This is a genomic window from Chryseobacterium sp. WLY505, assembly GCF_030846215.1.
In the GTDB taxonomy this organism is placed as follows: Bacteria; Bacteroidota; Bacteroidia; order Flavobacteriales; family Weeksellaceae; genus Chryseobacterium.
This window is the reverse complement of record NZ_JAVCWI010000004.1, coordinates 1-57,671: the sequence shown is the minus strand read 5'-3', so window position 1 is coordinate 57,671 and position 57,671 is coordinate 1. Positions and strand designations below refer to the sequence as shown.

Here is a 57,671-nt window from a genome sequence, read left to right as displayed (position 1 = left end):
AGGATGGGAATCATTACGTCTTCAGTTGTTATACAGGTTGTAATACGGGTTTTCAGAAGTTTTCTGAAAAAATAACAGCTACTCTCCTGCCGGTTCGAACAATTCAATTTTGTTTCCTTCGGGATCCAGGATGTGTACAAACTTTCCATACTCATACGCTGCAATTTCATCCAGCACTGTTACGCCTTCTTTCTTTAACTCCTCCACCAATGCTTCGATATTTTCTACATGATAATTGATCATAAATTCTTTGGCAGAAGGCTCAAAATACTGGGTAGATTCTTTAAAAGGACTCCACAGTGTATATCCTTTCTTATCAGATTCTTCATCTTTCCAGTCGAATTTGGCGCCGTATGGGCTCGTTGGTAATCCAAGATGGGTTTTATACCATTCATTGACTTGTTCCGGGTCTTTACACTTGAAGAAAATTCCTCCAATCGCGGTTACTCTTTTCATTTTTTATTTGTTTTTATTCAGTTGATAGTTTCTTACACGCAAATACAATACGCTTTGCAATTTCACAAATATATCAATGTTTTAGCGAGTTGTTGACTGATTTTTTTTAATTTTTTTAAAGGTTTTTGAAAAAACGCGAAACCTCTAAGAATACTAAAAAACACACTGTTTTAGGGACAAGGAGTTTATCTCCGATAAAATTTATAACTGCACATTTTAAGTCTCTCGCTGATTTTGCAGATAAAGCAGATCAATTATTATGAAATAAATCTGCGCAATCTGCATGATCTGCGAGAACATTGTATACATATTAAACCACTAAGATGAATTAAATAATTAAGAATATTAAGTTGAAGCGCAACACTTTCTAAAACATCTTGGATGTTTCCTTAACTTTCCTTCAAAGCTTCAAGTTCCTTAATGGTTTAGAATAATTTGACGATATCTTCTCCTTTGTGTTTTCCAATAAAAAAAGCGCACCCACCGGGCACGCTTTGTATTGTATATGCGCTGAATACTATCCGTGTAATTCAGCTAAATATTTTTCTGCATCCATTGCCGCCATACATCCGCTTCCTGCAGCTGTAATAGCCTGTCTGTAGATATGATCCTGAACGTCTCCGGCAGCAAATACCCCTGGAAGATTCGTTCTTGAAGAACCTTTTTCAGTCAAAATATATCCGTTCTCATCAAGATCTACCTGACCTACGAAGATATCTGTATTCGGTTTGTGACCAATCGCGATAAAGATTCCTTCAACATCCACTGTAGATTTCTCCTGAGTCTGGTTATTGATGATTACAGCTCTTTCTACAAGGCTGTTTTCTCCTTCAATCCCGATTAATTCATGGTGAAATTTCACTTCGATATTCGGCGTATTTTCTACTCTGTGAACCATTGCTTTTGATGCTCTGAATACATCTTTTCTTACCAACAGCGTTACTTTTTTACAAAGCTTTGCTAGGTAAGTAGCTTCTTCAGCTGCTGTATCTCCCGCTCCTACTACTACAACGTCTTTTCCTCTATAGAAGAATCCGTCACACGTAGCACAAGCAGAAACTCCACCTCCGGCATATTTTTTCTCATCATCAAGACCTAAATATTTTGCTGTAGCTCCTGTAGAGATGATTACTGTTTTGGCAAGGATCTCTTTGTTTCCTGCATATAATTTATGAACACCGCCTGCTTCCTTAGAGAATTCAGCTTTAGTGATCATTTCGTAATGAACTTTGGTATCAAATCTTTCTGCCTGTTTTTGCAGATCCATCATCATTTCAGGACCTGTAATCCCGGCTGGATACCCTGGGAAGTTGTCAACTTCTGTAGTGGTTGTTAATTGTCCGCCCGGCTCCAAACCTGTATACAATTCAGGTTTTAAGTCTGCTCTTGCTGCGTAGATAGCAGCTGTGAAACCAGAAGGCCCAGATCCAACGATCACACAATCTAAAATGTTTTGCTCCATAATTTGCTTTGTTCGAAAAGATTTAATTTGAATTAAGACTGCTAATTTCGGAAATTTTAATTTCTCTTTAAAGTTATTTTAATGATACTTGTCAATATCTGATATGTTGAATTTCGATGGTAGCTGTTGTGGGTGAGTTCCGGGCTTCGGGATTCGGGGTTCGGGTTATTGTGTTACGGAATTTAGATTGGCAGGAAATTTAAAACTTTTTTAATGTCCTTTATCCATCATATCCCGAATCTCACTATCTCGCGACACGCATCACGCAACACGTATCCCGCAACTCGTTACCTCGCATCTCGCAACTCGCCTCACACCTTCATCTTAATCTTATCTACATTAATGATCTTATACACCAGTTCTCTGATCAGCTCCGCTTCCCCCATATTTACTGCTCCGAGCCCTTTACCTTTCATATCGAATTCACGGAGAATGGAAATCACTCTTGTGGCATGTTTCAAAGGATAAAGTCTTGCACTTTCTGCATAGTCTTTGATAAAATAAGGATTTACTCCCATTTGTGAAGCAATGGTCTGTGGAGACTGTCCTACCATGGTTTGGTAAATAATAACGTTTGAAAAATAATTGTAAAGGCTTGCCAGCATCATGACAAAAGGATTATTCTTCGGGTTTTTACCCATAAAATGAGCAATCTTAAAAGCTGCATTGGCATTTTTAGTTCCCAAAGCCTTCTGAAGCTCAAAAATATTATATTCTTTACTGATTCCGATGTGGTTTTCAACGATGGTTCCGTCAAGGATTTCTCCTTCTTTAAGGATCATCTTCAGTTTGTTCAGCTCGTTGGAAATTCTTGAAAGGTCATTTCCAAGATATTCTGCCAGAAGATGAGAAATATTAGGAGCTGTATTGATTTTCAGCTTTGCGCATTCATCCGAAATCCATTTCGGTAAGTTGCTTTCCTTTACAGATTCACTCAGGAAAAGGGCTTTGGCTTTATCTAAGGCTTTGGCGGCTTTTTTTCTGCTATCCAGCTTTTTGTGCTTGTGAGCAAAAACCAAAACTGTAGAAGGAACAGGATTGTCTACATAAGATTCCAGAATTCTGTTTTCTTCTTCATTGAATCGTAAATCCTGAGCTTCTTTCACAATAATTACCTGCTTATCTCCCATCATCGGAAACTGTCTTGCCAGGGAAAGAACTTCCTGATAAGAAGTATCTTTTCCGTAGGTAACCGTTTGGTTGAAAGCTTTTTCATCTTCTTCCAAAAAGTTATGTTCAAGAGCCTTTACAGCAACATCAATGAAGTAAGCTTCTTCTCCGTGGAAAAAATAAATAGGTAAAACTTCTTTATTTTTAATATTTTTGAGGATTAAATCTAATTCTTTCATCTTATTAATGGAACTTCCAAAACTGAATTTTCAGGAAACTTTTGATTTTAAATTCAAGAAAGACAAAGATAAGTTTTTTATTTATGATTTGGTTCGCAAAACTTATCTTCTGCTCACTCCTGAGGAATGGGTCAGGCAACACTGGGTACATTATTATCTTACTGTAAAATCCTACTCCACATCGGCTCTCATTACCGAAAAAAAGATTATTCTGAATGGTCTTACCAAAAGAATTGACCTTCTGGTTACTGAAAAAACCGAACCCGTAATTCTGATTGAATGTAAAGCTCCTCAGATCAAATTAACGGAAAAAACATTTGAGCAGACTGCCCGATACAATTCCATTATCGGAGCTAGGGAAATTATTCTGACCAATGGGCTTCAGCATATCAATGCTTATTATGAAGACGGACAGTATCAGTTTTACAGACCTGAGTAAAGTTCAAAATACCCAATGATTTCTGAAAAAGATTAAATAATATTCTATTAATATTCTTTCTGACTTATTTTTATTAATTTCGATAAGATTTCTTCTCAACACTAATATCACAAATTTTTACACGAATTACACAATTGTTATTGGTTGTATTTGTGAAAAGGATTAGTGTAGTTTATATTAAAATAAATTACAAAATATGATACGTTCCATCTTATTAACTGCAATGATTATGGCTTCAGGAACCCTTTTCAGTCAGAAACTTAAACCTGTTTCCTACCAGGACGGTTCACAGAAACTTAATGGTCTCATCACTTCCAATGCAGGGAAAAAACTTCCCGGAGTATTGATTCTTCCAGCCTGGAAAGGGATTGACGAAGAGGCAAAAACAGCGGCTGTTGAGCTTGAAAAGCAAGGCTATATCGCTTTTATTGCTGACATTTATGGTGAAGGAAAAATTCCGACCGATAATGAATCTGCAGCAAAGACCTCAGGATATTATAAACAGAATTATCAGGAATACCAGAAAAGAATCTCACTGGCTTTGGAACAACTGAAGAAAAACGGAGCGATTTCTGATAAAGTAGCAGTGATCGGGTACTGTTTCGGAGGTACAGGAGCATTGGAATCTGCAAGAGGACATCTTCCTGTAGCAGGTGTGGTTTCCATCCATGGAAGTCTGGGCAGAGATCAGAGCAGAAAAAATGAAACTTTGACGGCTAAAATTCTTGTTGAAAATCCGGCAGATGATAAAAGTGTAACTCCTGAGGATTACAGTAACCTCATCAAAGAAATGAATGAAGGAAATGCCGACTGGCAGATCATCACCTATGCTCATTCTAAACATACATTCACAGATCCGAAATCTCCGGATTACAATCCAACAATGGCCAAAAGAGCATGGAATCATACGCTGCTGTTCCTGAAAGAAATTTTGAAATAAACAATAAAAAAGGCAAATTCGTAAATCATTGAATTTGCCTTTTTACTTTTATAGTGTTGCTTAATTACGGTTTAGCCTGAAGCTCAACATCATATTTCTTTGGAGAATATTTGGTAAGAGAACCTGTTGCTGCATCAATTCCTACTCCTATTGCTCCTCCCAGAATAATATTCAGTAGAGTAACGGCATTAAAAGTTTTTGTCAGCTTTATTTCCTGCTTCTCAAATCCTTCTTTTTCAAATGTAACCATCTGCTTCCCTAGAGCTCTTGGGATTTTAGTGGTACAAGGGGTTGTACACTTTTCTATTCCTTTGTGAAACACTTTTGCTCCTTCAGGGCTTGAAGAAAAAGCAATTGAATCCTGAGTTCCTGTAAAAATGGTTGCACATGAAGTGGTAGAAAGCGCGATTGCCAGCATGAATACAATCGATAATTTGTTTTTCATAGATTTTAGTTCATTTTTTTAAGTCCGCGAACTTACAAAATAAATTAAAACTATCAATCATGAAAAAGAAAAAACTATAGCAAAACCTAGTATTGACGGGCATTATTAATAAAAACACATTGAAAATCAATTTCAAAGAAATCAGCAATCCATGTTTATTTTTTCATGATGAAGTAATTACATAAAAAAAGCAAATCCACTATTTTCAGATTTGCTTTTTCATCTATTTTTTAATTACTTCTTAGTCTACTCCTTCCTCTTCCCTATGTACCAGTTCCATAGAAAATGCAGGAAGACAGATGGCAAGATATTCACAAGGTTCTGAAAACGGATTGCTGTAACGGATTCTCGCTCCTTTTTCAATAAGGATACTTTGTCCTTTTTCCAATGTAACAATTTCACCGTCTATTTCAAATTGCTTTTTCCCTGAAATGATATAAGTAAATTCATCAAATTCAGGAGTCTGGTGGGGCTCACTCCAATCCGGAGGGGCTACCATGTGAGCAATGGAAACATTAGAATTCCCTGTAGAATTTCCCCAGTGTTCTTCAATCAGTTTTCCGTCTGTAGTAGGAACGATAAATGGTGACTGCTGGATTTTGTATTTTTTCATACCCAATCTTCTTTTTTAATTTCATACACGAAATTGGTTCTTGTAGGTTCTGCAAAATAAGCCACTTCTTCTTCAGCAATCTTTTGTCCTCCCAATCTTTCCAAAGCTGTCTGCGAACGGAAATTCTCTTTTCCAATGTGGAAATGAACTTTGTCTACAAACTGGAAGATATAATCCAGCATCAGCTTTTTTACCTTAGGATTAATGCCTTTTCCCCATGATTTTGTTCCATAGAAAGTATACCCGATGAAAATATGATTATCCTCTTCATCAAAATCATAATAACGGCTGCTTCCCAATACATCTCCGGTTGCTTTCTCCATAATTTTGAAAGCACCTTTACTCTCCATAGCTCCTGTGAAAAAATTTTCAAAAACTTCTCTCTTGTAACGATCTTTGTTGGGGTGTTGTTCCCAGACTTTAGGATCGGAAGCTACTTCATATAAAGATTCAAAATCCCCTTGCTCTAAGGGGATCAATTGAAATTCTTCATTCTCTAAAACAGGCTGAACAGAAAAATTCATTAATTAGCTCTTTTTAGTAGAATCTGATTCTATTTTCTTGATTTCTTTCAGCTTATCAGAAATCTTGATGACAGTGTCTAGTTTTGATGGCTTCAACGGAACTTCTGCCTGAGCCATATCCCATTTGATCACCAGGTTCCCTGTATTTTCATCAGTAGGATTTAAAGTGATTTCAAACCATTCCTGTTTGTCTGTCAGTTTATTAACCGGTACCGTAACATCTACTACATCCTGTTTTGGATCGTAAGTATACGCTCCCCACTGTTGGAAATCTTTATTCAGGATAACTTTCCATTCTTTTTCTGTAGGAACGATGAATAGTCCGTATGTTCCTGCAGGTACTGTTTTCCCGCCGAAGTTAACGGCCTGTCCGAAAGTAATTTTCGTAGAAGAGTTCGCTCCCGCTCTCCAAACCTGGCCATAAGGAACCAATTCTCCAAAAATCTTGCGTCCTTTTACTCCCGGTCTTCCATAGTCGATAGAGATCTTAGACATAGAAAACTGCTGCTCAACCTTCTGACGCGGACTTGCTGCCGGTACAGAATAATCCTGAGCAAAACTGAATGCTGAAACTGAAATGCAAACTGCTATTATTAACTTTTTCACGTGTAAATTTTTGCTTAAAATTACAAAAATCAAAACGAAATAGCTTTCCCAAACTTCGTTAAATTTTGTTTTACCGATATTTTTCTATGAAGGTATTTTTTTACCAAATCCCTTTTAAAAGTAAATGATTAACTATTAAAAACTTTATTTTTCTTAATAGTTTTCCCTTTTCTAAGCTGTATTGAAAAACAGGATAAGTATAAATTATTTTCTAAAATAATATAGCCTTTTCCAATTCCAGCAATTTTTGCTTTCTCCAGACTCCTCCTCCATAGCCTGTTAATTGTCCGTTGCTGCCAATTACGCGATGACAAGGGATTATAATGGATATCTTATTCAGACCATTGGCATTGGCTACTGCTCTTACAGATTTAGGATTTCCCAGAATATCAGCCTGCTCCTGATAGCTTCTTGTTGCACCATAAGGAATTTCCTGAAGAATAGTCCATACTTCTTTTTGGAAAACTGTTCCTACAGGGGAAAGAGGAACTGTAAATACGGTCCTTTTTCCTTCAAAATACTCTTTCAATTCTTTTTCCAGCGTAACAAAATGAGGATTTTCTCCTTGTATAATATTGGCTTTAAAATATTCCGCAACACTTTTTAATTCTGTCGGAAGCGCTTTCCTGTCAGAAAATTCAAGAAGGCAGATTCCATGTTCATCAGCACAGGCTATCATCGTTCCCAGCATGGTTTCTATTCTCTTCAGATCAATGATCTTTTCCATGGAATTATTCTTAGGTGATACACCAAAAATATTTTTAAAACTCTCATTAAAACCGCTCAGACTTTCATATCCTGTATCAAATGCTACCTCTGTAACGGATTCTCCCTGTTGAAGTTTTTTAAATGCTGTATTGAGCTTTGACATTCTCTGGAAAGCATGAAACGTAATCCCATGATGTTTCAGAAACCATCTGCGTACGGTAGCGGGTTCCAGACCTCTTTTTACAAGATCATAATCTTTAAGCTTTAATGTGGGATCGTCGGCAATTTCTTTCAATAAATCTTTGATATACGTAGGTGTAGCATTGAGATTTTCCAAAGGTCTACAGACTTTACAAGGACGATACCCTTTGAGCATCGCATCTTTGGTAGTAGAAAAAAATTCTACATTTTCAAATTTCGGTTTCCTGGCCGTACAGGTCGGTCTGCAAAATATTCCTGTGGTTTTTACGCCCATCCAGAATATCCCTTCAAATGAAACATCTTTGATATAAGATGCCTCATACATGATTTTTTCGGTAAGTTCCATCATGAGATAAAAAGAGGTGAAAAACTTCTTACGTTTGTAATTTTCTGACTTGCTTTCTCAAGCTCTCTGTAAATATGTCTGTACATAAAAGCACCTGAGATAACTCTTTTTACACCTAATGCTTTAAGCGTATCAAAATCGGGTAAATCAGGAAGAGCCATAACATTCAGGGGAAGAAAAGTAGCTTCTGTGATCATTCTGATGTCGTTTTCAGAAGCCATGCCCGGAATGAAAACGCCATCGGCTTTAAGTTCTTCAAACAGTTTAATTCTTTCTAAAGTTTCTTCCAGCGCATTTTCAATATTCAATAAAAAAGGATCTGTGCGTACATTGATAAATACCTTATCTCTGTTTTCTCCTAATTTGATGAAAATATCTTTTAATTTTTCATAGAAAACATCTCTGTTTACCAGTTTTCGTGTTCCGTCAATAACGTTGGTATCTTCAATATTAATTCCTGATACTCCAATTTCTATAAGTTTCATAATATTGGAAACTACCGTATCATTTTCAAGACCATATCCGGATTCCAGATCTACCGACAGAGGAATTGAAACGGAAGCTCTGATCCTCTTGATGATATAAAAATATTCTTCAAAGGTCATCTGTTCTCCATCTTCATATCCCAAACTCAGTGCGACTGCCGAACTTGAGGTCGCTAATGCTTTATAACCCAGCTTTTCGTATGCCTTTGCGCTTTCTACATTCCATACATTACCCAAAAGTAACGGTTCTTCACCATGATGTAACTGTTTAAAACTGATCATAATTTTTTTATTCAAAAGTAGAAAGATTACCACATGTTCCGCAACCGAAAAATGAACACCTATTTTTTATTTTCCGAATGTAAATTTTGGTTTTAAAATAGAATCGCTTTTTCAAGCTCCAGCAGCTTTTGTTTTCTCCAGATCCCTCCAGCGTAACCTACCAATTCACCATTAGAACCTATTACACGATGGCAGGGAATTAAAATAGCAATTTTATTGATGCCGTTGGCCGTTCCCACTGCACGTATCGCCTTGGGGTTTCCGAGTATTTCTGACTGTTGTTTGTAGGTTCTGATTTCTCCCATCGGAATGTCACGGAGAAGCTTCCATACTTTTTCCTGAAACTCAGTTCCTGTAGTCAACAACGGAACTTCAAAACGGTTTCTTTTTCCTTTAAAATATTCTTTCAGTTCTTCTTCCAGCTGTTTGAAATGAGAATGTTCTTTTTCTACAATTTCTGCTTTCAAAATCTTTGACAACGCCTTCAGCTGCTTTTCAATGTTTTTCCGGTCTGTAAATTCCAGCAGACAGATTCCCTGATCTACGGCGCAGGCAATCATTTCTCCCAGCGGGGTTGATATGTTTTTTTGGTGTATCATTTCCATTAGCTTAAAATTAAGCTTTTTGGAAATCATAACTTGTTTTTAATCCGTTAAAATTCTTTTTATCTGCTCAACATGTCTTGCATTATGATAAATAACAAAACGAAAGGTGTCTCCCAACTTCAATTTGATCAACTTTGAAATACTAATACCTGTTTTTGTTTTTTCCAGATCAATATATTGTGCTTTTTCCAGTAACTCAAGCATTTTCTCCTGCTGTTTTATGAATGTATCCACTACTCTTTTATCCAGATTGCTGTGGATAGGATTCATGGCTTTAAGCGTTTTCATTGTATTCAGTTTCTCTTTGGGAAGCATACTTTTAGCAAAATAATTCCCGAGAATTCCAGGCTTAAAATAGAGTTGAGAAGGTTTTCCGGCAAAAGAAATAGTACGGCTTATTTCGGGAATATAAAAATCTCCATAGCGGTTGAGATGCTCCAGACATTCCAAGGTACTCCAGCTGTCTGCGGAAGTTCTGAAATTCAGATCATGTTCCGTCTTTAAAGACAACATTTCAGCAAACTGTAAATGCTGCTTTGTCCTGTTTTTTAACTCATCCAGCAATTCTGAGGTTGAAATTTTCATTACGTTTTTTATGCAAATATGCTGATCTGGTTGTTCTTAAATCTTGACTGAACTCAAGATTTTTTAAGTCTGGATAAAGTTTCCGGTGACATTCTCAGATAATTGGCAATGTATTTATTGGGAACTTCCTGAAATAGTTTCGGACTTCGTTTTAAAACCCTTTCAAAACGTTCTCCGGGAGCATTGATGAGCAGATCTTTTTCTCTTTCAAGCTGCTGCAATACGAGATCTTCAAGGACATTCATCCAGAATTTCATATGTTCTTCATCCGATTGTACGAAAGCATAGAAATCCTTTTTTGAAGCTACTTTTACCGTTGTTTTCTTAATCGCCTGAATATAAAGATCCGAAGGTTTTCCCGATAAAAAAGAATCCAGGCTGACAATAATATTTCCTGTGTATCCGAAACGAATCATCCTTTCTTCATTTTCATCCATCATAAAAATCCGGACACTTCCGTTTTCAATACAATAAATCGAGGTATCTGTACTGCCTGAAATCTTCAGGAACTCATTCCGTCTGAATGCTTTCTTTTCCCAATGGATTCCGCTTTGAAGCAATTTTTCAACCATTTCATTTTATTATTTGCTTTTCCAAAGATAATAGGTAATTTTAAAGTTTTAAAACACTAATCACTGATAATGCTCAAAAAAACAGTACTTTTTATACTGCTTTCGGCCGGATTTTATGGGATGAAAGCACAGCAGACCATCCCCTTCCGGATCACCAGGCACAATAATATCATTGTCAAAACCCTTGTCAACAAAAAAGATTCACTGGATCTGATGTTCCAGATCGCGATGAAAGATTATGCTATTTCCCCTGATGGCAAGCAGAAAGCAAATCATATTATTTTCAACAAAGAAGAACTCAGCGACCGCAATACCGTACAAATCGGGAAAATTACTCAGAAAAATGTTCGTTTTTTTGACAAGCAGTTAGCAGGTCATGAAGCAGACGGAAAAATCGGAACCGGAATTTTTGAAGGGAAAGCCTTTAAAATTGATTACGACAACAACCAGTTTGTGATGTATGACAAAATGCCGGATCTGAAAGATTATCAACCCATTAACATTATTCAGGATCATGAAGGGTTTTATCTTGCTGCAGACAATATTCTTGAAGGTGATCAGCAGCAGGAAGCCTATTTTGTTTTACAATCGGGGTTTTCCGGAGCCATTCTTTATAGCAATGAATTTGCTGAAGAAAAACATCTGGAGAAAAAACTGAAGGTAACAGGAGAAAAAACACTAAAGAATTCTGAAGGTAAAACTTTAACGACCAAACAAGCTGTTCTCCCCTATTTCAAGTTGGGTAACAGCGTATTTAAAGATGTTTCCGTAGGATATTTCTCTGGTGAACTGAAAACACAAAATGTAAGTTATATCGGTGCTGATATGCTCCGCAGGTTTATCTGGATCTTTGATGCGGAAAGGAAAATGGCTTATATCAAACCCAGCAAATATTTTTCAGAACCTTATTACAAAATGAATTAGCATACTATAAATACATTTTAATCTCAAGAAAGATGATGAAGATCAAAACTGCTGCAGTCCTTTTCTGTTTTCAACTGTTTGTTGTGAGCTGTCAGAAAGAAGAAAAGAAAACTGTTGCCACGGAAACAAAAATCACGAATGATACTCTAAAAACAGTAAAAACTGAAGAGAAAATAGATTATACCAACTTTAATATATTCAGTCTGTCTGTTATTTCATCCGCGGAAAAAGATTCTGATATGGATATTTTCATTTCTGTCTCAGATATTTATAAGGGGGAGCAACCGATTCCTGCAGCTATTATGAAAAATCAGAAGCAGATGACTTATGAGGAACGTCAGCATTTTGAACTGGATGCGCCCAGCAGAAAAAAATTGCTGGATGGGATTCACCTTACTGAAAATGATTCTCTCTACATCTATGAGTATGGCTCGAACCAACTTCAAAGAATGCCTGTCAGCCAATTAAAAGCTGTGGCCTACTTAAGTCCTTATTCCGATGATCAGGATTTAGATCCGGATTCTTATATGATGGGATTCCAGGTGGCTACTCATCAAAAAACAACAGAATACGACCGTTATACTAATGCTATCGCTTATTTTGGAAATAAAAATCCGTTTGTAGACCATAAAATGAAAGCAGTGAAATGGCAAAAAGCTGATGCGGCCAGTTCAGGAAAATATTTTAGTCAGTCCAAACTTACCAAGGGAAAAACCTATCAGTCACAATATGAAAATCTGACCTATTATCTTCAGGATTATCTTGAAGAAGGAAATATCACAGAACGTAAACTTGCAGTCATCAATGATCGTAAGGAAAAAATTGCGGAAAAGACCTTCAGTCTTGCAGGAAGTGATGGTGGAGAATTTCTTCCTCTGTATGGTATAGATGCCGATGAAGCCAATGTTTTCCAATATACAGGTCACCTTTTCAAAGGAAAGCCTCCTGTTATTTTTGGATTCATGGCGCAGTCTTTTGGTTGTCCTTCCATTAGTTTTTTAGATCAAAAGGAGAAGGATTTCCCGATTAATTGTGATAACAGGCATTAATAGGGCGAAAATGCGAAATGGTAAAAACAGCTTCTAAAAGAATCGGTTTAGACTTCTATAGGAATGTCAAATTCTTTGGATAAATAAAACGTGTCGTTTGTCCATTCCGTAGGAATCTATACTCTTACCATCTAAATACTAGATCTAGATTCTTACAAAATGACAAACCGTGCGGATAGTCTCTTAGAATAAATCTGCTCAATCAGCAAAATCTGCGAGAGAAATATTCAATAGGAACGGGCTTTAGCCCGTTTTATATTACATCAGCAATTCCATTGGCTTTAGCCAAAACCTAATTTTAAAATTAGTATATATAAAAAAGAAACTGTCTCAAAAGCCAAATTGTTTGACTTTTGAGACAGTTTCTTTTTCAGCGTATTATTTCTTAGGATAATACTTGTCTTTCAGATTCATAAAATAGGTTTCAGATTCTTTGAAACTATTGCTTTTCATGAATTTGATTACCACATTCAGATAGGCCTCTGAAGGAATAAAATCTGCTCCCATTTTTTCGGAAAACTTTTTATACTCTTCTTCAAGCAGTTTGGGATTTTTGGCCAACTGTTTTATATCGGTTCTGAAACCTTTAAATATAAATTTCAAGGCTTCATAATTTCCAGGATAAGAAACGGTTCCGTGGGTTTCGCCTTCAAAAAAGCGATGTTTATAGTTCAAAGAACCGTTCTTTTCTATAATTCCTTTAAACTCTTCAATAGCCTGCGTCATCTCAGAATTCCAGTTTTTCTGCTGTTCTTCATTATCTGCCTGGGAAACATACAAAGATTTTTTTGCAGGAAAGTTCTTATTTTTTTCCAGATAGTCTTTTGTTCTGGAAATAGTTACTTTTTGATCCCACCATAAACTTGGATCATTCGCAACATAAGCATTAAAATAATCCGGATGTAAAAGGAAGGTATTAATAGCAAATAATCCTCCGAAAGAGTGGCCTACCAACACAGAATAATCCTGAGTTCTGTAATTTTTGCTGATGAAAGGTTTCAATTCTTCCTGCATGAATTTCAGAAAGTTTTCACCACCGCCACTATCTGCAAAAAGTGTAAGAGAAGGATTTACGGGACTTTTCTTTTCAGACTTTGTAGGAGTAAGATCTCTTGTTCTTTCTGTATTTTTAATTCCTACCACAATACATTCCGGAATATCGGCATAGGGTGTTCTGGCAATGAAATCCGTTAATCCTGTGTAATATTCAAAATTGATTTCTCCGTCTAAAAGATAGATGACCGGATACTTTGCAGGATTGATGGTATTGTCGTTATACGTTTTAGGTAGATGAACCCAGATTTCTCTGTTTTCGTTCAAAACTTTTGAAAATACGTTTTGCTTCTCTCCTATCGTCAGTTTTTCCTGTGATTTCCCCAATGTAAACAGTAATAATAGGGGAAGGTATATAATTTTAAACCAATTGTTCATGATGTGAGTCTTTTCTGTGTTGATGAATATTTTTAATTTCTTTATTCTTTTTGGGTGATTTGTTTCTTCGGCCCCACCAGATCAGGAATCCTGTAATCGGGAGACTTGTACAGATAATTCCGATAATGAAGGTGAATATTTTACCGAACATTCCGCCCCAGTAGCCTACATGAAGATCAAAATTCATGTGTTCTATTACTTCATGCATCTGAACTTCTTTAGGATAATCAATCTCTTTTCCGGTGTATTTGTTGGTTTCCATACTTTTCCCGTTGATAAGGCTTTTCAACCCGATAAACTGAGCGACTCCAACATGGTACACCGTTGCAGAATCATTTCTCGGAATACTCATTCTGAACTGTTTTGCATCAGGAAACTCTTTAAACTTTCTGTCTACAAAATCAGTATAAGTCAAAGCTTTCTTTTCCGGATCAAACTTAGGTTCATATTTTTCCGCAATAGTATGGGCATCTACAGCTCCTCCGAAAGCCTGCTGGGTAAGATTGGCTAAAACTTCATAGGCCATAATCAATCCTGTAATGGTAATAAACACAGCCGGAAGCAATGAATAAAACCCAAAAACATTATGAAAATCGTAGTTTTTCCTGCGCCATTTTGTTCCGGATTTAATTTTAAAAGCGGTTGTTCTTGTAGTTTTGTTCCATTTTTTAGGCCACCAAAGAATCAGTCCGCCGATAAGCTGAACAAAAAAGATGATCGAGGCAATTCCGACCACCGTTTTCCCAAACTTTCCTGCCAATAGCTGCGCATGAATATGGGCTACAACATAGAAAAACTCATAGCTTTTTGTAGAGCCTATTACTTTTCCGGTGTAAGGGTTGAGATAATGATAAGCAAATACACCTCGCGGACCACGGCCTTTTTTCTTCGGTTTTTCTGCTTTGTCCGCATTTTTATCTTTAGGCGGTTTGGTGGCTGAAGCTACTCTGAAGCTTCTGTCTGATTCTTTGTACGTATCAAAATAGAACGCTTTTCTGTCCGGAACCTGCTGGTGAAACTGTACAAGCAATTCTTCAGGGGTCATTTTTTTTGCATGAGCCTGAGCCTGGACGTATTTCGCGCTTCCACCACACCAATCAATGATTTCGTCACAAAAGACAAATATAGTTCCAGAAAGAGTAACCGTAAGCACAATGATTCCGGACACCAGCCCTAACCAAAGGTGCAGCCAGCCGGTGATCCTTTTGGTAAGGGATTTCCCCTGCTTTTTTTTAGGATTAGTTTTTTTATTCTCCATATCTTTTTTATCTGCTCAAAAATGGAAGGGTAGAAAATGCAAAGGCGCAATCGTATTTATAATGGCGTGTTTGTAAAGTGAAAAGAGTTATTTCTGCTGCCGTTTACTTTAGCATATTTGAAGGCTTCAGAAATAAAAAGAGATTATAAATCAAATCGTTGCACCTTTGCGGTTTTCATCCTTATAGTTTCGTTAAGATTATTTTTGTTTTTTAGATTTAAAATTTGAATGCAAAATTGGCAAGGATTTCTCTCGGCTTCTGTGGCTGTCCGTAGAAATTCCAATAGTTTTCATTCAGCGCATTATTCATTTTCAGACCGATTCTGTATTTTTTCTTGTCATAGAAAATGGTAGCACCCACAGTAGTGTAAGAAGGAGCTAGAAAATGATTCACAATGTTGATGTAGGTTTGATCTACAAAATTAAATCCGGTTCCGAAACCAAGACCTTCATAAGCTCCATCCATAATTTTATAACTTGTCCATAGATTGGCTACATGTTTTGGAGTCCAGGCGATTCTTTTTCCGCTGTCTTTGCTTCGGTCATCATATTTGTTGTCGTTATAACCATATCCGGCAACGATATTCCAACCTTTGAAAGGGTTCGCAATGATCCCTATTTCCAGTCCCTGACTTTTGATATTACCATCCTGAATACTTCCTATTCCTCCCGGATCTGCAACCAGTCTGTTTTTAACATTAATATTATAATAACTCACGGTCGTCAGTAGTTTTTTATGGAACAAATCCACTTTGAAACCTGTTTCAATCTGATTTCCCTGTTCCGGATCCCATTTTGTCAGAACACCGACTTCATTCAGTGATGGAGCATAGTTTTTAAATCCATTCACATAATTGGCAAAGAATGAAATCTCATCCTTTACAATTTCATACACCAATCCGAACTTTGGTGAAAATTGGGTCTGGCTGTAACCGGAAACCTTATTTTCAGCATATCCGTTTTTGGTAGAGATCTCTACACCATTTACCACCATATCATCATTTTTATAGCTATCTACTCTCAAACTGGCCATTACCAGCAAATTATCTGTGATATTTAAAACATTGGAGATATAACCACTGATCGTTCTGAAAGTTGTAATATCAGATTCTGTGGATTTTCTTTCTCTGTTCATGAATTTGTTTCTTGAGATCGGATCCCAAGCTGAAGAGCTATCAAGATTCACTTTGTCATAAGGCATGAAAACATTGCTGTATCCGTTGGCTTCATAATAAGGGAACTGATATTTTGTTCTTTGCTGGAAGTAATCTATTCCTACTACCAGACGGTTTCTTAAGCCTCCTATTTTAAAATCTCCTGTGAAATTCTGCTGGATATTGTCTGTGGTTACTTTAAAGCTGTCGAAAGGGCGGATCATTCTTTCTACCTGATTATTATTCAGATATCTCAGCACTAAAAAGATCGACTCATTTTCATTGGCTTCCCCTCTTTGATAAGAGGTTCTGGAAGTCCATTGATCGTTGAATTTATGGGTAACCTCAGCCATTGTTACAAAATTGGTTCTTTTGGAACCGATGTCATTACTGGTAAATGCTCTTTTGTAAGCGACTTCCAGATCTTTCATCGAATGTAAAGTCAGCTTTTCTGAGTTTCTTACATAAGCATTCAATGTTTTGTCCGGAGCATGGAACTCGGTGTCTAACGTTACTGTGGTTTTATCACTTACTTTGTACAAAACACTTCCGGAGAAAAATAATCCTTTGTTGTAGCCCGCATCCTGAAAAGAATCCTGAGAATAGGCTGCGACATTGAATCTTGCCAATGCAGTTTTTTCTTTATTTAAAGGAGTATTCACATCTGCTGTGATCCTGTTCATTCCCCAGCTTCCGGTAGTATAATTGATAATTCCTCCGAAGTTTTCCTGTGGTTTTTTGGTTACAATATTCACCACACCACCATAGTTGGCTAATGTTCCTCCGAATAAAGTTCCCGATGGACCTTTTATTACTTCTACTCTTTCGATATTAGCGATCTCAGATTGTACTCTTGGATTTTGAATCAGTCCGTTTCTGAAACTGGCATTGGAACTGAAACCTCTCATAAAAATATCGTTTCCACTGTCATTGACACTGTTGCTTACAACAACTCCCGGAGCAGAAGCCATGGCTGTATTGAAGTCCATTGCTCCCATTTCACTGATGATTTCTTTGGGAACGAGGTTGTAAACGGTTGGATTTTCAAGGTTTTCAAGAGGAAGTCTTGCGATAGATTCAGATTTTTTGGTTCTGTAGTTGTGAGTTCCCTGGAGTGATACGGATTGGATTTCAGCCACTTTAATAGTATCCGTTTCCTGGGCACTCAGCATCGTTACGGCTAATAGAGCTGCAGAAATAATAGTTTTTTTCATGTTTATAATTAAGTTAGTTCTGCAAAATTATCTTATTTTTATTAATTCTAAATAAAAACATGATACAAATCATAAAACTTTTGCAATGAAATAACCCATTAATAAAGGATTCTATGAAAATAAACAGCAATTGGAGTTTAATTTTTTCTTATCTTCATGACTCCATATCAAGCTAATTATTGATTATAATTTTCAAGAAATGAAGAGCAATAACCAAGAAACTATTCAGCAATTTCTACAGTTTATGTCGGAAAGAAATCTGACAGAATTAACCAACCTTTTTTCTGATACTGTAGACTGGTATATACCTGGAGATGAACAAAAAGCGCCCTGGCTGGGAGTAAGAAACAATAAACAGGAAGTCGCCGAATTTTTTGAACTGCTATGGAAATATACGGAGCCTGTTTCTGCAAAAATTGATCATATTTTTACCGATGATGAAAATGCCGTGATTACAGGAGAATTTGTAACGAAAATGCTTGAAACTGGGAATATTGTAGAGTCCTTATTCTGTATTCAGATGCGTATTCAAAATCATAAAATTACACGCTACAGACTACTGGAAGATAGTTTAGCAGTTTCAAAGGCTTTGGATAAGTAGTTAAAGGCTATTTATCTTATTGATAACAACATACATTGGATATTTCTTAAACCATTAAGAAGGATTTAAGCAGTAAAGCATAATTAAGTTAAGATAAATCATTCTGATTTTTAAGCATAAAGCGAAGCTCATCTTAATAGTCTAAATACCTTAATGCGATCTTAATGTTTCAAAAAAGTTTAAACAAGTTTATTATTAATGAGATTCTTTGAACAATGCGCACAGAACTTTTTTCTGTGTCAGAATTACATTGCTATTAATGTCTACAATTATCTTTTATATAACGGCAGCGGCCATCATCGACATATAATAATTGGCGCAATGCAGTGCGTTAATTAAAACGATTTCTTTTTCCGGAAAGGTTTCATAGGCATCAGAGGTGTTTATCTGATATTCGTAATTCATGGAAGTCCATTTCAGGTGGGGTTTTATAATTATCAGCTCTACGCCGTCCTGATCTGTAAGGACAAATGATTCTTTAAAAATACCTCTGTGTTTAAAAAGATAGCCATTTTTAATCCCATCAAAATAGGTCTGCACCACAATTTCCCCGTTCCAGTTCATTCTGAATTTCAGAAGTACCCTTTCATGGTCTTTAAGCTCAATCGTAGTTCCCCAAAAACCTTTTGGCTCTACCTGATAGGTTTTACCATCTGCAATTTCAATGACAGCATTAAATTTAAACCAGCTTGTATAAGTAAGTTTTCCAATTAATCTTTCTTCTCTTGTGACCTCGAAAGATAAAGAATTGCTTGATTTTGCGTAATATTCTGCCATGGTTATATTTTGATTTGGTGGAATTTTTATTAGTTTTTAAATAATAATAACAGCCTGAATTTTAACGCTCTAATTTATAAATAATTCGGTAAACATCATGTATTTTTAAGCTAATCCGATAAAAACACTTCCGAATTCATTTTAACCCTGTTTTTTGTATTGAAAATTTGTTTTTAAATGTATGAGAGCATGATAAAAAAATCACTTAATTGCTTTCAAACCAGTACTTCCATTTTTCATCATCAATTCCAAATTTCCCCTGCCACCATCTTGCGGGATAACCAACATCATCATTCCTAATGGGTCTGTGTTCTCTTTCCGGATAGGTAACATATTGATCTGCATACCCAAAATGAGCATCATCATGTAAAATTCCGATAACTCCCAAAATTTCCAACAATCCTAATCTTTCTTCATCATTTGATTTTACTGTTTTGGCGATTCTCTTTTTAAGTTGAGAAATTCTGTCGCCGGGTTCTGATGTTTCAATAATTTCTTTCAGTTCATTGAGAATCCTGTAGTCATTTTCGGTAGGTTTAACGACCGGAAGTTTTGGAAACTGTTCTACATCAAATAAAACCTGGATTAAACTATCAAAACAACATCCATCTTTGTATTTGAAATAATTGATGGTATTGAATTCGATAGGATCTTCAAACTCATAAGTATGAAGCCCGCATATCGCACAGATATCTTCATTAGGTTCCGGACTTGGCGTAAAGCTATGCTCTTCCAGACTTTCTGCAATGCAATAGCTGGATAAAAATGATCGGTATTCCAGTTGTCTTGTACTTAAACTGTACACAAAAGCATCCACAACTTTCTGTTTTTCAATACCAGCCACAGCCCTTTTAATTCTTCTGCAAATTTCATCATGACTTATCTCTTCCTGATCATACATTACAGAATGTTTCTTTGCATACTCAAAATCATCTTCAGAGATATACTGCATATAAGTTTCCCAATAAAACCAATCCCTTACACTTTCGTTCTGGGAAGTTTTTATGGTGTTGAGTAAAATTTGTATTGCTTTTTTATCCATTACAGCTTTTTCCTTTATTCGATTTTATAAACATAACTCTTACTGATATATCTGCTTTTATTTATTAATTCTGAAGGATAAAATATGGTTCCATTAACCTCAACACTTTTAATTCTATATCTCCAGCTTCCATTATGGCTTGTGTAAATTTTTGTTGTTGAATTTGGATAAAGCTCAAGGACAATGGAAGAATCTTTTATTTCTATTTTTTCAAGAGACTTTGGATTTTTGATTTTATAGAAAGACCGAGGTGACAATATTCCATTTTCATAATTAAATGCAAAGCTGCCGCCTCCATTATCAATTGCTTTTGAGATGGGATAACTGTAATTGATCTTAATTATTTTTTTGGAGCCAGTCAGGTTTTGAATATAGAAATCAGTTATCCAGGAACATCCTGAAAGCACTGCTACGAAAATACAACATAGAAATCCTATCGTAATTGATTTTATACTCATTATATTGAAGTTTAAATGGCTTTTGCAAAAGTAAACAGAATCCTTTATTTTTTCTGGATTAAATTGATAAAAAAATCCCACAAGAAAACTTGTGGGATTTTAATATTTATTCTAGTCAGAAATTACATTGTCTCCATTTTGAAGCTCATGCTTTCGATTACCTTTAAGATCGCTTCTACCGTATCCATTGAAGTTAAACAAGGAACACCGTTTTCCACACTCATTCTTCTGATCTGGAATCCGTCTCTTTCAGCCTGTTTACCTTTTGTAGTGGTATTCACAACATACTGAACTTTTCCTTTCTGGATCAGGTCGATAAGGTTTACATCTTCTTCTCCGATTTTGTATCCGATTTTGCAAGGGATTCCTTTTTCTTCAAAGAACTTCGCAGTACCTTCTGTAGCCCAGATTCTGAATCCTACTTCATGGAATCTTGCGGCAAGAGCTGCTGCCTCATCTTTATGCTTATCGGCTACTGTAAACAGGATAGACCCGTGCATAGGAACTTTTCTTCCTGCAGCAACCAATCCTTTGTAAAGTGCTTTTTCAAGGGTTGTATCTTTCCCCATAACTTCTCCTGTAGACTTCATTTCCGGGCCTAAAGAGATATCCACTTTCGTTAGCTTAGAGAAAGAGAATACCGGTACTTTTACAAATACGCCTTCTTTGTTTGGAACCAATCCGTTTTCGTAACCTAAATCTTTCAGTTTTTGTCCCAGGATTGCCTTTGTTGCAAGGTTCGCCATCGGAACTTCTGTGATTTTAGATAAGAAAGGAACTGTTCTTGAAGAACGAGGGTTTACTTCGATTACATATACATTTCCTTCGAAAAGAACGTACTGGATATTCATTAATCCGATAACGTTTAATCCTTTTGCCAGTCTCTGAGTGTAGTCTACCAAAGTATCAATCTCGCTCTGAGAGATATTTTGCGGCGGATACACTGCGATAGAGTCTCCGGAGTGAACTCCTGCTCTTTCGATGTGCTCCATAATTCCCGGGATCACTACGGTTTCACCGTCGCAGATAGCATCAACTTCAATTTCCTTTCCTACCATGTATTTGTCTACCAATACCGGGTGCTCAGGGCTTGCTTCTACTGCATTTTCCATGTAGTGAGCCAGTTCTGCTTCTGCGTATACAATTTCCATTGCTCTACCTCCAAGAACGTAGCTTGGACGAACCAATACCGGGTATCCGATTTCGTTGGCAATTTTTATCGCTTCTTCTTTCGAAGTTGAAGTTCTTCCTTTTGGCTGAGGAATTCCAAGCTCCTGAAGTGCTTTTTCGAATTTATCTCTATTTTCAGCTCTGTCAAGGTCTTCTAATGAAGTTCCTAAGATCTGTACTCCGTGAGCGGCTAGTTTATCAGCAAGGTTAATCGCTGTCTGCCCTCCGAACTGTACCACTACTCCTTTTGGTTTTTCAAGCTCGATGATGTTCATCACATCTTCTTCTGTAAGCGGCTCGAAGTAAAGTTTATCTGAAATTGAGAAGTCTGTAGAAACTGTCTCAGGGTTGTTGTTGATGATAATCGCTTCGTAACCCATTTCTTTGATTGCCCATACTGAGTGAACCGTTGCGTAGTCAAACTCAACTCCCTGTCCGATTCTGATAGGTCCTGAACCTAGTACGATGATTTTTTCTTTGTCCGAAACAACACTTTCGTTTTCTTCTTCGTAAGTTCCGTAGAAATAAGGCGTTTCACTTTCGAATTCAGCAGCACAAGTGTCTACCATTTTGTAAACCGGCATGATTCCGTTTTCTTTTCTGAAGTTGAAAACCTCACGCTCTTTTACATCCCAAAGAACAGCGATATTGATATCTGCAAAACCTAATCTCTTCGCTTCAATCAGGGTTTCTTTATCAAATTTGTTGTCAGCGATTACTTTTTCGAAGTCAACTAATTTTTTCAGTTTCCAGATAAAGAACTTGTCGATTTTACTCCATTCTACAATCTGTTCCCAGTCGTATCCTCTTCTTAAAGCATCTCCGATGATGAATAATCTCTCATCATCACACACTCTGATTCTTCTTTCGATTTCTTCAGCAGTAAGTGCCTGAGCCTGCTTTGTTTTTAATCCTAAATGCTTGATTCCTGTTTCTAATGAACGGATCGCTTTCTGTAAAGATTCTTCAAGGTTTCTTCCGATTGCCATTACCTCACCCGTTGCTTTCATCTGAGTAGAAAGTCTTCTGTCTGCCGTTTCGAATTTATCGAATGGGAATCTTGGGAATTTCGTTACCACATAGTCAAGAGCCGGCTCGAAACATGCGTATGTTTTTCCTGTTACCGGGTTCATGATTTCATCCAGAGTCAATCCTACAGCGATTTTTGCTGCAATCTTTGCAATCGGATACCCTGTTGCCTTACTTGCTAACGCTGATGAACGGGAAACTCTAGGGTTTACCTCAATGATATAGTAATCGAATGAATGCGGATCTAAAGCTAACTGTACGTTACATCCACCTTCAATTCCTAATGCTCTGATGATTTTCAGGGAAGCATTTCTCAGTAACTGATACTCTCTGTCTGAAAGCGTCTGAGAAGGGGCTACTACGATAGAGTCTCCAGTGTGAACCCCTACCGGGTCAATATTTTCCATGTTACAAACCACAATGGCGTTGTCGTTTGCATCACGCATTACTTCGTATTCAATTTCTTTGAAACCTGCGATTGATTTTTCGATAAGACACTGTGTAACCGGGCTGTGCTTTAATCCCAATTCAGCAATCTCTTTCAATTCAACTTCTGTAGAAGCGATACCACCTCCGGTACCACCCATTGTGAAGGCAGGACGAACAATTACAGGATACCCGATCTCATCTGCGAAAGCAAGTGCACCTTCTACCGTATTGACGATATCAGATTCCGGTACCGGCTCGTTCAGTTCTCTCATCAGCTCACGGAAAAGGTCTCTGTCTTCTGCTCTGTTGATAGCAGAAAGTTTAGTTCCCAATACTTCCACCTTGCACTCTTCAAGAATTCCTGATTTTTCCAATTCTACCGCCATGTTAAGACCTGTCTGACCTCCTAATGTTGGTAATAATGCATCCGGACGTTCTTTTCTGATGATGTGGCTTACAAACTGTAATGAAATCGGCTCGATATATACTTTATCTGCGATTTCCACATCTGTCATGATCGTTGCAGGATTTGAGTTGATCAAAATTACTTTGTAGCCTTCTTCTTTCAAAGACAGACAAGCCTGCGTTCCTGCGTAATCAAATTCAGCTGCCTGACCAATGATGATAGGTCCTGAACCGATTACTAAAATTGTTTTTATATCTGTACGTTTTGCCATTTTTCTTTTTTTAGATACTAAAAGTTTGAACTTAAACTTCCAGCATTATGCTTTATTTAAATTGAATTAACACACTTTGTCATTCCCAAGGATCTCATTTTGTTGTTGAGATTCTTCATTCAGCTTTTGCTTCTTTCAGAATGACAATTGGAGTGTCTTACTTTTTAAAGTCCTCCATCATTTGAATGAACTCATCAAACAGGTAGTTTGCATCTTCAGGACCAGGGCTCGCTTCAGGGTGATACTGAACTGAGAAACAAGGGTGGATTTTATGTTTTAATCCTTCGTTTGTTCTGTCGTTCAAGGCGATGTGTGTTTCGATAAGGTCTGTTCCTTTTAAACTTTCCTGATCAACAGCATACCCATGGTTCTGAGAAGTAATGGCTACTGTATTTTTCTCCAGATCCAATACCGGGTGGTTTCCTCCTCTGTGTCCGAATTTCAGTTTGAAAGTTTTCGCTCCACAAGCAAGACCAATTAACTGGTGTCCTAAACAGATTCCGAAGATTGGAACTTTTCCTAATAATCCTCTGATCATATCCAACGCGTGCGGTACATCTTCCGGGTCACCAGGACCGTTTGACAACATAATTCCGTCCGGATTCATCAGTAGGATTTCTTCTGCAGTAGTATCCTGAGAAACCACGATGATGTCACAGTTTCTCTGAGACAATTCTCTGATAATTCCCAGTTTTGCACCGAAATCTACCAACACTACTTTGAAACCTCTGTTCGGGTTAGCGTAAGGAGTTTTTGTAGAAACCTCCTCTACCTGGTTGGTTGGGAAATTTGTTGTCTTCAGCTCAGAAGCTACAGCAGCTTCATCAGCATCAGCATTTACAATTTTTCCTTTTACCACTCCATAGTTACGAAGAACTCTTGTCAGTCTTCTGGTGTCGATTCCTGAAATTCCTGAAAGGTTTTTCTTTTTAAATAATTCATCTAAAGTAATCTGAGTACGGAAGTTGGAAGGAAGATCGCAAAGTTCTTTTACGATAAGCCCTTTAATTGCCGGCTCGATACTTTCATAATCATCACGGTTAATACCATAATTTCCGATAAGCGGATAGGTCATACAAACTATCTGACCGCAGTATGATGGGTCAGAGATCAATTCCTGATACCCTGTCATTCCGGTATTGAAAACTACTTCCCCTGCAGTTTCCAATTCTGCTCCGAAACCTTCTCCATGAAACACTTCACCGGACTCCAGTATTAATTTTTTCTTCATTTTAAACTTTTATCTCTTATTATTTATATGTTATTAACAGGTCGCCCTTACAGGGCTTGGATTATTTAAATCCTTTTTATTTCCATGGGTTTCACCCATTGCTATTAGCAGGCCGCCCCTACGGGGCTCTTTTATTTTTATCTACTTATTTTCACCCTGGCTATTAACAGGTCGCCCCTCCGGGGCTCTTTAACTTTTTACTTTTAACCTGGCTCTTTTACCTTGGCCCTTATTTAAAAGTATATCCTTTACTTTCCAACGCTTCTTTTAAAATGGCCATTCTGGCGAATACCCCGTTTTCCATTTGTTTAAAGACTCTTGATCTTTCGCATTCTACAAGATCTGAATCTATTTCCACGCCTCTGTTGATCGGAGCCGGGTGCATGACAATTGCTTCTTTTTTCATGGCCTGTTCTCTTTCTTTCGTCAGACCATATCTTTTATGATACTCTGAAGCAGTGAAGCTCATTGCTGCATCGTGTCTCTCGTGCTGGATTCTTAGCAGCATTAAAACATCTACTTCAGCGATCAGTTCGTCCACTGACATATATGTTCCGTTGATCAAAGCTCCTTCATCAAACCACTGTTCAGGTCCTGAAAAGTATACTTTGGCTCCCAGTCTTCTTAATGCTTCTGCATTTGAATTAGCAACACGGCTGTGTTTTACATCTCCTACAATTCCTACCTTCAGTCCTTCAAACTTTCCGAATTCCTGATAGATGGTCATCAGATCCAGCATACACTGTGAAGGGTGGTTTCCTGTACCGTCTCCTCCGTTGATTACCGGAATCTTAATATTTTTCAGTTCCTCGAAGTATCTGTCTTTCTTATCACGGATCACCACAAGGTTCACCCCTATACTTTCAATCGTCTTTACAGTGTCATAAAGACTCTCACCTTTGTTTACCGAACTGTGTGACGCATCAAAAGGAACTACCTGAAGTCCCAGTTTTCTCTCTGCAAGATCGAAGCTTGTTTTCGTTCTTGTACTGTCTTCGAAGAAAAGGTTTGAGCAAAAAACTTCTCCTTCAATTTTAGCAGTTTTACCATTCGCAAAAGCCAGTGCTTCTGTCAGTATACTGTTGATTCTCTCGGTGCTTAGTTCTGTAATCGTAAACATAATTCTAATTTTTGGGCATAAAAAAAGCGAAGACAACTATCTTCGCTTAATAACAATAAATATCGTAAAGGGCGCTTTCGCCCGGTAAATCTAATGATATAAATGCTTTTTTATTCATTAGGTGCAAAGATACAACAATTTTATGAACCTACAAAAATTATGTTTAAAATAAATTAAAAACTTCAGTCTTTCCTTATTCTCATTTAAAATTAATATTTTTGTTAGCACACAACTTTATTTATGGATTTAAAAGACAAAATGATTCTCAGTATTATTCAGGAAGACTCTACATTATCGGTAAAAGAAATTTCCGAAAAGATAGGTCTTACCTTTACTCCAACATATGAGCGAATCAAACAATTGGAGAAACAGGGCATCATTGAAAAATACGTAGGTCTTTTAAACCGTGAAAAACTGGGTTTGAATATCATCGTTTATTGCAATGTCCGTCTTAAGGAGCAATCCAAAAAAGTATTGGAAACCTTTGAGGACAACATTTCCAAATACGATGAAGTTCAGGAAATCACCAGCCTTTCCGGGGAATATGATTATATGCTGAAAATTATCGCGAAAGATATCAATTCCTATAATGAGTTTGCGGTGAGTGTGATTTCAAATCTTCCCAACATCGGACAATATCACAGTTCTATTGTCCTTCACGAGGTGAAAAAATCTACCAAGTTTAAAATTGATCTGGAATAATCCACCTATTTTTAAACTCATTATTATCCTGATTTTACTTGCTGAAAATCTTAGATTTTCTTGCGTCTTGAAAATAAGATATATCATTATCAATTTGCGCCTTCGCGTTTTCCAACAGATTTTTTCTAATCTTTTATTTTATTAGAAAAAACGCAAAGACGCAAAAGAAATCTATAAACTTTATGTTGTAAGGCGCTAAGATTTTATCTCCGATAAAATTTTGGACTGCCTATTTAAACTCAATTTTTAATAATAAGTAGCTTAACATCCTCCAACCTTAAAATTGATCTGAAATAATCCATCTATTTTTAAACTCATTATTATCCTGATTTTACTTGCTGAAAATCTCTGATTTTCTTGCGTCTTGAAAATAAGATATATCATTATCATTTTGCGCCTTCGCGTTTTCCAACAGATTTTTTCTGATTCTTTTATTAGAAAAGCGCAAAGACGCAAAAGAAATCTATAAACTTTATGCTTTAAGGCGCTAAGATTTTATCTCCGATAAAATTTTATGCAGCAGATTTAATCTCAATTTCCAATCATAGTCAGTTTAAAGATCAATCATCAAATTCAAAGAGCGGAATTACAATCCAGCCATTAAGATCACTTAAGCAGATAAGATTTAAGATTAAGGCTTTCACAACGAAAAGACAGCAGGCTAAAATAATTTTAGAAATTCCACTGATTTTTGCCTAAGTTTTTGACGACCTTAATGGCTTAGATTCTAACCCAATAATTTATTTTTCAGTTTATTGAACTGATATTCTATTTTGTCCAGGCAAAGATTTCCAATACTTCCCTGGTGGGTATGTTCAAGGTTTCCGGGTTCAAATTCAAACTCGTTGTTTTCAATTTCCTGCCCTACTTTTACATAAGCATCACGGAACGAACTTCCGTTTTTCACTTCTTCATTGATCTTTTCTACACTGAAAAGATATTTATACTTTTCATCTTCCAGAATTCCGTCTTTTACCTGAATATTGGGTAAAGTATAGCTTAGGATTTCCAGACATTCCTTTAAAGAATCTATTGCAGGGAAAAGTATCTCTTTCGTCAACTGTACATCTCTGTGATAACCGGAAGGCAGATTGTTTGTCAAAAGAATCAGTTCGTTCGGAAGCGACTGAATTCTGTTACATCGTGCACGAACCAGCTCAAAGATATCCGGATTCTTTTTATGAGGCATAATGCTGCTTCCTGTAGTAAACTCCTTTGGAAAGCTAATAAAATCAAAATTCTGGCTTAGGTATAAACACACATCATAAGCAAACTTACCAAGCGTTCCTGCTAAAGTAGCCATTGCCATTGACAGCATTTTTTCCGACTTTCCACGGGTCATCTGAGCATATACCGAGTTATAATTCATCGACTGGAAGCCCAGATTGTAGGTGGTACTTTCACGATTGATCGGGAAAGATGAACCATAACCGGCCGCTGATCCCAGCGGGTTTTTATTAATGATATTTTTTACTGAAAACAGCATTTCCACATCATCCAAAAGCGCTTCTGCATAAGCTCCGAACCACAATCCGAATGATGAAGGCATTGCAATCTGCAAATGGGTATATCCCGGAAGCAGAACATTTTTATGCTGATCTGCCAATTGAATTAAAATCTGGAAAAACTCATCTGTAAGCGCCGTGATCTCACGGATTTCATCCAATAAGTACAATTTTATATCCAGCAAAACCTGATCATTTCTTGATCTTGCCGTATGGATTTTCTTTCCTGTATCACCTAATTCTTCAATGAGAATGGCTTCTACCTGAGAATGGATATCCTCAGCATCTTTATCAATTTCAAAACTACCTTCTTCAATTTTATTTAAAATACTATTCAAAACAGACAACATCTGTTCTGATTCTTCCTGAGTGATAATTCCGGTTTCTGCCAACATTTTGCAATGGGCCATAGAACCTTTCACGTCATATTTCGCTAAACGTTCGTCAAAGTCAAGGTCTTTACCGACTGTAAATTGAGTGACTAATATATTGGTGGCAAGGTCATCCTTCTGCCATATTTTTTTCATATTCTTTGATTTAAAATACTGATGGGTTTTGACATGCCCGGCAAGGCAATCCTTATTACTATTAACTATAAAAAAACATTTCCTTATGTAAAGCCTTCATTTCTAATTTTCTTTTTGCATAAATCTTATTAAAAACTAAACTTCTAGTGCCCGCCGGGCGGAGTCAAAACATATATTGAGCTGGAAGCCTGAGGCTGGAGACAGGAAGCTAATAACATACTGCAATAACTTCCCTCTTCCTACACCCATCTTTCATTTTTATAACACTTTTTCTAAAATTCTGATGTAAATTTCTATTCCTTCTTCTATTTCATGGATATAGATAAATTCATCTGCAGTATGAGAGCGCCTACTGTCTCCAGGACCTATTTTCACTGATGTACATGGAATAATCGCCTGATCTGAAGAGGTTGGTGAACCATAAGTTGTCCTTCCGATTTCAACTCCTGCTTTTACAAACGGATGATCCAGCTCGATTTTTGAAGAATTCAATCTGAACGATCTGGCTGTTAAAGTAGATTTCATCTGAGACTGAATGATATCAAACGCTTCCTGATTGGAATATTCATCCGTTACTCGTACATCCAATGTAAAGTTGCACGATTCCGGAACAACGTTATGCTGTACGCCTGCATGAATTCCGGATAAAGTAACTTTAACTTCACCCAGATATTCTGAAACCTTTGGAAATTTAAAGTCCAGAATATTCTGCAAATCCTGCATACATTTTACAATCGAGTTATCATCATTAGGATGAGCGGCATGAGAAGGAGTACCTTTCATTTCTCCATCAATTACAAGAAGTCCTTTTTCTGCAATCGCCAGATTCATCTGCGTGGGTTCTCCTACAATGGCGAGTTCTACGTTGGGTAGCTGCGGAAACAGAGCTTCTATTCCATCAAATCCTGAGATCTCCTCCTCTGCCGTCAAAGCAATAACTAAATTATATTTTAAATCTTCTTTATCATAAAAATGTAAAAAAACCTGTGCCATAGAAACCAAAGAAGCTCCGGCATCATTACTTCCCAATCCAAATAATTTTCCCTCTTTTTCAACTGGAACAAACGGATCCAATGTGTAAGCTTTGTTAGGCTTTACAGTATCATGATGGGTATTCAGTAAAACCGAAGGCTTAAAAACATCAAAATGCTTATTTACCGCCCAGATATTATTTTTAAAACGTTTGGTAGGAATCTGGTGTTTTTTGAAAAAATTTTCAATTTCTACCGACGTATTGAATTCATCTTTACTGAATGAAGGAATCTCAATCAAATTTTTAAGCAATCCGACCGCATTATTCAATAGCTCTTCTTTATTATAAACAGATTTCAGTTCCTGCATGATGACTTTCTATATGGTTTTTCAATTCTGTTTCTTTGATCAGAAACACTTTGTCTACATTATTTTTTATGGCTCCAAGAGCATTTTCAAGTTTGGGTAAAATCCCTTTGTGAAGCTTTCCTTCTTCTTTTAATGTGGTGAAATCTTCCTCAGTTACACTTTTGATCACAGATTCAGGATCATTTACATCTTGCAGTACTCCTTCTTTATCAAAACAATACAACAGTTCAACTTCATATTTCTCCGAAAGAGCCTGCGCCATTACAGAAGCAATGGTATCCGCATTGGTATTGAAAAGATTTCCTTTTCTATCGTGTGTAATTGCTGAAAACACAGGAATAAGACCTAGCTTGATGAGTTTTGAAACCAGTTTTCTGTTCACACTTTTCTTATTGATGTCTCCTACAAATCCAAAGTCGATTTCAGGATGTTCTCTTTTTTTAGCTTTGATTAAATTTCCATCTGCTCCTGAGAATCCTATGGCATTGCATTTTTTCTGCTGCAGTTTTTCAACAATATTTTTATTGATTCCTCCCGCATATACCATCGTTACAATATCCAGTGTGTCTTTATCCGTAATCCTCCTTCCGTTGATCATTTTCTGCTCGATGCCCAGTTTATCAGCCAGCATCGTCGCCAGTTTTCCACCGCCATGAACAAGAATTTTCTTTTCATTAATTTCAGAAAATTGTTCTAAGAATTGGTTTAATAATTCTTCATCATCTATTAAAGCTCCGCCAATTTTTATGATGTATAACTTTTCTTTCATTTGTAAACATTTTGGGATACTTGATCTTTTCTATCCTTGTCAAGGTTTAAAACCTTGACAAGGATCACTAGGCTTTCAATTCATCTAAAATTTCACTGAATACAGCTTGTGCCGAGAAAATTCGGTTTTTAGCCTGCTGATAAATGATAGAATGATCTCCATCCATCACTTCATCACTCAGTTCCACATTACGGCGAACCGGAAGACAGTGCATCACTTTTGCATCATTGGTATTGGCTAATTTTTCATTGGTAAGCATCCAGTCGCCTTTTACTTCAGGCATTGCTGCATAATCATCAAAAGAAGACCAGTTTTTTACATAGATAAAATCTGCATCTTTCAACGCTTCGTCCTGATCATGGATTACTTTTACATCCTTTGTGAAGTTTTTATCTAAATCATATCCTTCGGGATTGGCAATTACTAATTCTACATCCATTTCCTGCATCCATTCTGCAAAAGAATTTCCAACAGCATGAGCAATAGGTTTTATATGCGGTGCCCAGGTCAATACCACTTTTGGTTTATGGTCCTTTTTCCAGTTTTCTGTAATCGTGATACAGTCTGCTAAACTTTGCAGCGGATGGCGGGTAGCAGATTCCAATGAAATAACAGGAACTTTTGCATGTTTTTCAAACTGGCTTAAGATACTTTCATTCACATCATCTTCCTTGCTCTTCATTCCTGCAAAACAACGTACCGCGATGATATCGCAATATTGGTTTAAAACCTCAATTGCATCTTTGATATGCTCTACAGTATCCCCATTCATGACAGCTCCATCAGCAAATTCAAGATTCCAGGCTTCCTGTGCAGCATTTAATGTCAATACATTCAACCCTAAATTCTGAGCTGCAATCTGACTGCTCAGACGGGTTCTCAAACTTGAATTTAAAAATACAAGTCCTATTGTTTTTCCCTTTCCTTTTTGTGTTTCAGTAAGAGGGTCTGCTTTTATCTGTAAAGCTTTTTTTATGATTTCCTGTAAGTTTTCTACATCACTTACAGAGGTAAATTTTTTCATTTGGTATTTCTATTTTTTTTCAATGGACAAATGGAATATCCATTTCATTTTGAATTGATTTTAAAGATTGTGTTTACACATTTTTGAGAGTTTTAACGCAAGGACGCAAAGCTTTCCACTGATGCTTTTTTCGTTCGCAAGGGCGTTTCACTCAGCAATTGATACTTGTTTTTGTCATTCTGAGATTCTTCATTTCACTTCGTTTCATTCAGAATGACAGGTATTGTGTACTATTTTAAGTTTTATAACCTTTGCTCTCCAGTCCCTTAGATATTCCCCAACACCACTTTCAGAGCATTGATGAAAAGATCCGTTTCCTCTTTTTTGATATTCAGTGCCGGAAGAATCCTCAATACTGTTTTATCATTAGAGTTTCCGGTGAAAATATGATGACCGAAAAGCAATTCTTTCCTTACTTCCGAACAGTCTCTATCGAGTTCTATTCCGATCATCAATCCTTTCCTTCGGATGGATTTAATATGTGGTAAATCTTTAATTTCATTTTCAATATACTCACCCATCTGCTGAGCATTTTCAAGAAGATTTTCATCTTTCATAACATCAAGAACAGCAATTGAAGCCGCACAAGCCAGATGATTTCCTCCAAATGTAGTTCCCAGCAAACCGTTGCTTGCCTGGAATTTAGGATTTATCAAAACTCCGCCAACAGGGAAACCATTTCCCATTCCTTTTGCCGTTGTAATAATATCTGCCTCTACACCAAATTCCTGATGGGCAAAGAAATATCCGCTTCTCCCATACCCGGACTGCACTTCATCCAAAATAAGAACAGTATCATATTTTTCACATAATTCTTTGATTTTAGATAAAAATTCCGGTGTTGGAATCATAATTCCTCCTACTCCCTGAATTCCTTCGATGATTACGGATGAAATTTCATTTCCATGCTTGTCAAAGGTTTCTTCAAGCTGCTGCACATCATTCCATTCTGATTTGATAAACCTTTCAGAAAAGTTAACCGGAGCCACAATCTTTGGATTATCTGTTACCGAAACCGCTGCAGAAGTTCTTCCGTGGAATGAACCTGAGAAATAAAGTACTTTGCTTTTTCCGTTATGAAAAGAAGCCAGCTTCAATGCATTTTCATTCGCTTCCGCTCCAGAATTGCATAAGAAAAGATTATAATCCTCGTAACCTGAAAGTTTCCCCAGCTTTTCCGCCAGTTCAGTCTGCAATTCATTCTGAACAGAGTTGGAATAGAAAGAAATTTTCTCCAGCTGATCTTTCAGTTTATTTTGATAATATGGATGGTTGTGCCCGATAGAAATCACAGCATGACCGCCATAAAAATCAAGATATTGTTCCCCTTTATCATCCCAAAGAAAAGATCCCTGAGCTTTTACCGGATTTATGTTGAATAATGGATATACGTTGAATAAATTCATGTCTTTTTATAAATGATAATTGATAAATAATGAATGATGCGGGATTCGGGTTTCGAGTTCCTATACATCCATCTACTTTCTATATTAAAATGCTATCGGTTTCAGGTTCAGTCCTGCATTTTCTTCCCAGTTCATGGCCAGATTCATATTCTGGACTGCCTGTCCCGAAGCACCTTTTAACAAATTGTCAATCGCTGAGTGAATAACGACAACATTTCCACTCTTTTCGATTTGAATCACACAGCGATTGGTATTGACAACCTGCTTTAAATCAACTGCCCTACTACTTACCGTAACAAAAGGCTCCTCCGCATAGAAATCCTGAAATAATTGTTCTATTTCCTCCAGCGTCAAATCCGTCTTCATGGTGGAACTTGTAAAAATTCCTCTTGCAAAATCTCCTCTCCATGGAACAAAATTCAGGTTTACTTCTTTATTATTAAATGAAATCAGCTGCTGCAAAATCTCATCGACATGCTGATGAGTTAATGTTTTATAGGCTGAAACATTATCATTTCTCCAGGTAAAATGAGTGGTTGCCTGCAAAGACTGCCCGGCTCCTGTAGAACCTGTAATCCCTGTAGTAAAAACTTCATTTAAAACTCCTTTTTCCGCCAATGGCAGTAAAGCCAACTGAATAGCTGTAGCAAAACATCCCGGATTGGCAATGCTTCTTGCTCCTGCCAGCTGTTTTTTATTGATTTCCGGTAATCCATAGATAAAATCTCTGTTTCCGAAATTTCCTTCCAGACGGAAGTCATTTCCAAGATCAATCACCAGCGTTTCATCTTTAACAGGATTCTGAGTTAACCAGTTTTGACTTTCTTTATGCGGAAGACACAGAAAAAGAATATCCACGTCTTCAGGTTTGTCCGTCAAAACCATTTCACAAACCGTCGTTAAATCCGGGTACAGATCTGAAATTCTTGTTCCCGAATTCGAACGACTATGTAAAAAACTCAATGTCACATGGGGATGAAAAGCCAGTAAGCGTATCAGCTCACTTCCTGTATAACCGTTGGCACCAATGATTCCTACTGTTTTCTTCATTTTGATTCTGACAGCATTTTGTGCCGCCTTTCATTACATTGTCCTTTCGGAACTAGTTGATATTTTGATTAATCTGGTGGTATATATTTAAAGAATTGCTTACAATCTTTGTATATCCTTTTACATCATCACCCGTCCATGCTCTGTTGGCTTCTCCATAGCTTCCGAATTTATCAGACATCAGATCATGATCAGATTCAATTCCATTCAAAATAAATCTGTATGGATGAAGGGTTACAAATACTTTTCCGCTCACTGTTTTCTGAGAATCTACCAGGAAAGACTCAATATTTCTCATGACAGGATCTAAGAAAAGTGCTTCGTGAAGCCAGTTTCCATACCAGTCGGACAACTGGGATTTCATCATTTGCTGATATTTTGAAAGCGTATGCTTTTCCAATAAATGATGTGCTTTGATAATCACTGATGCCGCTGCTGCTTCAAATCCTACTCTTCCTTTAATCCCAACAATGGTATCTCCTACGTGAATATCACGGCCGACTCCGTATGCTGAAGCCAGTTCTTCTATTTTTTGAATGGCATATACTGAATGTTCAAAACTTTCTCCATTTACAGCTACCACTTCTCCGTTTTTAAACTCGATCTCCAGTTCTGAAGGCTGAGTTTCTTTGATTTGAGACGGAAAAGCTTCTTCAGGAAGATAATTTCTTGAAGTCAGTGTTTCTTTCCCTCCTACTGAAGTTCCCCAAAGTCCTTTATTGACAGAATATTGAGCTTTCTGGAATTCCATTTCATAACCATGTTCTTTCAAAAACTCAATTTCTTCGTCACGGGACAAAGCCATATCACGAATTGGGGTAATGATTTCAATATTCGGGCACATCACCTGGAAGATCAAATCGAAACGAACCTGATCGTTTCCTGCTCCTGTACTTCCGTGAGCAATAGCATCTGCTTTTACTTCAATCGCATATTTTGCAATTTCCTGCGCCTGAATAGTACGTTCAGCACTTACAGAAAGAGGATAAGTATTGTTTTTCAGCACATTCCCGAAAATCAGATATTTTACACATGAATTATAATAATCTTCCTGAGCGTCTACGCACCTGTATTCCTTCACCCCAAGGTTTAAAGCTTTTCTCTCCAACTCTTTTTCTTCTTCTTTTGAAAAACCTCCGGTATTTACAGTAACTGCATACACCTCATATCCTAGTGTTTCACTAAGATATTTAGCACAGTAGGAAGTATCTAAACCTCCGCTAAACGCTAAGATGACTTTCTTTTTCATCTGGACTTTTTTTATTATTATTAATGGTCGCGTGGAATTCATCAATTTTTTTTTGAATCATTCCATCATATTTACTTTCAGGTAGATTATGAACTACCTCATCTTTTTTTTTATCATTTTCAGGAACAAATAACATGGCTGTACACAGACAGTTTTTGCGTTCCTTCATCATTAAAATCTCATAGTTCACGCAGTTTTTGCAACCGTTCCAGAATTCCTCATCCTGAGTCAGTTCAGAATAAATGACCGGTTTATACCCTAGATCACTATTGATTTTCATCACTGCCAAACCTGTTGTCAAGCCAAATACTTTCGCATCCGGATATTTATCTCTAGATAATTGGAAAACTTTCTGCTTAATCTGAGTCGCTACTCCGCCGTTCCTGAATTTCGGTGACACAATAAGTCCCGAATTAGCCACAAACTTCCCATGTGACCAGGTCTCTATATAACAGAAACCTACCCACTCACCGTTTTCAGTGGCTACCACAGCATTGCCTTCTGAAATCTTCTTACTCAAATATTCTATAGAACGTTTTGCGATACCCGTCCCTCTACGCTGTGCAGAATCGTACATTTCCTGCTGTATTTCACTCACATACATTAGATGTTCGCATGAGGAAATTTCTATTTCCATTTATTTATCTAATTTTTTTGGCAAATTTAAAATATATTTTCTTTTAAATCCAAATAAAAAAGATATTTTTTTTGTTTTAAAATTTTAAGCAGGTAAAATTATCTTTATTGAAAATTATACATTTGCTAATTTATTATATATTTGCTAAAATAATATAGTTATGGAAAATACCTGTCCTAAATGCAAGAGTATCAAAGTAGTAAAAAGCGGTATCATCAATGAGAAACAGCGCTTCCACTGCAAAGACTGCAACTATTATTTTACCGTCAAAAAATTAGGAAAACAAATTGATGATTACTATGTCACCAAAGCTCTTCAGCTTTATCTGGAAGGCTTAAGCTACCGTGAAATCGAAAGAATTATTGGGGTTTCCCATGTTACGATAAGCTCATGGATTAAAAAATACAACATCACAAGACCTCCTCATTCTGAATTCCATCCTGTCTATAAAATTCTGAAACAAAGTGAACTTATAGAATACATTGCACAGGAAGAGAACATTAAAAACTCCGGAATTATTATCACTCAATTTGCGGATAAATACATGCTGATTAAGTGGGAAAGGTTTAAGAAGTAGTGCAAGGTTCGGGGTTCGGGGTTCGAGTTACGAGGTGCGGGATCCGAGTTATACGATGCGGCCGTGAAGAGATTACGGGTTATTAGGCTTAAAAACCGAGATGAAAACATCTTCACAAAATACTATATATCAAATTATTATAAAATTATAATTTTAAAATATCGAATCCCAAACCTCGAACCTCACATCCCGAATCACAAAACCCCGCATCCCGAACCCCTCACCCCAAAACTCAAAGTCTCACAAATATTAACTATACCATTACCACTAATATATATTAAATTTTCATAAATAAATTATTAATTACAATTTGGCATTCATAAAAAACAACGCCAAAAATTGATAATTTATGAAGAAATTACTTACATTCATTGGATTAGCTTTAATCAGCAGTTCCTTATATTCACAAGGTTCTCCTGATTATGGCAATGGCTTAAAAATTAACCTCAACCAAAATGGAGATAAATTTGTCAGATTTATTTTATGGGATCAGTTTTGGTTAAGAAATACTTCCATGAACCCGGGAACTATGGTTGGAGGCGAACCTACTGACAATTCATGGAGCCTGGGAAACAGACGATTACGTGCTTTAACCTATGCACAAATTTCTAAAAGATATATGATCCTCCTCCATTTCGGGATCAACAATCAGACGTTCATCAATGGTGGTGCTTCAGGAACCTCAGGAACAGGAGGTTATGGAAATGGAAAGAAAACGCAGTTATTTTTCCATGATGCCTGGAATGAATATGCAGTTATTTTACCTGGAGAAGCGGGAAAATTCAGTTTAACTTTAGGAGCCGGACTTCATTATTACATGGGACTTTCCCGTATGACCATGGCTTCTACGCTTAATTTTCTCACATTAGATTCTCCCGTTTTCTCGTGGCCACTGATTGATAATTCAGACCAGTTTGCAAGACAGCTGGGAATGTTTGCTAAAGGAAAGTATGGTAAACTCGAATACCGTTTTAGCTTAAATAAACCATTTGCTACCGACCTCGTTCCTGTGAATGTAACAGATCCTTCGAAAGCTGTAGCGGTAGACAACAACGGAAATCCAAGCTTTTCAAAAGCAGGATATGTTGAATATCAATTCCTTGATGAAGAATCCAACACTCTTCCTTTCAAAGTGGGATCTTACCTTGGAACGAAAAAGGTTTTCAATGTAGGTGCAGGTTTTTATCATCAGGCTGACGGAACAAGAACTTCCGTGAACTCAAACATTGAAAAACATGACATTACCCTTTTTGCAGTCGATGCTTTCGCAGACATACCTTTAGGAGAAGCAAAAAACAAAATGGCTGTTTCTGCGTATGCCGGATATTATAATTACAATTTCGGGCCGAACTATGTAAGAAATCTGGGAACAATGAATATTGGAGCTTCTGATCCTAATTTCATCGGCAATAAAGCCATCGCAGGACCAGGAAATCTACAACCCACCATAGGAACAGGTAATATTATCTACGCACAGGCTGGTTTACTATTACCGAGTCAGGCAGAAAAACCAAAAATCAGAATACAGCCTTTTGCAGCTTATACTCATAAAAGTTTTGAGGCTTTTGATAAATCTTCCTCACAGTTTGATGTTGGAGCTAACTGGTTCATAGACGGACATCACGCAAAAATAACAACACAATATTCAACAAGACCGGTGTATACGAATCCTACGGAAAGTCCAACCTCAAAAGGAGAATTTATTGTACAATTTCAAATCTACCTGTAAAATTTGAACCATTAAGAAGAGTAAAGAAATTAAGATAAGTTAAGCTCCATCAAAGATGGATAAAGCATTCACCTGAATAAATAGCTTTAGCTATATCTTAATTATTCTTAACCCCTTAAAATCTCTTAACGGTTCAAAAAAGGTTTTTAAACCCATAAAATTTCAGATGAATTAATATCCTATTCCCATAACATCAAAAACTAATCGATATGAGTGAAAATCATCACGAAACCTACGAAAATATGACCGACAGGCAGAAGAACCGCACCATCTGGAGCGTGATCACTGCGTCATCCCTTGGAACATTGATAGAATGGTATGACTTCTATATCTTTGGAAGTTTAGCCGTTGTTTTAGCGACCAAATTTTTCCCTGCTGATAATCCAACTGCTGCCTTTTTATCTACTCTGGCGACTTTTGCTGCCGGATTTGTGGTAAGGCCTTTCGGAGCATTATTTTTCGGAAGACTGGGAGATCTTATCGGGAGAAAATATACCTTCCTTGTTACTTTACTGATCATGGGATTTTCCACGTTCCTGATCGGATGTATTCCAAGTTATGAAACCATTGGCTTTATGGCACCGGTTTTAGTTTTAATTTTAAGATTACTTCAAGGTCTTGCCCTGGGAGGTGAATACGGAGGTGCGGCTACTTATGTCGCAGAATATGCGCAACCTCATCGCCGTGGATACTGGACTTCATGGATCCAGACTACCGCAACAGCCGGACTTTTCATTTCATTGATTGTTATTCTGATTACCAAAACAACACTTTCTGCAGAAGAATTTGATACCTGGGGGTGGAGAGTTCCTTTCTGGATTTCTATTCTGATGGTTGCTGTATCTTACATCATCAGAAAGAATATGAAGGAGTCGCCTCTTTTTGCGAAAGCTAAAAGTGAGGGTAAAACATCCAAAAATCCTTTAAAAGAAAGTTTTGGGAATAAATACAATTTCAAATTTGTGTTACTGGCTTTATTCGGGGCTGCAATGGGACAAGGAGTCATCTGGTATACAGGACAGTTCTACGCGATGAGTTTCCTTCAAAAGGTAATGAATGTAGAATCTGCACAGGTAGACTCACTGATGGCCACCGCTTTATTTTTAGGAACGCCTTTCTTCGTATTCTTTGGATGGCTGTCTGATAAAATCGGGCGAAAAGCGGTGATGATGACGGGAATGCTGGTTGCTATTCTAGCCTACAGACCTATTTACGACAGCATGTTCAAGAGTGTCAACCTCGAAAACAAAACCATTGCAGCGAATGGAATTACAGAAAAAAGAACAGCGAAAATCCACAATGATATTGCCACAGACAGTTTAGTTACTTTTCACAAAGAAACTCTTTACACAGATGGCACTTTAATCAAAAAAGACAGTATTGTTCACTGGTCGCCTGCAGGAGTTGTCATGAAAGACGGAAAAGCTGAGGAAGCCAAAGTTTCTCAAAGCTTAAAATTAAGTGATGACACCAAATGGTATCTGGTTTTCCTTGTATTTATTCAGGTGATCTTTGTAACGATGGTATACGGTCCTATTGCTGCTTTCCTTGTGGAAATGTTCCCGGTGAGAATCCGATATACTTCAATGTCATTACCTTATCACATCGGAAACGGAGTATTCGGAGGTCTTCTTCCGGCAGTGGCAACTTATCTGGTAACGACAGGAAAAGAAGCAGGCCATGCCACATGGTATCTGGAAGGACTCTGGTATCCGATTGGAGTTGCTGCAGTATGTTTAGTAATCGGATTATTTTATCTTAAAAATAAGAACAATAATCTTCACGATTAGACACTGAATCACTCAAATTTTTATTAATTTTAAAACAACTAAAATGAACGGACTAAAAAAAATATTAGGCATTCTCTGGATCGCTATTGCGGTGATTGTAGGCTATTTCGGAATTACGGTATTGGGAATCCCAAAAATCGCTTCCGGGAAACAAGAAGATCTGGTTTTTGGCATCATCATCCTTTTTGTACTGATGCCGATTATCTCGGGCGGGATGGCCATTTTTGGTTATTATGCCTTAAAAGGAGAATATTCTGACGATAAAATTTAAAAGCAATAAAACAGATAATTGATGAATGAACGCATTCATCAATTATCTTTTATCAAAAATCATTTATGAAAAAAAGACACGAACAAAAACTTATCATACTGAGTGTAGGGCTTATGATTGCTTTCAGTATTCCGATTTCATTGCTTTTCAACAGTGACAGGGAAGTTTTAGGCTATCCAATGATCCTGATCTATCTGTTCGTGGTCTGGATGATTTCCATTGTGATTTCTTTTGTAATCGTAAAAAGGTATGATGAGTAGTTTCGCTTTATTTTTTGTTGTTCTGTTTTACCTGGCTCTTCTTTTCTTAGTTGCTTATCTGGCAGAGAAGAAAAGGAGTAAAGTCTGGATCAATAATCCTTACATTTACGCCCTTTCTCTTGCGGTATATTGTACAGCATGGACCTATTATGGAAGCATTGGGGTGGCAGCTACAAGCGGATTAAACTATCTTCCGATCTATATTGGCCCTATTATGATTATCCCGGCATGGATCTACATCAATACCCGGATTGTAAGAATTTCAAGAGTCAATAAAATAAGCAGTCTTGCCGATTTCATTTCTTTAAGATACGGTAACAGCAGAAGTTTGAGCGCCATTATCACTATAGTCTGCCTTCTGGCCATAGTTCCTTATATCGGATTGCAGATCAAAGCTATTTCTGAAACCTTTCATTTGGTAACAGAAACACCGATGTCGAAAGACATTCTGACCGATAACGCGACTTTTGTGGTGGTCTTAATTGCTTTATTTTCTTCATATTACGGAACACGATATGTGGATGCTTCAGAAAAGCGGCTGGGAATTATTTCTGCCATTGCACTGGAAAGTTTTTTAAAACTATTTTTTATTATTATTCTTGGACTTTTCGTGATTTATTATGCTTTTGACGGATTCTCAGATATCTATGAGAAAGCCAGCAAATTTGAAGATTTTAAAGAAAAAAATACATTCAACGGGATTGAAGGCGCTATGAACTGGATGGTTCTGTGTATGATTTCTGCAACAGCGATCTGCATTCTCCCAAGACAGTTCCATACTGCCATTGTTGAGAACAGACAGGAAAAGCACATCAGAACAGCCATTTGGTTTTTCCCGCTTTACCTTTTAATATTTACCATATTTATCTTCCCGATCGCATGGGGAGGAAGATTGATTTTTGACGGACAAAAAGTGAACCCTGAGTTCTACTCCATCCTTATTCCGCAGCATTTTGACAATACATTGATCACTGTGCTTGTTTTTCTTGGTGGATTAAGCTCTTGTATTTCCATGATTATTATCTCTGCCATTACTTTATCTATCATGCTTTCCAACAACCTTATCATTCCATACGGATTGCTGGGAAAATTAAAATCTGAAAGTGAAGAAAAAAATACGAGAAGTATTACCAATATCAGAAAGTTCAGCATTTTTGCCCTGATCATTATGGCTTTTGCCTTTTATAAATATTTCATTCTGAAAACCTCACTGGATTCCGTAGGATTAATTTCATTTGTTGTGATCGCCCAATTGGCACCTGCATTTTTCGGAGCTTTATTCTGGAGAAGAGGAAGTTATAAAGGTGCTGTTACAGGCCTTTTAGCCGGATTAGCGATCTGCTATTTCGGGCTTATTATTCCACAGTACTATTTTTCCTATAATCAGGAATTCAAAGGAGTACTCAGGGAAATGTATAACGCTTTCGGCTTTTTCACCATTCCTTATCTGGGTAGAATTCCGCAGATCTTTTTCTGGTCGATGCTCGTGAATACAAGCCTATTTACTATTGTTTCCGTGAGTTCAAAAGGAAATTACCGCGAAAGAAACTTTGCAGAACTTTACGTAGATATCGACAAGTATATTCAAAATCATGAAAATGCTTTCATCTGGCGTGGAACAGCTTATATTTCAGACATTCAGAATATTCTGGAGCGTTTTTTAGGCAAAAACAAAACGGAACAGGCCTTAAGGATTTTTAATTTAAAGTATAATATTGATTCAAAAACTGAAACTGCCGATTCAAGATTTATCAAATTTTCAGAAAATCTTTTAGCAGGAAGAATTGGTACTGCTTCCGCTAAGATATTAATTGAAGGCGTTACCAAAGAAGATAAAATATCTTTAAAAGAGGTTTTGAATATCCTTGAAGAGTCACAGGAAAACATCAGTTTAAATAAAAAACTTACGGAACAGTCCGAGGAATTACAAAAACTTTCGAATGACTTAAGAACTGCCAACGAAAGCCTGATCATCAAAGACCGTCAAAAAGACGACTTTCTGGACTCTGTTGCCCACGAACTGAGAACTCCGATCACTGCTATTCGTTCTGCCGGAGAAATTTTAGCCGATGATGATGATATTCCTTTTGACATCAAACAGGAATTTTTAAACAATATCGTTACAGAATCTGACAGATTGAGTGAAATTATCAATGATATTCTTTATCTGGACAAATTACAGCATGGCGAAATCTCTTTGCACATTCAGGAAAATAATATTATTGAAACGTATAAAAAAGCCTTAAACCCTCTCCTCCATCTGATACAGCAGAAAAATATTCATTTGAGTGAAGTTAATCTCCTGAATCAGTCTATATTTGAATATGATGAAGCAAGAATGATTCAACTGTTTCAGAATATCTGGGGAAATGCCTTGAAATTCACAGAAGAACAGGGAACAATTCAGACTAAAATATTTGAGAAAGAAGATCAGCTGATCATCACCATTTTCAATACCGGAAAACATATTCCGGAAGAGGATCTGGAAATGATTTTCGACAAGTTTTATCAGTCGAAAAATCAAAACATATTAAAGCCTACAGGAAGCGGACTGGGACTGGCCATTTCCAAAAAAATAGTACAGGCACACGGTGGAAGTATAAAAGCAGAAAACAGCGGACTGGGTGTAACTTTCACCATCAGCATTCCTGAAAAAACTAAAAAAGAGATTAGAAATGAAGTTGAACACCATTAAAACCTTCTTATGAGAAAGATCATTATTGCGGATGACGAACACAAAATATTAATGTCGCTAGAATACAGTTTTAAGAAAAACGGCTACGATGTCTATATTGCCCGTGACGGAACGGAAGTCCTTGAATTCCTGAAAACGATGGTTCCTGATGTGATCCTTCTCGATATTATGATGCCGAATCTTGATGGCTATAGCACGCTCGATCTCATTAAGCAGGACGAAAAACTAAAGGATACCAAAGTCATATTTCTGAGTGCCAAAAACAATCCCAGAGATATTGAAAAGGGATTGGAAATGGGAGCGGATGCTTACGTCACAAAACCCTACTCGATTAAGAAACTGATGCAGCAGATTGAGGAGATGTTTTAAGAGATTTCTTCGCCTTCGGCCGCAATGACACGACTACTTATCCTTGTCAAGGTTTTAAACCTTGACAAGGATAAAAAACCAACACACAACTAATGATATGAATAAAGATACCTTATTTAAACAAAGCATAGAAAACAAAGAAGATTTCTGGAAAAAACAGGCTGAAGAAATCAAATGGTTTGAATTTCCGCAACAGATTCTTTCAAATGGCGAAAACGATTACTCACAATGGTTTTCGGACGGAAAGCTCAATATGTGCTATTTGTGCATTGACAAACACATTGAAGACGGTTTCGGGGATCAGGTGGCAATTGTTTACGATTCTCCTGTAACCAACCAGAGGAAAACCTACACATTCCATCAGGCTAAAGAGGAAATTGCAAAGCTGGCAGGAGGATTGGTTTCTCTTGGATTAAAAAAGGGAGATACGGCCGTTATTTATATGCCGATGATTCCGCAGACGCTTTTTGCTATGCTTGCCTGTGCGAGAATCGGGGTTATTCATAATGTGGTTTTTGGAGGCTTTGCTCCCCATGAATTAGTTGTAAGAATTAACGACTGCAAACCTAAAGTTTTAATTACCGCCACAGCCGGTGTGGAAATTGCAAAGAGGATTCCTTATCTGCCACTGGTAGAAAAAGCAATTGAACTGGCACAGGATAAAGTAGACCATATCATCGTATACAATAGAAAATTAGTAGATAATCAGGATGAAATGTTTGACGGACTTATTGATTATGAAGAATTAGTAGAAAAATCAGCTCCTGCAGACTGCATTCCCGTAGAATCTACTCATCCGCTTTACTTGCTTTACACCTCGGGAACTACCGGAAAACCCAAAGGTATTGTTCGTGATACCGGAGGTTATGCAACAGCATTACAGTTCTCAATGACTTATGTCTATGGTGTAGAACCGGGAGAAACCTATTGGGCAGCTTCAGACTTTGGATGGGCTGTAGGACATAGTTTTTCTGTATACGGACCATTAATCAACAGAAATACGACTATAATTTTTGAAGGAAAACCGATCATGACTCCTGATGCAGGTACTTTCTGGAGAATTATTTCAGAATATAAAGTTTCGGTGATGTTTACAGCGCCTACTGCCATCAGAGCGATTAAAAAAGAAGATCCTAATGGAGAACTGGTAAAAAAATACGATTTATCACATTTCAAAAAACAGTTTCTGGCCGGTGAAAGATGTGATGTAGCCACTTTGGACTGGTTTGCAGAACATATTGGTGTTCCGGCAATAGATCACTGGTGGCAGACAGAATCCGGCTGGCCAATGCTGGGATTGTTGACTCATGATGAAAATTATCAGATCAAAAGAGCATCTGCAGGAAAACCTGTTCCGGGCTATGACATTAAAATATTTGATGAAAACGGATATGAGCTCAGTCCTCACCATGAAGGTTATCTGGTGATCAAACTTCCCCTCCCACCTGGCGCCATGCTTGGAATATGGAAAGATTACGCCCGCTTTGAAAACAGCTATTTGTCTCAGTATAAAGGGTATTATTTTTCGGGAGACGGTGCTATTCAGGACGAAGATGGTTATATTTTCATTACTGGAAGAGTGGATGATGTGATCAATGTAGCAGGACACAGACTTTCCACTTCCGAAATGGAAGAAATCGTTTCTTCACATCCCGATGTTGCAGAATGTGCGGTGGTCGGTATTGATGATGATTTAAAAGGACAGGTTCCTTTTGCCACAGTTGTTGTAAAGAACGGTTCAACTATTTCTGAAGAAGACATTGAAAGAGACATCATTCAGATGGTCCGGAATAAAATCGGAGCGGTAGCTTTTCTGAAAAACGTTATGGTTGTCAATCGATTACCTAAGACCAGATCCGGAAAGATTTTAAGAAAGCTGATCCGAACGCTGCTTGATGGGAAAGATTTTCAGATTCCATCCACCATTGATGATGAAAAAATCATTGATGAAATTCAGGAAAAAATCAAGGAATATAGAGGCTGAACAAGAAATTAAACTTAAATTTAAATACATGTTTAATTCAATAAAAAAATTAAACCATTAAGAGAAATAAAGATGTTAAGGAAGATTAAGTTCATCCAAGATGAATAAAATAAATAGCTTACTCTATGATCTCAACAATATTAAATCATGGAGTTGTTTAAACTTATCAAAAATATTGGATATTTCTTAAACCATTAAGAAAGATTTAAGCAGTAAAGCATAGTTAAGTTAAGATAAATGCTTTTGATTTTTAAGCTTAAAGCGAAGCTCATCTTAATACTCTAAACGCCTTAATGCAATCTTAATGGTTCAAAAAATGTTAAACATGTTCCATTTTAAATTTAATGGCTTAAAAATCAAAACATAAAAAATTATCAAAATAAAATCAATAAAAACGAAAGGGATATGAGAAATTACTTAATAGAAGATTTACCACAATATTTTGAAGACTATAAAAAGTCTATCAAAAATCCTAAAAAATTCTGGGATAAGGTAGCGGATCAAAACTTCGTGTGGTATCAAAGATGGAGCAAGGTTGTTAAGTACGACATGAATGAAGCTAAAATCACCTGGTTCAAAAATGCGAAACTCAATATTACTAAAAACTGTATCGACAGACATCTTACCATAAGAGGGGAAAAAACAGCGATCATCTGGGAACCTAACGATCCTAAAGAAGAAGCTCAGCATATTTCTTATAATGAACTGTATACACGCGTTAATAAAACAGCTAATGTTTTACGCGATATGGGGATTGAAAAGGGAGACAGAGTCTGTATTTATCTTCCTATGATTCCCGAACTGGCCGTTACCATGCTTGCCTGTGCAAAACTGGGAGCTGTGCATTCTGTTATTTTCGCAGGTTTCTCAGCTTCTGCAGTGGCTTCAAGAGTAAATGACTGTGAGGCCAAAATGGTCATCACATCAGACGGAAGCTACAGAGGAAATAAAGTTCTGGATCTGAAAACCATTGTGGACGATGCTCTGGAAAAAACGCCGACTGTTGAGAAAGTTCTTGTTGTAAAAAGAACCCACAACGAAATTAAAATGAAAGAAGGAAGAGATTACTGGATGGCTGATCTGTATGAGAAAGCTTCTCCTGATTTCGTTACCGTAATTATGGATTCTGAAGATCCGCTTTTCATTTTATATACTTCCGGATCTACAGGTAAACCTAAAGGGATGCTTCATACTTGTGCCGGATATATGGTGTACACCGCTTATACCTTCAAAAACGTATTCAATTATAAAGAAAATGATATTTATTGGTGTACCGCAGATATCGGATGGATCACAGGACACTCCTATATTCTTTACGGACCGCTATTGAACGGAGCAACCACTGTAATCTTTGAAGGCGTACCTACTTACCCTGAACCGGACCGTTTCTGGGAAGTGATTGAAAAACATAAAATCACTCAGTTTTATACCGCTCCTACCGCCATTCGTTCTTTAGCAAAAGAAAGTACAGAATGGGTAGATAAACATGATCTGAGTTCTCTTAAAGTAATCGGATCTGTAGGAGAACCTATCAACGATGAAGCATGGCATTGGTTCAATGACCATGTTGGAAAGAAAAAATGTCCTATTGTAGACACATGGTGGCAGACAGAAACAGGAGGAATTATGATTTCACCACTTCCTTTTGTGACACCTACCAAACCTACTTATGCCACTCTCCCATTGCCTGGCGTACAGCCTGTATTAATGGATGATAAACGAAATGAAATTACAGGAAATCAGGTGACTGGAAATCTTTGTATCCGTTTTCCATGGCCGGGAATTGCCAGAACCATCTGGGGCGATCACCAAAGATATAAAGAGACTTATTTTACAGCATTCCCTGGAAAATATTTTACCGGTGATGGTGCTTTGAGGGATGAAGTCGGGTATTACAGAATTACAGGCCGTGTAGATGACGTGATCATTGTTTCAGGGCATAATCTGGGAACAGCACCTATCGAAGACAGTATCAACCAACATCCTGCTGTTGCTGAATCGGCTATTGTGGGTTACCCTCATGATATCAAAGGTAATGCACTGTATGGTTATGTGACCCTTAAAGAAACCGGGGAAGGACGTGACAAGGAAAATCTGAAGAAAGAGATTAATCAGCTGATTTCAGATCAAATCGGACCTATCGCAAAACTGGATAAAATACAGTTTGTTTCCGGACTTCCAAAAACACGTTCCGGAAAAATTATGCGTAGAATCCTGAGAAAAATTGCCGAAGGGGACTTCAGTAATTTTGGAGATATCAGTACGCTTTTAAATCCTGAAATTGTAGAAGAAATCAAAAACGAAAGAATTTAAATTTCATCAATTTTTTAACCAATAGAAGCCCTGGAAGTCATTTTCAGGGCTTTTTGTTTTAGTTCTTGAATTTTAAAAAAATACGACATGTTTTGACGTTGTGAGTACATATTTTTGCACCATAATAGTATGAAAACATATAGAAAAATTAATATAAGATAGTATGATTTACAGAATACCACACAAAAATGATTTCCATATCTTAAAAAGTGTTAAATTTGCGACGTTTTAATAAAACTAATTACTAACTCAAAAAACATAGAATGAAAAAATTCTATCTCGGTGCATTCGCTTTATGCACGGTCTTGGGCGTATCTGCCCAGGAAGTGGTGTGGCAGAAAGACATCCAATCTTCTACCCAGGATTTTCTAAGCCAGGTCACCACAACCATTGATCAGCAATACCTTATTACCGGAAGTTCTATACAGTCTAAAAGCCAACAGCAAGCAGCCGGCGGCCAAAAGCAAAACAACGGTTACGATTTTCATTTAGTAAAACTCAATCAACAGGGAGAAGAAGTCTGGGAGAAATACTTCGCAGGACAAAACCATGATTACCTGTCTGCTACTGTTACCACACAGGATGGTGGATTTCTCTTGGCCGGAACATCTTATTCAGGAAAAGGATTAGACAAAAAAGAGGATTCCAAAGGAGGCTCAGATATTTGGTTAATTAGAATCAATGAATTTGGAGATGAACTATGGCAGAAAACCTTGGGAAGTTCTTCTGATGAAGAAGCAAGAACTGTCATTCAAACTACCGATTTAGGATTCTTTGTTGCAGGTAATGTACAAAATTCATCAAAAGGCTATGGTTCTAAAGATGTTTTGATCACAAAATTGGATAAAGACGGAAAAGAACTCTCCCAATTAATTTTAGGCGGAAAAGGATTGGATGAAGTGGAGAAAATGATTCCGACGAAAGATGGCGGAGCATTGCTGGGAATGTATTCAAGGAGTTCCGAGGTTCATGTTTCGGGTTCTGAACAAGATTCCGGGATGCGAGATGCGGATTCTGCATCAAACGTTCAAAACCGGACTCCCGTATCCCGAATTGCAAAATCAACAGACAATTTCGGTGAGGGTGATTATTGGATCGTAAAATTCGATAAAAACGGAAAAGTAGAATGGGAAAAGAACTTCGGAGGCAAAGGAGATGATCATTTGAGAACCCTGGCTTTAACTTCAACAGGCTTTATCATTGGTGGAGAATCCAGATCAGAAAGATCAGGAAACAAAACGGTAGGCATTGAAGAAGGGACAGATCTTTGGTTAATGGCTTTAAACGAAAGAGGTGATGAACAATGGCAGAAATCTTACAATTTCAAGAACCGTGATATCCTGATGGGAATGAGCGTTCTTCATTCTGCAGATGATAAATCTTCGAAAGGAATTTTATTGGGTGGCTATACGCAGGCAGAAGGAAGGGTAGAAACCGATGACGAAACTTTCTGGATGCTCTATCTTGACCAAAACGGAAATGAACAGTGGAGAAAATATGTAAAAGGAGAATCCAGAAAGAAAGAAGAAAGGCTTTCTGATTTAAAGCTGAACAGAGATGGTTCTATTGTTCTGGCAGGAACCAGTGCAGAAGAATTGGGTAAAGAAAACTGGAAAATCGTGAAGCTGGGAGATAAACAGGTTGACCAGCTGATTGAAAAATATGACATTAAGATTTATCCAAATCCTGTATCCGACTATGCTTATGTGGAAATCGGTTTCGATTTTAAGGATGCGGATATTCTTTTGTATGATATGAGTGGAAGGCAGCTTCAAAGTATAAAAACCAAAAACAGAGTGACTAAGATTAATACCCAGGTTTTGGTTCAAGGAGCTTATCTGATCACTATAAAAACTGATACCAATAAAACGGCGAATGCTAAATTGATAAAGAAGTAAGATAACCATTAAAAACGAAACAATAGGAAGGAGAATGTTTTTCCACGCTTTTGTCTGTATTATAACGGGAGGGACTCCTAAGATTATAATAATCAACTTCTAAAATCATTTTTCATCTTTAAACATTAAAATTATTAAAATGATAAATCGTAAAGTTTTCACTTTATTATTTTGCACAGCAGCTCTATATATGAATGCACAACAGAATAAGACAGGTGAGCAAAATAATATTAGCAAATCTACCAATGTAGTACCGCCTACTCCACAAGCAGAAGAAATGACACGATATGGAAATCAACCATTAAATGAATATAAAGGAATGGCTCAGATTAATATTCCAGTTGCTGAAATAAAGGAAAAAAATATATTTAATAAGGTTGAATTAAATTATTCAAAATTAGGTGTAAAAGTAAATGATTTGCCTACTAATGTTGGGATGAGCTGGTTCTTAGATGCAGGAGGTGTAATAACAAGAACAATTAATGACCTTCCTGATGAAATGCAGGTGTCATCTAATAGATTAATATTTAATACTTCTTCTGAAATAGAGAATTTAGTCAATATCCCGGATGGATCTAATAATTCATTATTGGTGAAATCATATTTTACAGACGATTCTTATGACAATGAAATTGATATATTTAGTATTTCGGTAAATGAATTGTCTGGAAAATTTTATTTAGATAAGAATTTAAATCCTGTTTTGACTACAGATAGCCATCAGTTTAAAATTGAAACTATAGGGGATTTTAAAACGACGCACCAGTTTGTATTAACCACTAATGATGGAGTTAAGTATTATTTTGGAGGAGATACAGCTATTGAGAAAACCTGGATTCGTGATGCTCCTATATACTCAGGATATACAAGCTTTTATTTAACAAAAATAACCAATGTTGAAAATAATGAAATTAATTTTGAATATCAGAATATAGGGGCAAAGTCATTCTTAAACTCAATAATAGAAAGAAAAGTACTTAGATCTCAGGAATTAAACGGGACTGTTTGCCAGGGAAACGGAATGGCCGCTGTCCCATCTTATGTAAAAGAAAGTAATATTCTAAGAATTCAGGATGCAAGAGTTTTAATAAAAATAAAGAGTAAAGAGAAAACAATAAATTTTAATTATAATAATGTAAATGATGTTTATTATAATAAAATTTCATCTATTGATATTGTTAATAATTTTTCAAATAAAAAATATCAGAAAATAAGTTTTGAGTATTTAGATCTATACTCTCAATTAAACCTTTCCGTTCTTGAACGATTTTTTTTAACAAAAGTAAAAAAATATAATTTCCAAGGAGATACTCCAGTATATGATAACGAATATTCATTTTCCTATGATGATCCGCAGAATTTACCTGATAAATACAGCTATAGTGCTGATGTATTTGGGTACTTTAATAATAAATTTAATTCCACACTAATCCCGAATTTGAAATTACTAGGGCTTCCTAATTTTTCTTACGCTATCGGTGATTTATACAACTATGCAGATAGAACTTCAGATTTTTCATCAGCAAAAAAAGGGACATTAACCTCTATTACCTATCCTACCAAAGGCACTACTTTTTTTGATTATGAAGCCAGACCGCAGAAATATGCTCTTTTTCAAAGTAAAAATGGTGAAGTTCGTAGCAGTCCTTATGATGTTCCTATAACAGAAAGTACGACAATATTAGATGGAAGTAATATTATTGATAATCAACTGGCCTTTGATTTAGTGATTACACAAAATGAAATTACTTCTATAACCACAATGCTGGAAGTTAATTTAAAAATTCTGGATGAGGTTACAGGCAGCGTGTTATTGAATGAAGTAATTAATTTGCCCAAAACTACACAAGCAGATATAGACAATGGTTACAGAACCAAAAACAAAAGTTTTACTTTTACTACTGATCCGACTAAGAGGTACATCTTGAAATTATCATTAGTACCCAAACCTAACGTTAATTATGCCGGTACTTTTACGGTTTCATACAAGAGTGGCTATGCAAGTCAGAATATAGCTGGTCTGAGACTAAAAAAGACCTACGATGTTGATGAAACGAGTACTGTTACCAATATCAAGAAAATATATTACTCCTTATTCAAGGATATCAACAATATGAATATCATACCGACTACTCTTTACCCTACGAACTATATTACATCTCAATATACTGTAGAAGGTTGCACAGGAGGGATGGTTCTTGTACCATTAGCATATAATCACGACTTTGAATCATCGGAACTTATAGGTCCTTTTTCAGAGTATTTTATGTATCCGTCTTATCCTAACGTTACTATTAGTTATGGAGGAGATAATTTTGAAAAAGGTGGAGAACAAAAAATATTTAATAATGGGCATCATCAAGACCAGTTCATTATCAGAACACCTTTAATGCCGGTATTTGACGGAAGCTATCAGAATTTTTTTGGTTCGGACGGATACTTAGGAAGTGCAGTTTCAGGTTCAGTAAGCTCACTGGATAAAAGTTTTTCTTATGACGATTTTAATGGAAAACTTCTTGAAAATAGAGTTTTTTCTAAATCATCATCAGGCCAACTATTTCTTAAAAGCAAAACGTCAAATAATTATGACTTGAAAACCTTAAAAACTGTTTACGATTTGCGAGGTAAAGAAGCATATGCATTGTTTTCTTCTCATATAAATTTGCCTCTGGAGACAATTATTTCTAATTATAGTATGGTATCGTTACCCAAAGAAAGCTATTATTCAATTCTTTCCAATACAAAAAATACTGAGTATTATGAAAATGTACCTGTAGATATACAAGATGATTCTGCTTATAAAAAGCTTACTACTACTACAGAATATTCTTATAATAATACTTCGCATTATCAGATGACTTCCCAGAAAACTACTTTGTCGGATCAGATTGTCACAGGAATTTCTTATCGTTACGCTCACGATAAAGCTAATCAGAAGTTGATCACTGCTAATATGATAGGAATTCCTTTAGAAACTGAAACCACTCAAACTATTGGAACTGCCAGCAAAACACTTTCCAAAACAGAAACCAAATATGACAATCCATTGAACTTACTTCCAAGCTCAGTATTGTCATATGATTTTCAGAATAATCCTTCTACCGAAGTTATTTATGATCAATACGATTCCAAAGGGAATTTACAACAATATACCGCAAAAAATGGCCTTTCAACAGTAATCATTTGGGGATATAACCAAACTCAGCCTATTGCCAAAATAGAAGGCGCCAAATTAACAGACATCCAACAATCATTAATGGATGCGATCGTTAATGCTTCCAATACAGATGCTTTGGCAGCTCCCAATAATGATGAAACAACCTTTTTGTCAGCCTTGAATACTTTCAGAGCTAATACGGCATTGTCTGCTTATCAGATTACCACCTATACCTATGACCCATTAGTAGGCGTAAGAAGTATCACCTCTCCATCAGGAATAAGTGAATATTATATCTATGATCCATCAAACCGATTACAAGAAATCCGTCAGCAGGAAAAAGACAGCAGTGGAAATATGATTTATAAGACGCTAAAAGAATTCAAATACAATTATAAAAACTAAACACAATCATGAAAAAACTTATAATTCCTATAGGGATTCTTATAATTGGAACTGCCCAGGCGCAGCTTACCAATACAGAAAATTATGTCTATTCAAAGACTTACCTGTCCGATCCTACCCTTGCTAATGTTAAAAGCACAGAAACCGTTCAGTATTTTGACGGCTTGGGAAGACCTAAACAAATTGTCAATGTAAAAGCCTCTCCATTAGGAAAGGATGTAGTGATTCCTATCAAATACGATCCTTTCGGAAGACAGGTTCAGGACTATCTGCCCATTCCTCAGGGTAGTACTCTCAATGGCGGTATTATTACCGATCCATTAGCCAATATTAGCAGTACCCCTTATGGAACAGAGAAAATCTATTCAGAAAAAATTCTTGAAAATTCACCATTAGACCGTGTTTTAACACAAAAACAAGTGGGAACTGCCTGGGACAATAAGCCTGTACAATTTGGCTATGACGCCAATGTCGATGGTGAGGTAAAAAAATATAATGCTACTTTTAACTATACCACTTTTACTTCCCAACTCATCCCATCCGGTTCCTATGCAGTAGGACAGCTTTATAAAAATACTGTTACCGATGAAGATGGAAACCCAACCATAGAATTTAAAAACGGACAGGGACAGGTTGTATTGGTTAGAAAAGTAATCAGTGCTACAGAAAGTGCAGATACCTATTATGTTTACAATGATTATAATCAGCTGGCATATGTAATTCCTCCCAAAGCCTCTTTAGAAGCAGATCCCAATACCGTACTGAATGATTTATGTTATCAGTATAAATATGACGGGCGAAATCGTTTAGTAGAAAAGAAACTTCCCGGAAAAGGCTGGGAGTATATGGTGTATAATAAAGCTGATCAGCTTATTCTGACCCAAGATACCGAGCTTAAAGGAAAAGGACAATGGCTCTTTACCAAATACGATCAGTTTGGAAGAACCATCTACACCGGAATCACCAATAATACTGCCAGCAGGGCATCGATACAAAACAGTGCCAATGTCAATACCGTTTTATATGAAACCAGAACTGCTGCGGTCGGATTTACCTTAAACGACATGGCGGTATACTATACCAAGCTTTCCACCCCTTCCAATGTTAGCCAGATATTAAGTGTTAATTATTATGATACCTATCCTGCAGGGTCCTCTGCGGTTACCAATGTATTTGCCCAGCCTCTTCTTACGGACAATCCGGCTAATGCACAAACAACCAAAGGATTCCTTACCGCCTCCTATATCAAAAATATAGAAGATGATCAGTGGACAAGGAACTTTATCTGGTATGATACCAAAGGAAGAAACATCGGTTCAAGAAGCAACAATCATTTAGGAGGATATACCGTTGTCAACAATAAACTTGATTTTACAGGAGTTATCCTTCAGACTAATACCTACCATAAAAGGCTTGCTGCAGATCCTGAAAAACTCATCGTAGAAAAATTCACCTATGATCCTCAGAACAGACTTCTGACCCACACCCATCAGGTGGGAAGCAACCCTGTTGAATACCTGACCCAGAATAAGTACAATGAAATTTCCCAGCTGGAATCTAAGAAAGTAGGTGGAACGGCTACTGCATCCCCATTACAGACCATAGCTTACCAATACAATATCCGGGGCTGGATCACAAAAGTGAATGATCCTGCCAATCTGAACGGGAAATTATTTGGCTATGAGATGAAATATAACAACCCTGTGTATACCAATACATCAACAGGAAAGTTTAATGGAAATATCACGGAGATCGATTGGAATATTTCCAGTAATGAAGGGCTGAAAAGATACAATTATCAGTATGACGCCTTAAACAGGTTGTTAAAAGGAGCCTATTCCCAACCCAATGCTTCTTTAGCTCAAAACAATTATTTTAATGAAGAGTTGAGCTATGACCTCAATGGTAATATCAAAACCTTAAAAAGATTTTCATGGCCTGTTTCCGGAGGAACCACCGCAGAGAAAATTGATGATCTGATCTATAACTATCAGAACGGAGACAAAAGTAATACTCTGGACAAAATTACCCTTCCTTCAGGGGTTATTAACAACCGTTCAGGATACAATGCTTTGCAGGGAACGATGGCCTATAATCTTAATGGGAATATGACGGATCACCCTGACAGAAAAATGAAGATCATTTACAATTACCTAAATTTGCCCAATTCTATTTCAGTTAATGAGGGGCTGATAGGTATTTCCAACACCAGCTACACCTATAGGGCAGACGGAACGAAAGTTTCTAAAACATACAGTATGAACGGGTCTATAGAAACCAACTATCTCGACGGCTTCCAGTATGATAACAGACATGCCTATGATACTTCAGCCTCTCTTTACACCATTCCAGTATTGAAATTTGTACCGACTTCCGAAGGGTATTACGATTTTACGGAAAATAAGTATATTTACAATTATATCGATCATCTAGGAAATGTAAGGGTGAGTTATAAGAATAGTGGTACTGGACTTGAGGTGATTGATGCCAACAACTATTATCCTTTTGGATTAAAACATCAGGAGGGCCTGATAGTTCCTACTCCTTTTGGAGGAGTTTCTTATAACTACAAATACAATGGCAAGGAATTGCAAGAAAGTGGAATGTATGATTATGGAGCAAGGTTTTATATGCCAGATATTGGGAGATGGGGAGTACAAGATTTGTTAAGCGAATTTTATTATTCTCATTCCCCATATAATTATGTTGGTAATAATCCTATTATTAGAACTGACCCAACAGGAATGGATTGGTATACAGATAAAGATGGCAATTATCAATATAATTCTAATCTCACCAAGGATAACGCAGATCAATTTTTTAAAGATAACAAAATTGAAGGTGCAAAATATTTTGCAGTAAATGGTACAGCTATTTCTGGATATAATTTAGGAAAAGATAACCAGAAAATTACATCAAGTTATAATTTAAATAACGATGGTTCGGTTACTGATAATATTTTAGGCAAAAACATTGATGCTGGTTCAACAGCAACATTAGGAGGAACTGGTAAATCTGTTACTGCAGTAGATGATAGGCCTACTGGTGATTACAATAAGAATGGTGACCAATTTGATTCCAATGATGGAAATAAATACCAATTAAATAATAATCATTGGGTGAAATTATCTGGTCAGATGGTTGATGCAAATGCTGTTCATGCTGGAGGGATAGGATCAATTTATTCAACTTATAACTCTATTACCTTAGTAGATCGTGCTATTTATAATGATAACTTAAAAACCATTTTTGATTATACAATAGATTTAAAAGGATTAGCTGTTGGTATTGGTTTATCTTCTATAGAGAAAGGGAAATTTGAAAAACCTTCCATACAAGGCGTTGTAATTGGGTTTATTTATAATTTTTATTCGGGAACTTTTAATCAATTAAATTCAATGAGAGAGCATGACGAAAATGCAGAAAAAAACAGAATGCAAAATAGAAAGTAACTATGAATAATAAACTAATTATAAGAGCAATTATATATTTATTGATATTTTGTGGAATTATCATAGCAATTGATATTACCTATAGTATTATAGTGCATCATCAATTAAAATCTATTAATATAATATTTGATATTATTTTTGGTTTTCTTTTTTGGATACTATTTCTTTTTTCTGACAGATTCCGGTCCCATAAGTAATATTTTGACATGTATAATACGTGAGCAATAATAAAGAACCCCGCGCTACCGCACGAATCCTTTCGAGTGGCAAATAAACAAAAAACCTCACAAGTGGACTGCCCCCAAAAAGTTAGACACTTTTTAGGGGCATTTTTTTATGTATAGAAAAGAAAAATTTAGCGTTGCTTTCAAATTAGAAT

At 36.7% G+C, this 57,671-nt stretch carries 47 protein-coding genes; 18 read left to right on the top strand and 29 right to left on the bottom strand.

The genetic code is table 11. From position 1 onward, the window contains the following. Positions 1-78 precede the first annotated feature (78 nt). From RAH34_RS10540 to holA, 3 genes are all read right to left on the bottom strand, one after another. Entirely contained in the window at positions 79-456 is a 378-nt protein-coding gene (locus RAH34_RS10540) for a VOC family protein (RefSeq protein WP_306596096.1), read from the bottom strand. A gap of 517 nt (positions 457-973) precedes the next feature. Then, positions 974-1,918: a thioredoxin-disulfide reductase gene (gene trxB / locus RAH34_RS10535; RefSeq protein WP_306596095.1), complete on the bottom strand. Its 945-nt coding sequence runs from the start codon at positions 1,916-1,918 to the stop codon at positions 974-976. A 311-nt stretch (positions 1,919-2,229) separates the two neighbouring features. Beyond that, on the bottom strand, positions 2,230-3,267 hold the full coding sequence (gene holA / locus RAH34_RS10530; protein WP_306596094.1) for a DNA polymerase III subunit delta: 1,038 nt from the start codon (positions 3,265-3,267) through the stop codon (positions 2,230-2,232). A gap of 7 nt (positions 3,268-3,274) precedes the next feature. On the opposite strand from holA, the gene RAH34_RS10525 reads away from it, so the two are divergent. Together RAH34_RS10525 and RAH34_RS10520 are read left to right on the top strand one after the other, a co-directional pair. Beyond that, positions 3,275-3,706, top strand: a complete 432-nt coding sequence (locus RAH34_RS10525; protein ID WP_114821602.1) for a type I restriction enzyme HsdR N-terminal domain-containing protein — start codon at positions 3,275-3,277, stop codon at positions 3,704-3,706. A gap of 196 nt (positions 3,707-3,902) precedes the next feature. After that, positions 3,903-4,646 (top strand): dienelactone hydrolase family protein, encoded by a 744-nt coding sequence (locus RAH34_RS10520; protein ID WP_306596093.1) that lies wholly within the window; start codon positions 3,903-3,905, stop codon positions 4,644-4,646. 64 nt (positions 4,647-4,710) lie between these two features. Here the strand turns inward: RAH34_RS10520 and RAH34_RS10515 are convergent, their stop codons facing one another. From RAH34_RS10515 to RAH34_RS10475, 9 genes are all read right to left on the bottom strand, one after another. Next, entirely contained in the window at positions 4,711-5,091 is a 381-nt protein-coding gene (locus tag RAH34_RS10515; RefSeq protein ID WP_034696218.1) for a PEGA domain-containing protein, read from the bottom strand. Between the two features lie 241 nt (positions 5,092-5,332). Then, positions 5,333-5,704: a cupin domain-containing protein gene (locus tag RAH34_RS10510; protein ID WP_002980258.1), complete on the bottom strand. Its 372-nt coding sequence runs from the start codon at positions 5,702-5,704 to the stop codon at positions 5,333-5,335. Then, positions 5,701-6,228, bottom strand: coding sequence for a GNAT family N-acetyltransferase (locus RAH34_RS10505; RefSeq protein WP_306596092.1), 528 nt, complete (start codon positions 6,226-6,228; stop codon positions 5,701-5,703). The genes RAH34_RS10510 and RAH34_RS10505 overlap by 4 nt, the downstream gene beginning before the upstream one ends. 3 nt (positions 6,229-6,231) lie before the next feature. After that, positions 6,232-6,834, bottom strand: a complete 603-nt coding sequence (locus RAH34_RS10500; protein ID WP_079241242.1) for a DUF2911 domain-containing protein — start codon at positions 6,832-6,834, stop codon at positions 6,232-6,234. Between the two features lie 211 nt (positions 6,835-7,045). Continuing rightward, a complete protein-coding gene (locus RAH34_RS10495) occupies positions 7,046-8,092 on the bottom strand; it encodes a bifunctional transcriptional activator/DNA repair enzyme AdaA (RefSeq protein WP_306596091.1) in 1,047 nt (348 codons plus the stop codon). Continuing rightward, on the bottom strand, positions 8,089-8,856 hold the full coding sequence (locus tag RAH34_RS10490) for an isocitrate lyase/phosphoenolpyruvate mutase family protein (RefSeq protein WP_306596090.1): 768 nt from the start codon (positions 8,854-8,856) through the stop codon (positions 8,089-8,091). The genes RAH34_RS10495 and RAH34_RS10490 overlap by 4 nt, the downstream gene beginning before the upstream one ends. 92 nt (positions 8,857-8,948) lie before the next feature. Then, positions 8,949-9,455 (bottom strand): methylated-DNA--[protein]-cysteine S-methyltransferase, encoded by a 507-nt coding sequence (locus tag RAH34_RS10485; protein ID WP_306596089.1) that lies wholly within the window; start codon positions 9,453-9,455, stop codon positions 8,949-8,951. Between the two features lie 45 nt (positions 9,456-9,500). Further along, a complete protein-coding gene (locus tag RAH34_RS10480; RefSeq protein ID WP_306596088.1) occupies positions 9,501-10,046 on the bottom strand; it encodes a DinB family protein in 546 nt (181 codons plus the stop codon). A 53-nt stretch (positions 10,047-10,099) separates the two neighbouring features. Then, positions 10,100-10,618, bottom strand: a complete 519-nt coding sequence (locus RAH34_RS10475; RefSeq protein ID WP_306596087.1) for a Crp/Fnr family transcriptional regulator — start codon at positions 10,616-10,618, stop codon at positions 10,100-10,102. A gap of 69 nt (positions 10,619-10,687) precedes the next feature. Between RAH34_RS10475 and RAH34_RS10470 the strand changes: the two genes are divergently transcribed. Both RAH34_RS10470 and RAH34_RS10465 read left to right on the top strand, forming a co-directional pair. After that, complete coding sequence (locus RAH34_RS10470; protein WP_306596086.1) at positions 10,688-11,542, top strand: hypothetical protein; 855 nt, start codon at positions 10,688-10,690, stop codon at positions 11,540-11,542. 32 nt (positions 11,543-11,574) lie between these two features. Continuing rightward, positions 11,575-12,591 carry a hypothetical protein gene (locus RAH34_RS10465; RefSeq protein WP_306596085.1) on the top strand — a complete coding sequence of 339 codons (1,017 nt, stop codon included), beginning with the start codon at positions 11,575-11,577 and terminating at the stop codon, positions 12,589-12,591. A gap of 378 nt (positions 12,592-12,969) precedes the next feature. Here the strand turns inward: RAH34_RS10465 and RAH34_RS10460 are convergent, their stop codons facing one another. The 3 genes from RAH34_RS10460 to RAH34_RS10450 form a co-directional block, all read right to left on the bottom strand. Further along, the gene (locus RAH34_RS10460; protein ID WP_306596084.1) at positions 12,970-14,022 is read right to left on the bottom strand and encodes an alpha/beta hydrolase; all 1,053 of its coding nucleotides are present in this window, start codon (positions 14,020-14,022) and stop codon (positions 12,970-12,972) included. After that, positions 14,006-15,280 (bottom strand): PepSY domain-containing protein, encoded by a 1,275-nt coding sequence (locus tag RAH34_RS10455; RefSeq protein ID WP_306596083.1) that lies wholly within the window; start codon positions 15,278-15,280, stop codon positions 14,006-14,008. Before RAH34_RS10455 ends, RAH34_RS10460 begins: the two co-directional genes overlap by 17 nt. A gap of 217 nt (positions 15,281-15,497) precedes the next feature. Next, positions 15,498-17,648, bottom strand: a complete 2,151-nt coding sequence (locus tag RAH34_RS10450; protein WP_306596082.1) for a TonB-dependent siderophore receptor — start codon at positions 17,646-17,648, stop codon at positions 15,498-15,500. Between the two features lie 199 nt (positions 17,649-17,847). Between RAH34_RS10450 and RAH34_RS10445 the strand changes: the two genes are divergently transcribed. Beyond that, positions 17,848-18,249, top strand: a complete 402-nt coding sequence (locus RAH34_RS10445) for a nuclear transport factor 2 family protein (RefSeq protein WP_114821616.1) — start codon at positions 17,848-17,850, stop codon at positions 18,247-18,249. A 276-nt stretch (positions 18,250-18,525) separates the two neighbouring features. Here the strand turns inward: RAH34_RS10445 and RAH34_RS10440 are convergent, their stop codons facing one another. The 6 genes from RAH34_RS10440 to RAH34_RS10415 form a co-directional block, all read right to left on the bottom strand. Next, positions 18,526-19,026: a hypothetical protein gene (locus RAH34_RS10440; protein ID WP_306596081.1), complete on the bottom strand. Its 501-nt coding sequence runs from the start codon at positions 19,024-19,026 to the stop codon at positions 18,526-18,528. Between the two features lie 205 nt (positions 19,027-19,231). Then, complete coding sequence (locus RAH34_RS10435; RefSeq protein WP_114821618.1) at positions 19,232-20,068, bottom strand: hypothetical protein; 837 nt, start codon at positions 20,066-20,068, stop codon at positions 19,232-19,234. 14 nt (positions 20,069-20,082) lie between these two features. Then, complete coding sequence (locus RAH34_RS10430; RefSeq protein ID WP_306596080.1) at positions 20,083-20,526, bottom strand: hypothetical protein; 444 nt, start codon at positions 20,524-20,526, stop codon at positions 20,083-20,085. 122 nt (positions 20,527-20,648) lie between these two features. After that, on the bottom strand, positions 20,649-23,831 hold the full coding sequence (gene carB, locus RAH34_RS10425; RefSeq protein WP_306596079.1) for a carbamoyl-phosphate synthase large subunit: 3,183 nt from the start codon (positions 23,829-23,831) through the stop codon (positions 20,649-20,651). Between the two features lie 157 nt (positions 23,832-23,988). Then, on the bottom strand, positions 23,989-25,062 hold the full coding sequence (locus RAH34_RS10420) for a carbamoyl phosphate synthase small subunit (RefSeq protein WP_306596078.1): 1,074 nt from the start codon (positions 25,060-25,062) through the stop codon (positions 23,989-23,991). Positions 25,063-25,291: 229 nt separating this feature from the next. After that, on the bottom strand, positions 25,292-26,182 hold the full coding sequence (locus RAH34_RS10415) for an aspartate carbamoyltransferase catalytic subunit (RefSeq protein ID WP_062670681.1): 891 nt from the start codon (positions 26,180-26,182) through the stop codon (positions 25,292-25,294). Between the two features lie 240 nt (positions 26,183-26,422). Between RAH34_RS10415 and RAH34_RS10410 the strand changes: the two genes are divergently transcribed. Next, complete coding sequence (locus RAH34_RS10410) at positions 26,423-26,884, top strand: Lrp/AsnC family transcriptional regulator (protein ID WP_034696246.1); 462 nt, start codon at positions 26,423-26,425, stop codon at positions 26,882-26,884. Between the two features lie 727 nt (positions 26,885-27,611). Here the strand turns inward: RAH34_RS10410 and argH are convergent. The 8 genes from argH to RAH34_RS10370 form a co-directional block, all read right to left on the bottom strand. Next, complete coding sequence (argH, locus tag RAH34_RS10405; protein ID WP_306596077.1) at positions 27,612-28,916, bottom strand: argininosuccinate lyase; 1,305 nt, start codon at positions 28,914-28,916, stop codon at positions 27,612-27,614. 258 nt (positions 28,917-29,174) lie between these two features. After that, entirely contained in the window at positions 29,175-30,257 is a 1,083-nt protein-coding gene (locus RAH34_RS10400) for a M20 family metallo-hydrolase (protein ID WP_114822557.1), read from the bottom strand. Further along, complete coding sequence (gene argB / locus RAH34_RS10395; protein WP_306596076.1) at positions 30,232-31,026, bottom strand: acetylglutamate kinase; 795 nt, start codon at positions 31,024-31,026, stop codon at positions 30,232-30,234. Before argB ends, RAH34_RS10400 begins: the two co-directional genes overlap by 26 nt. Before the next feature lie 67 nt (positions 31,027-31,093). Continuing rightward, positions 31,094-32,050 (bottom strand): N-acetylornithine carbamoyltransferase, encoded by a 957-nt coding sequence (locus tag RAH34_RS10390; RefSeq protein ID WP_306596075.1) that lies wholly within the window; start codon positions 32,048-32,050, stop codon positions 31,094-31,096. Between the two features lie 266 nt (positions 32,051-32,316). Then, positions 32,317-33,456, bottom strand: coding sequence for an aspartate aminotransferase family protein (locus RAH34_RS10385; protein WP_306596074.1), 1,140 nt, complete (start codon positions 33,454-33,456; stop codon positions 32,317-32,319). Between the two features lie 84 nt (positions 33,457-33,540). Continuing rightward, positions 33,541-34,506 carry an N-acetyl-gamma-glutamyl-phosphate reductase gene (gene argC / locus RAH34_RS10380; RefSeq protein WP_306596073.1) on the bottom strand — a complete coding sequence of 322 codons (966 nt, stop codon included), beginning with the start codon at positions 34,504-34,506 and terminating at the stop codon, positions 33,541-33,543. A 52-nt stretch (positions 34,507-34,558) separates the two neighbouring features. Further along, positions 34,559-35,755: an argininosuccinate synthase gene (argG, locus tag RAH34_RS10375; protein WP_306596072.1), complete on the bottom strand. Its 1,197-nt coding sequence runs from the start codon at positions 35,753-35,755 to the stop codon at positions 34,559-34,561. After that, the gene (locus RAH34_RS10370) at positions 35,727-36,392 is read right to left on the bottom strand and encodes a GNAT family N-acetyltransferase (RefSeq protein ID WP_114822563.1); all 666 of its coding nucleotides are present in this window, start codon (positions 36,390-36,392) and stop codon (positions 35,727-35,729) included. Before RAH34_RS10370 ends, argG begins: the two co-directional genes overlap by 29 nt. Before the next feature lie 160 nt (positions 36,393-36,552). Here RAH34_RS10370 and RAH34_RS10365 point away from each other — a divergent pair, with 160 nt between their 5' ends. The 12 genes from RAH34_RS10365 to RAH34_RS10310 all read left to right on the top strand — a co-directional run bounded on the left by RAH34_RS10365 (position 36,553) and on the right by RAH34_RS10310 (position 57,292). Continuing rightward, complete coding sequence (locus RAH34_RS10365; RefSeq protein ID WP_034696257.1) at positions 36,553-36,969, top strand: helix-turn-helix domain-containing protein; 417 nt, start codon at positions 36,553-36,555, stop codon at positions 36,967-36,969. A 349-nt stretch (positions 36,970-37,318) separates the two neighbouring features. Further along, entirely contained in the window at positions 37,319-38,698 is a 1,380-nt protein-coding gene (locus tag RAH34_RS10360) for a porin (RefSeq protein WP_306596071.1), read from the top strand. Positions 38,699-38,907: 209 nt separating this feature from the next. Further along, positions 38,908-40,488: an MFS transporter gene (locus tag RAH34_RS10355; protein WP_306596070.1), complete on the top strand. Its 1,581-nt coding sequence runs from the start codon at positions 38,908-38,910 to the stop codon at positions 40,486-40,488. Between the two features lie 43 nt (positions 40,489-40,531). After that, complete coding sequence (locus RAH34_RS10350) at positions 40,532-40,759, top strand: DUF6814 family protein (RefSeq protein WP_034696261.1); 228 nt, start codon at positions 40,532-40,534, stop codon at positions 40,757-40,759. Between the two features lie 65 nt (positions 40,760-40,824). Next, positions 40,825-41,019, top strand: a complete 195-nt coding sequence (locus RAH34_RS10345) for a hypothetical protein (protein ID WP_114822566.1) — start codon at positions 40,825-40,827, stop codon at positions 41,017-41,019. Then, a complete protein-coding gene (locus tag RAH34_RS10340; protein WP_306596302.1) occupies positions 41,012-43,714 on the top strand; it encodes an ATP-binding protein in 2,703 nt (900 codons plus the stop codon). The genes RAH34_RS10345 and RAH34_RS10340 overlap by 8 nt, the downstream gene beginning before the upstream one ends. 9 nt (positions 43,715-43,723) lie before the next feature. Further along, positions 43,724-44,083, top strand: coding sequence for a response regulator transcription factor (locus tag RAH34_RS10335; RefSeq protein WP_047431895.1), 360 nt, complete (start codon positions 43,724-43,726; stop codon positions 44,081-44,083). Between the two features lie 97 nt (positions 44,084-44,180). Beyond that, on the top strand, positions 44,181-46,067 hold the full coding sequence (locus tag RAH34_RS10330; RefSeq protein WP_306596067.1) for an AMP-binding protein: 1,887 nt from the start codon (positions 44,181-44,183) through the stop codon (positions 46,065-46,067). 384 nt (positions 46,068-46,451) lie between these two features. After that, positions 46,452-48,380 (top strand): acetate--CoA ligase, encoded by a 1,929-nt coding sequence (gene acs, locus RAH34_RS10325; protein ID WP_306596301.1) that lies wholly within the window; start codon positions 46,452-46,454, stop codon positions 48,378-48,380. A 263-nt stretch (positions 48,381-48,643) separates the two neighbouring features. Beyond that, complete coding sequence (locus tag RAH34_RS10320; RefSeq protein WP_306596066.1) at positions 48,644-50,278, top strand: T9SS type A sorting domain-containing protein; 1,635 nt, start codon at positions 48,644-48,646, stop codon at positions 50,276-50,278. A 139-nt stretch (positions 50,279-50,417) separates the two neighbouring features. Further along, positions 50,418-53,840, top strand: coding sequence for a hypothetical protein (locus RAH34_RS10315; RefSeq protein ID WP_306596065.1), 3,423 nt, complete (start codon positions 50,418-50,420; stop codon positions 53,838-53,840). Positions 53,841-53,848: 8 nt separating this feature from the next. Further along, positions 53,849-57,292 (top strand): DUF6443 domain-containing protein, encoded by a 3,444-nt coding sequence (locus tag RAH34_RS10310; RefSeq protein ID WP_306596064.1) that lies wholly within the window; start codon positions 53,849-53,851, stop codon positions 57,290-57,292. Positions 57,293-57,671: the final 379 nt, after the last annotated feature.

Bases quoted from the DNA above. Each gene is read 5' to 3' on its own strand.
- RAH34_RS10540 (WP_306596096.1), bottom strand. From the start codon at position 456: ATGAAAAGAGTAACCGCGATTGGAGGAATTTTCTTCAAGTGTAAAGAC.
- trxB (WP_306596095.1), bottom strand. From the start codon at position 1,918: ATGGAGCAAAACATTTTAGATTGTGTGATCGTTGGATCTGGGCCTTCT.
- holA (WP_306596094.1), bottom strand. From the start codon at position 3,267: ATGAAAGAATTAGATTTAATCCTCAAAAATATTAAAAATAAAGAAGTT.
- RAH34_RS10525 (WP_114821602.1), top strand. From the start codon at position 3,275: ATGGAACTTCCAAAACTGAATTTTCAGGAAACTTTTGATTTTAAATTC.
- RAH34_RS10520 (WP_306596093.1), top strand. From the start codon at position 3,903: ATGATACGTTCCATCTTATTAACTGCAATGATTATGGCTTCAGGAACC.
- RAH34_RS10515 (WP_034696218.1), bottom strand. From the start codon at position 5,091: ATGAAAAACAAATTATCGATTGTATTCATGCTGGCAATCGCGCTTTCT.
- RAH34_RS10510 (WP_002980258.1), bottom strand. From the start codon at position 5,704: ATGAAAAAATACAAAATCCAGCAGTCACCATTTATCGTTCCTACTACA.
- RAH34_RS10505 (WP_306596092.1), bottom strand. From the start codon at position 6,228: ATGAATTTTTCTGTTCAGCCTGTTTTAGAGAATGAAGAATTTCAATTG.
- RAH34_RS10495 (WP_306596091.1), bottom strand. From the start codon at position 8,092: ATGATGGAACTTACCGAAAAAATCATGTATGAGGCATCTTATATCAAA.
- RAH34_RS10490 (WP_306596090.1), bottom strand. From the start codon at position 8,856: ATGATCAGTTTTAAACAGTTACATCATGGTGAAGAACCGTTACTTTTG.
- RAH34_RS10485 (WP_306596089.1), bottom strand. From the start codon at position 9,455: ATGATACACCAAAAAAACATATCAACCCCGCTGGGAGAAATGATTGCC.
- RAH34_RS10480 (WP_306596088.1), bottom strand. From the start codon at position 10,046: ATGAAAATTTCAACCTCAGAATTGCTGGATGAGTTAAAAAACAGGACA.
- RAH34_RS10475 (WP_306596087.1), bottom strand. From the start codon at position 10,618: ATGGTTGAAAAATTGCTTCAAAGCGGAATCCATTGGGAAAAGAAAGCA.
- RAH34_RS10470 (WP_306596086.1), top strand. From the start codon at position 10,688: ATGCTCAAAAAAACAGTACTTTTTATACTGCTTTCGGCCGGATTTTAT.
- RAH34_RS10465 (WP_306596085.1), top strand. From the start codon at position 11,575: ATGATGAAGATCAAAACTGCTGCAGTCCTTTTCTGTTTTCAACTGTTT.
- RAH34_RS10460 (WP_306596084.1), bottom strand. From the start codon at position 14,022: ATGAACAATTGGTTTAAAATTATATACCTTCCCCTATTATTACTGTTT.
- RAH34_RS10455 (WP_306596083.1), bottom strand. From the start codon at position 15,280: ATGGAGAATAAAAAAACTAATCCTAAAAAAAAGCAGGGGAAATCCCTT.
- RAH34_RS10450 (WP_306596082.1), bottom strand. From the start codon at position 17,648: ATGAAAAAAACTATTATTTCTGCAGCTCTATTAGCCGTAACGATGCTG.
- RAH34_RS10445 (WP_114821616.1), top strand. From the start codon at position 17,848: ATGAAGAGCAATAACCAAGAAACTATTCAGCAATTTCTACAGTTTATG.
- RAH34_RS10440 (WP_306596081.1), bottom strand. From the start codon at position 19,026: ATGGCAGAATATTACGCAAAATCAAGCAATTCTTTATCTTTCGAGGTC.
- RAH34_RS10435 (WP_114821618.1), bottom strand. From the start codon at position 20,068: ATGGATAAAAAAGCAATACAAATTTTACTCAACACCATAAAAACTTCC.
- RAH34_RS10430 (WP_306596080.1), bottom strand. From the start codon at position 20,526: ATGAGTATAAAATCAATTACGATAGGATTTCTATGTTGTATTTTCGTA.
- carB (WP_306596079.1), bottom strand. From the start codon at position 23,831: ATGGCAAAACGTACAGATATAAAAACAATTTTAGTAATCGGTTCAGGA.
- RAH34_RS10420 (WP_306596078.1), bottom strand. From the start codon at position 25,062: ATGAAGAAAAAATTAATACTGGAGTCCGGTGAAGTGTTTCATGGAGAA.
- RAH34_RS10415 (WP_062670681.1), bottom strand. From the start codon at position 26,182: ATGTTTACGATTACAGAACTAAGCACCGAGAGAATCAACAGTATACTG.
- RAH34_RS10410 (WP_034696246.1), top strand. From the start codon at position 26,423: ATGGATTTAAAAGACAAAATGATTCTCAGTATTATTCAGGAAGACTCT.
- argH (WP_306596077.1), bottom strand. From the start codon at position 28,916: ATGAAAAAAATATGGCAGAAGGATGACCTTGCCACCAATATATTAGTC.
- RAH34_RS10400 (WP_114822557.1), bottom strand. From the start codon at position 30,257: ATGCAGGAACTGAAATCTGTTTATAATAAAGAAGAGCTATTGAATAAT.
- argB (WP_306596076.1), bottom strand. From the start codon at position 31,026: ATGAAAGAAAAGTTATACATCATAAAAATTGGCGGAGCTTTAATAGAT.
- RAH34_RS10390 (WP_306596075.1), bottom strand. From the start codon at position 32,050: ATGAAAAAATTTACCTCTGTAAGTGATGTAGAAAACTTACAGGAAATC.
- RAH34_RS10385 (WP_306596074.1), bottom strand. From the start codon at position 33,456: ATGAATTTATTCAACGTATATCCATTATTCAACATAAATCCGGTAAAA.
- argC (WP_306596073.1), bottom strand. From the start codon at position 34,506: ATGAAGAAAACAGTAGGAATCATTGGTGCCAACGGTTATACAGGAAGT.
- argG (WP_306596072.1), bottom strand. From the start codon at position 35,755: ATGAAAAAGAAAGTCATCTTAGCGTTTAGCGGAGGTTTAGATACTTCC.
- RAH34_RS10370 (WP_114822563.1), bottom strand. From the start codon at position 36,392: ATGGAAATAGAAATTTCCTCATGCGAACATCTAATGTATGTGAGTGAA.
- RAH34_RS10365 (WP_034696257.1), top strand. From the start codon at position 36,553: ATGGAAAATACCTGTCCTAAATGCAAGAGTATCAAAGTAGTAAAAAGC.
- RAH34_RS10360 (WP_306596071.1), top strand. From the start codon at position 37,319: ATGAAGAAATTACTTACATTCATTGGATTAGCTTTAATCAGCAGTTCC.
- RAH34_RS10355 (WP_306596070.1), top strand. From the start codon at position 38,908: ATGAGTGAAAATCATCACGAAACCTACGAAAATATGACCGACAGGCAG.
- RAH34_RS10350 (WP_034696261.1), top strand. From the start codon at position 40,532: ATGAACGGACTAAAAAAAATATTAGGCATTCTCTGGATCGCTATTGCG.
- RAH34_RS10345 (WP_114822566.1), top strand. From the start codon at position 40,825: ATGAAAAAAAGACACGAACAAAAACTTATCATACTGAGTGTAGGGCTT.
- RAH34_RS10340 (WP_306596302.1), top strand. From the start codon at position 41,012: ATGAGTAGTTTCGCTTTATTTTTTGTTGTTCTGTTTTACCTGGCTCTT.
- RAH34_RS10335 (WP_047431895.1), top strand. From the start codon at position 43,724: ATGAGAAAGATCATTATTGCGGATGACGAACACAAAATATTAATGTCG.
- RAH34_RS10330 (WP_306596067.1), top strand. From the start codon at position 44,181: ATGAATAAAGATACCTTATTTAAACAAAGCATAGAAAACAAAGAAGAT.
- RAH34_RS10320 (WP_306596066.1), top strand. From the start codon at position 48,644: ATGAAAAAATTCTATCTCGGTGCATTCGCTTTATGCACGGTCTTGGGC.
- RAH34_RS10315 (WP_306596065.1), top strand. From the start codon at position 50,418: ATGATAAATCGTAAAGTTTTCACTTTATTATTTTGCACAGCAGCTCTA.
- RAH34_RS10310 (WP_306596064.1), top strand. From the start codon at position 53,849: ATGAAAAAACTTATAATTCCTATAGGGATTCTTATAATTGGAACTGCC.